At 63.8% G+C, this 47,705-nt stretch carries 60 protein-coding genes; 35 read left to right on the top strand and 25 right to left on the bottom strand.

Annotation, left to right across the window (positions count from 1 at the left end):
• Window positions 1-501 precede the first annotated feature (501 nt).
• The 4 genes from VNZ93_RS05160 to VNZ93_RS05145 all read right to left on the bottom strand — a co-directional run bounded on the left by VNZ93_RS05160 (window position 502) and on the right by VNZ93_RS05145 (window position 2,676).
• Window positions 502-942, bottom strand: coding sequence for a nuclear transport factor 2 family protein (locus VNZ93_RS05160; RefSeq protein ID WP_325701025.1), 441 nt, complete (start codon window positions 940-942; stop codon window positions 502-504).
• A 9-nt stretch (window positions 943-951) separates the two neighbouring features.
• Window positions 952-1,707, bottom strand: coding sequence for a transporter substrate-binding domain-containing protein (locus tag VNZ93_RS05155; RefSeq protein ID WP_325701022.1), 756 nt, complete (start codon window positions 1,705-1,707; stop codon window positions 952-954).
• A gap of 21 nt (window positions 1,708-1,728) precedes the next feature.
• Entirely contained in the window at window positions 1,729-2,037 is a 309-nt protein-coding gene (locus tag VNZ93_RS05150) for a hypothetical protein (protein WP_325701019.1), read from the bottom strand.
• 321 nt (window positions 2,038-2,358) lie between these two features.
• Window positions 2,359-2,676 (bottom strand): hypothetical protein, encoded by a 318-nt coding sequence (locus VNZ93_RS05145; RefSeq protein WP_325701016.1) that lies wholly within the window; start codon window positions 2,674-2,676, stop codon window positions 2,359-2,361.
• Between the two features lie 374 nt (window positions 2,677-3,050).
• Between VNZ93_RS05145 and VNZ93_RS05140 the strand changes: the two genes are divergently transcribed.
• The 3 genes from VNZ93_RS05140 to VNZ93_RS05130 all read left to right on the top strand — a co-directional run bounded on the left by VNZ93_RS05140 (window position 3,051) and on the right by VNZ93_RS05130 (window position 4,686).
• A complete protein-coding gene (locus VNZ93_RS05140) occupies window positions 3,051-3,482 on the top strand; it encodes a nuclear transport factor 2 family protein (protein ID WP_325701013.1) in 432 nt (143 codons plus the stop codon).
• 127 nt (window positions 3,483-3,609) lie between these two features.
• A complete protein-coding gene (locus VNZ93_RS05135; protein ID WP_325701010.1) occupies window positions 3,610-4,122 on the top strand; it encodes a hypothetical protein in 513 nt (170 codons plus the stop codon).
• Window positions 4,123-4,281: 159 nt separating this feature from the next.
• Window positions 4,282-4,686, top strand: a complete 405-nt coding sequence (locus VNZ93_RS05130; protein WP_325701007.1) for a hypothetical protein — start codon at window positions 4,282-4,284, stop codon at window positions 4,684-4,686.
• A 6-nt stretch (window positions 4,687-4,692) separates the two neighbouring features.
• Here VNZ93_RS05130 and VNZ93_RS05125 read toward each other — a convergent pair whose 3' ends face one another.
• The 6 genes from VNZ93_RS05125 to VNZ93_RS05100 form a co-directional block, all read right to left on the bottom strand.
• A complete protein-coding gene (locus tag VNZ93_RS05125) occupies window positions 4,693-6,249 on the bottom strand; it encodes a caspase family protein (RefSeq protein WP_325701004.1) in 1,557 nt (518 codons plus the stop codon).
• Between the two features lie 129 nt (window positions 6,250-6,378).
• Window positions 6,379-6,771: a hypothetical protein gene (locus VNZ93_RS05120; RefSeq protein ID WP_325701001.1), complete on the bottom strand. Its 393-nt coding sequence runs from the start codon at window positions 6,769-6,771 to the stop codon at window positions 6,379-6,381.
• 13 nt (window positions 6,772-6,784) lie between these two features.
• Window positions 6,785-6,967, bottom strand: coding sequence for a hypothetical protein (locus VNZ93_RS05115; RefSeq protein ID WP_325700998.1), 183 nt, complete (start codon window positions 6,965-6,967; stop codon window positions 6,785-6,787).
• A gap of 69 nt (window positions 6,968-7,036) precedes the next feature.
• Complete coding sequence (locus VNZ93_RS05110) at window positions 7,037-7,186, bottom strand: hypothetical protein (protein WP_325700995.1); 150 nt, start codon at window positions 7,184-7,186, stop codon at window positions 7,037-7,039.
• A 69-nt stretch (window positions 7,187-7,255) separates the two neighbouring features.
• Window positions 7,256-7,717: a hypothetical protein gene (locus VNZ93_RS05105; protein ID WP_325700992.1), complete on the bottom strand. Its 462-nt coding sequence runs from the start codon at window positions 7,715-7,717 to the stop codon at window positions 7,256-7,258.
• A gap of 173 nt (window positions 7,718-7,890) precedes the next feature.
• Complete coding sequence (locus VNZ93_RS05100; protein WP_325700989.1) at window positions 7,891-8,328, bottom strand: PaaI family thioesterase; 438 nt, start codon at window positions 8,326-8,328, stop codon at window positions 7,891-7,893.
• A 280-nt stretch (window positions 8,329-8,608) separates the two neighbouring features.
• Between VNZ93_RS05100 and VNZ93_RS05095 the strand changes: the two genes are divergently transcribed.
• The 6 genes from VNZ93_RS05095 to VNZ93_RS05070 all read left to right on the top strand — a co-directional run bounded on the left by VNZ93_RS05095 (window position 8,609) and on the right by VNZ93_RS05070 (window position 12,596).
• Window positions 8,609-9,064 (top strand): hypothetical protein, encoded by a 456-nt coding sequence (locus tag VNZ93_RS05095; protein WP_325700986.1) that lies wholly within the window; start codon window positions 8,609-8,611, stop codon window positions 9,062-9,064.
• 88 nt (window positions 9,065-9,152) lie between these two features.
• Complete coding sequence (locus VNZ93_RS05090; protein WP_325700983.1) at window positions 9,153-9,935, top strand: ribonuclease T2; 783 nt, start codon at window positions 9,153-9,155, stop codon at window positions 9,933-9,935.
• A 119-nt stretch (window positions 9,936-10,054) separates the two neighbouring features.
• Window positions 10,055-10,294 (top strand): hypothetical protein, encoded by a 240-nt coding sequence (locus tag VNZ93_RS05085; protein WP_325700980.1) that lies wholly within the window; start codon window positions 10,055-10,057, stop codon window positions 10,292-10,294.
• Window positions 10,295-11,476 carry a 23S rRNA (adenine(2030)-N(6))-methyltransferase RlmJ gene (locus VNZ93_RS05080; protein ID WP_325700977.1) on the top strand — a complete coding sequence of 394 codons (1,182 nt, stop codon included), beginning with the start codon at window positions 10,295-10,297 and terminating at the stop codon, window positions 11,474-11,476. It abuts the gene before it with no gap.
• A gap of 205 nt (window positions 11,477-11,681) precedes the next feature.
• Complete coding sequence (locus VNZ93_RS05075) at window positions 11,682-11,897, top strand: cold-shock protein (protein WP_325700974.1); 216 nt, start codon at window positions 11,682-11,684, stop codon at window positions 11,895-11,897.
• Window positions 11,898-11,990: 93 nt separating this feature from the next.
• Window positions 11,991-12,596, top strand: coding sequence for a glutathione S-transferase family protein (locus tag VNZ93_RS05070; protein WP_325700971.1), 606 nt, complete (start codon window positions 11,991-11,993; stop codon window positions 12,594-12,596).
• Window positions 12,597-12,662: 66 nt separating this feature from the next.
• Here the strand turns inward: VNZ93_RS05070 and VNZ93_RS05065 are convergent, their stop codons facing one another.
• Window positions 12,663-13,286, bottom strand: coding sequence for an outer membrane protein (locus VNZ93_RS05065; RefSeq protein ID WP_325700968.1), 624 nt, complete (start codon window positions 13,284-13,286; stop codon window positions 12,663-12,665).
• 273 nt (window positions 13,287-13,559) lie between these two features.
• Between VNZ93_RS05065 and uvrC the strand changes: the two genes are divergently transcribed.
• From uvrC to moaE, 4 genes are all read left to right on the top strand, one after another.
• Complete coding sequence (gene uvrC / locus VNZ93_RS05060; protein ID WP_325700965.1) at window positions 13,560-15,668, top strand: excinuclease ABC subunit UvrC; 2,109 nt, start codon at window positions 13,560-13,562, stop codon at window positions 15,666-15,668.
• Between the two features lie 101 nt (window positions 15,669-15,769).
• Window positions 15,770-16,426: a CDP-diacylglycerol--glycerol-3-phosphate 3-phosphatidyltransferase gene (gene pgsA, locus VNZ93_RS05055; protein WP_325700962.1), complete on the top strand. Its 657-nt coding sequence runs from the start codon at window positions 15,770-15,772 to the stop codon at window positions 16,424-16,426.
• An 81-nt stretch (window positions 16,427-16,507) separates the two neighbouring features.
• On the top strand, window positions 16,508-16,759 hold the full coding sequence (gene moaD / locus VNZ93_RS05050; protein ID WP_325700959.1) for a molybdopterin converting factor subunit 1: 252 nt from the start codon (window positions 16,508-16,510) through the stop codon (window positions 16,757-16,759).
• On the top strand, window positions 16,756-17,232 hold the full coding sequence (moaE, locus tag VNZ93_RS05045) for a molybdopterin synthase catalytic subunit MoaE (protein ID WP_414709987.1): 477 nt from the start codon (window positions 16,756-16,758) through the stop codon (window positions 17,230-17,232). The genes moaD and moaE overlap by 4 nt, the downstream gene beginning before the upstream one ends.
• Before the next feature lie 102 nt (window positions 17,233-17,334).
• Here moaE and VNZ93_RS05040 read toward each other — a convergent pair whose 3' ends face one another.
• On the bottom strand, window positions 17,335-18,219 hold the full coding sequence (locus VNZ93_RS05040; RefSeq protein WP_325700956.1) for a branched-chain amino acid aminotransferase: 885 nt from the start codon (window positions 18,217-18,219) through the stop codon (window positions 17,335-17,337).
• A gap of 211 nt (window positions 18,220-18,430) precedes the next feature.
• Here VNZ93_RS05040 and VNZ93_RS05035 point away from each other — a divergent pair, with 211 nt between their 5' ends.
• From VNZ93_RS05035 to VNZ93_RS05020, 4 genes are all read left to right on the top strand, one after another.
• Complete coding sequence (locus VNZ93_RS05035; RefSeq protein ID WP_325700954.1) at window positions 18,431-18,970, top strand: MarR family winged helix-turn-helix transcriptional regulator; 540 nt, start codon at window positions 18,431-18,433, stop codon at window positions 18,968-18,970.
• A gap of 11 nt (window positions 18,971-18,981) precedes the next feature.
• Window positions 18,982-19,698: a response regulator transcription factor gene (locus VNZ93_RS05030; RefSeq protein WP_325700951.1), complete on the top strand. Its 717-nt coding sequence runs from the start codon at window positions 18,982-18,984 to the stop codon at window positions 19,696-19,698.
• A gap of 68 nt (window positions 19,699-19,766) precedes the next feature.
• Window positions 19,767-21,152, top strand: a complete 1,386-nt coding sequence (locus VNZ93_RS05025; RefSeq protein ID WP_325700950.1) for an ATP-binding protein — start codon at window positions 19,767-19,769, stop codon at window positions 21,150-21,152.
• A 190-nt stretch (window positions 21,153-21,342) separates the two neighbouring features.
• Window positions 21,343-21,591, top strand: a complete 249-nt coding sequence (locus VNZ93_RS05020) for a hypothetical protein (protein WP_325700947.1) — start codon at window positions 21,343-21,345, stop codon at window positions 21,589-21,591.
• Window positions 21,592-21,788: 197 nt separating this feature from the next.
• Here VNZ93_RS05020 and VNZ93_RS05015 read toward each other — a convergent pair whose 3' ends face one another.
• The 8 genes from VNZ93_RS05015 to lgt form a co-directional block, all read right to left on the bottom strand.
• Window positions 21,789-22,448: a TetR/AcrR family transcriptional regulator gene (locus VNZ93_RS05015; protein ID WP_325700944.1), complete on the bottom strand. Its 660-nt coding sequence runs from the start codon at window positions 22,446-22,448 to the stop codon at window positions 21,789-21,791.
• A 63-nt stretch (window positions 22,449-22,511) separates the two neighbouring features.
• Window positions 22,512-23,345 carry a pyrroline-5-carboxylate reductase gene (gene proC / locus VNZ93_RS05010; RefSeq protein WP_325700941.1) on the bottom strand — a complete coding sequence of 278 codons (834 nt, stop codon included), beginning with the start codon at window positions 23,343-23,345 and terminating at the stop codon, window positions 22,512-22,514.
• A 169-nt stretch (window positions 23,346-23,514) separates the two neighbouring features.
• Entirely contained in the window at window positions 23,515-24,015 is a 501-nt protein-coding gene (locus VNZ93_RS05005) for a YbjN domain-containing protein (RefSeq protein ID WP_325700938.1), read from the bottom strand.
• Between the two features lie 484 nt (window positions 24,016-24,499).
• Window positions 24,500-25,450 carry a ribose-phosphate pyrophosphokinase gene (locus VNZ93_RS05000; RefSeq protein ID WP_325700935.1) on the bottom strand — a complete coding sequence of 317 codons (951 nt, stop codon included), beginning with the start codon at window positions 25,448-25,450 and terminating at the stop codon, window positions 24,500-24,502.
• 117 nt (window positions 25,451-25,567) lie between these two features.
• Window positions 25,568-26,140 carry a hypothetical protein gene (locus VNZ93_RS04995; RefSeq protein WP_325700932.1) on the bottom strand — a complete coding sequence of 191 codons (573 nt, stop codon included), beginning with the start codon at window positions 26,138-26,140 and terminating at the stop codon, window positions 25,568-25,570.
• A gap of 101 nt (window positions 26,141-26,241) precedes the next feature.
• Complete coding sequence (gene pgeF / locus VNZ93_RS04990; RefSeq protein WP_325700929.1) at window positions 26,242-27,012, bottom strand: peptidoglycan editing factor PgeF; 771 nt, start codon at window positions 27,010-27,012, stop codon at window positions 26,242-26,244.
• Window positions 27,009-28,109, bottom strand: coding sequence for a class I SAM-dependent methyltransferase (locus VNZ93_RS04985; RefSeq protein ID WP_325700927.1), 1,101 nt, complete (start codon window positions 28,107-28,109; stop codon window positions 27,009-27,011). Before VNZ93_RS04985 ends, pgeF begins: the two co-directional genes overlap by 4 nt.
• Complete coding sequence (gene lgt / locus VNZ93_RS04980; protein WP_325700924.1) at window positions 28,106-28,936, bottom strand: prolipoprotein diacylglyceryl transferase; 831 nt, start codon at window positions 28,934-28,936, stop codon at window positions 28,106-28,108. Before lgt ends, VNZ93_RS04985 begins: the two co-directional genes overlap by 4 nt.
• A gap of 90 nt (window positions 28,937-29,026) precedes the next feature.
• Between lgt and VNZ93_RS04975 the strand changes: the two genes are divergently transcribed.
• From VNZ93_RS04975 to ychF, 4 genes are all read left to right on the top strand, one after another.
• Window positions 29,027-29,335 (top strand): accessory factor UbiK family protein, encoded by a 309-nt coding sequence (locus tag VNZ93_RS04975; RefSeq protein ID WP_325700921.1) that lies wholly within the window; start codon window positions 29,027-29,029, stop codon window positions 29,333-29,335.
• A 151-nt stretch (window positions 29,336-29,486) separates the two neighbouring features.
• Window positions 29,487-30,182 (top strand): 50S ribosomal protein L25/general stress protein Ctc, encoded by a 696-nt coding sequence (locus tag VNZ93_RS04970; RefSeq protein WP_325700919.1) that lies wholly within the window; start codon window positions 29,487-29,489, stop codon window positions 30,180-30,182.
• 48 nt (window positions 30,183-30,230) lie between these two features.
• Window positions 30,231-30,851 (top strand): aminoacyl-tRNA hydrolase, encoded by a 621-nt coding sequence (gene pth / locus VNZ93_RS04965; protein ID WP_325700915.1) that lies wholly within the window; start codon window positions 30,231-30,233, stop codon window positions 30,849-30,851.
• Window positions 30,852-30,856: 5 nt separating this feature from the next.
• Complete coding sequence (ychF, locus tag VNZ93_RS04960) at window positions 30,857-31,954, top strand: redox-regulated ATPase YchF (protein ID WP_325700912.1); 1,098 nt, start codon at window positions 30,857-30,859, stop codon at window positions 31,952-31,954.
• Here ychF and VNZ93_RS04955 read toward each other — a convergent pair.
• Window positions 31,951-32,286, bottom strand: a complete 336-nt coding sequence (locus VNZ93_RS04955) for a DUF4282 domain-containing protein (protein WP_325700909.1) — start codon at window positions 32,284-32,286, stop codon at window positions 31,951-31,953. The two genes, ychF and VNZ93_RS04955, sit on opposite strands and share 4 nt — an antisense overlap.
• A gap of 147 nt (window positions 32,287-32,433) precedes the next feature.
• Here VNZ93_RS04955 and VNZ93_RS04950 point away from each other — a divergent pair, with 147 nt between their 5' ends.
• From VNZ93_RS04950 to VNZ93_RS04940, 3 genes are read left to right on the top strand one after another with little or no spacing between them, the layout of a single operon-like run.
• Complete coding sequence (locus VNZ93_RS04950; protein WP_325700906.1) at window positions 32,434-32,895, top strand: MaoC family dehydratase; 462 nt, start codon at window positions 32,434-32,436, stop codon at window positions 32,893-32,895.
• Window positions 32,892-33,380 carry a MaoC family dehydratase gene (locus VNZ93_RS04945; RefSeq protein ID WP_325700903.1) on the top strand — a complete coding sequence of 163 codons (489 nt, stop codon included), beginning with the start codon at window positions 32,892-32,894 and terminating at the stop codon, window positions 33,378-33,380. The genes VNZ93_RS04950 and VNZ93_RS04945 overlap by 4 nt, the downstream gene beginning before the upstream one ends.
• The gene (locus VNZ93_RS04940; RefSeq protein WP_325700900.1) at window positions 33,377-34,594 is read left to right on the top strand and encodes an MFS transporter; all 1,218 of its coding nucleotides are present in this window, start codon (window positions 33,377-33,379) and stop codon (window positions 34,592-34,594) included. The genes VNZ93_RS04945 and VNZ93_RS04940 overlap by 4 nt, the downstream gene beginning before the upstream one ends.
• On the opposite strand, the gene VNZ93_RS04935 is transcribed toward VNZ93_RS04940, so the two are convergent.
• A complete protein-coding gene (locus tag VNZ93_RS04935; RefSeq protein WP_325700897.1) occupies window positions 34,567-35,310 on the bottom strand; it encodes a 16S rRNA (uracil(1498)-N(3))-methyltransferase in 744 nt (247 codons plus the stop codon). The two genes, VNZ93_RS04940 and VNZ93_RS04935, sit on opposite strands and share 28 nt — an antisense overlap.
• A gap of 151 nt (window positions 35,311-35,461) precedes the next feature.
• Between VNZ93_RS04935 and VNZ93_RS04930 the strand changes: the two genes are divergently transcribed.
• Both VNZ93_RS04930 and ubiA read left to right on the top strand, forming a co-directional pair.
• On the top strand, window positions 35,462-36,151 hold the full coding sequence (locus tag VNZ93_RS04930; protein ID WP_325700894.1) for a hypothetical protein: 690 nt from the start codon (window positions 35,462-35,464) through the stop codon (window positions 36,149-36,151).
• Entirely contained in the window at window positions 36,148-37,074 is a 927-nt protein-coding gene (ubiA, locus tag VNZ93_RS04925) for a 4-hydroxybenzoate octaprenyltransferase (RefSeq protein ID WP_325700891.1), read from the top strand. The genes VNZ93_RS04930 and ubiA overlap by 4 nt, the downstream gene beginning before the upstream one ends.
• 26 nt (window positions 37,075-37,100) lie before the next feature.
• Here the strand turns inward: ubiA and VNZ93_RS04920 are convergent, their stop codons facing one another.
• Window positions 37,101-37,667 (bottom strand): DUF6101 family protein, encoded by a 567-nt coding sequence (locus tag VNZ93_RS04920; protein WP_325700888.1) that lies wholly within the window; start codon window positions 37,665-37,667, stop codon window positions 37,101-37,103.
• 221 nt (window positions 37,668-37,888) lie between these two features.
• On the opposite strand from VNZ93_RS04920, the gene VNZ93_RS04915 reads away from it, so the two are divergent.
• The 6 genes from VNZ93_RS04915 to lpxK are packed head-to-tail and all read left to right on the top strand — an operon-like array spanning window position 37,889 to window position 43,332.
• The gene (locus tag VNZ93_RS04915) at window positions 37,889-39,241 is read left to right on the top strand and encodes a TldD/PmbA family protein (protein ID WP_325700885.1); all 1,353 of its coding nucleotides are present in this window, start codon (window positions 37,889-37,891) and stop codon (window positions 39,239-39,241) included.
• Window positions 39,228-40,034 carry a 3'(2'),5'-bisphosphate nucleotidase CysQ gene (locus tag VNZ93_RS04910; RefSeq protein ID WP_325700882.1) on the top strand — a complete coding sequence of 269 codons (807 nt, stop codon included), beginning with the start codon at window positions 39,228-39,230 and terminating at the stop codon, window positions 40,032-40,034. The genes VNZ93_RS04915 and VNZ93_RS04910 overlap by 14 nt, the downstream gene beginning before the upstream one ends.
• An 18-nt stretch (window positions 40,035-40,052) precedes the next feature.
• Window positions 40,053-40,304, top strand: coding sequence for a DUF4170 domain-containing protein (locus VNZ93_RS04905; protein ID WP_325700879.1), 252 nt, complete (start codon window positions 40,053-40,055; stop codon window positions 40,302-40,304).
• A 17-nt stretch (window positions 40,305-40,321) separates the two neighbouring features.
• Window positions 40,322-41,035, top strand: a complete 714-nt coding sequence (locus VNZ93_RS04900; RefSeq protein ID WP_325700876.1) for a lysophospholipid acyltransferase family protein — start codon at window positions 40,322-40,324, stop codon at window positions 41,033-41,035.
• Window positions 41,036-41,045: 10 nt separating this feature from the next.
• Window positions 41,046-42,332: a 3-deoxy-D-manno-octulosonic acid transferase gene (locus tag VNZ93_RS04895; RefSeq protein WP_325700873.1), complete on the top strand. Its 1,287-nt coding sequence runs from the start codon at window positions 41,046-41,048 to the stop codon at window positions 42,330-42,332.
• Complete coding sequence (gene lpxK / locus VNZ93_RS04890; RefSeq protein ID WP_325700870.1) at window positions 42,325-43,332, top strand: tetraacyldisaccharide 4'-kinase; 1,008 nt, start codon at window positions 42,325-42,327, stop codon at window positions 43,330-43,332. The genes VNZ93_RS04895 and lpxK overlap by 8 nt, the downstream gene beginning before the upstream one ends.
• On the opposite strand, the gene VNZ93_RS04885 is transcribed toward lpxK, so the two are convergent.
• Window positions 43,329-43,541: a DUF2093 domain-containing protein gene (locus VNZ93_RS04885; RefSeq protein ID WP_325701027.1), complete on the bottom strand. Its 213-nt coding sequence runs from the start codon at window positions 43,539-43,541 to the stop codon at window positions 43,329-43,331. The two genes, lpxK and VNZ93_RS04885, sit on opposite strands and share 4 nt — an antisense overlap.
• Window positions 43,542-43,700: 159 nt before the next feature.
• Between VNZ93_RS04885 and VNZ93_RS04880 the strand changes: the two genes are divergently transcribed.
• Window positions 43,701-44,525 (top strand): dienelactone hydrolase family protein, encoded by an 825-nt coding sequence (locus VNZ93_RS04880; protein ID WP_325700867.1) that lies wholly within the window; start codon window positions 43,701-43,703, stop codon window positions 44,523-44,525.
• Window positions 44,526-44,544: 19 nt separating this feature from the next.
• Here VNZ93_RS04880 and xseA read toward each other — a convergent pair whose 3' ends face one another.
• Window positions 44,545-45,957 (bottom strand): exodeoxyribonuclease VII large subunit, encoded by a 1,413-nt coding sequence (gene xseA / locus VNZ93_RS04875; RefSeq protein ID WP_325700864.1) that lies wholly within the window; start codon window positions 45,955-45,957, stop codon window positions 44,545-44,547.
• A gap of 73 nt (window positions 45,958-46,030) precedes the next feature.
• On the opposite strand from xseA, the gene purD reads away from it, so the two are divergent.
• Together purD and VNZ93_RS04865 are read left to right on the top strand one after the other, a co-directional pair.
• On the top strand, window positions 46,031-47,305 hold the full coding sequence (purD, locus tag VNZ93_RS04870) for a phosphoribosylamine--glycine ligase (protein WP_325700861.1): 1,275 nt from the start codon (window positions 46,031-46,033) through the stop codon (window positions 47,303-47,305).
• A gap of 41 nt (window positions 47,306-47,346) precedes the next feature.
• The coding region (locus VNZ93_RS04865) for an alpha/beta fold hydrolase (RefSeq protein WP_325700858.1) at window positions 47,347-47,705 on the top strand (359 nt) is incomplete at its 3' end.

The following is a 47,705-nucleotide window of genomic DNA, read 5'->3' as shown; positions in this document are numbered from 1 at the left end:
GGTGCGGCGCCTGCTGTCTGCCTCGCACGCAGACACCGGGACGCTCCGGGTTGGCCGTCCGGCCCCACTACGGGGGTCTGCAGGTAGTCCTGCTGGACGATGGCCTGGTCGAACGCGGGCCAAAGCCTGCGGGATCGGAGGGGGCGAGGCTCCTTCTGTCCAGGCCCGGAAGAACGGCTCCGGGGCGCGAAATCGCCGATGGACGGCGCGCCGAGAGGCGGCTGCGCTCCAGCAATGAAGCGCAGCATTCAGGACTGGCCTGCGCTTGTCGGCGCGCCGTCCGCCCCTCTCCTCACAGGCCGGGCGCATGCGCGTCGCGGCAATATTCACGCGTGGCTGTTTGAGATTTGAATGAAGGATTGCGCCCCGAAGCGTGCCGTCATCGTTCCGGGAAACAGGCCGATTTAGTTTTCCTGCGTGCGGCAACGAAGGCAATGCAGCGAGCATATCGTGCCGGGACGACGCGAGGCGGAACTGTCGGCGCGGCGTGCGAACGCGAGTTCACTCCTCGTCATAGGCGAGATAGCGGATGATCCGCCACTTCCCATCGGGCTCCTTGCGGAACACGTCGAGCCCCGGCTCCACCGTCCTCGTTTCCTTGCCGCTGTCGTTCTCGCGAATGGTCTGCGTCCACACCACGCGGGCGATGGCGATGTCGCCCAGAACGAGGATTTCCCGGATCGCGAGCGCGTTGTGAAATCGGCGCTTCGGATCGGTCAGCGCAGTGGTGAGGAGTTCGCATTGCCGCGCATAGCCGCGCTCCGGCGCGCCGCGATATTGCGCGATGAGATCCTTCGCGAACAGGTCGCAGGTCTTGTCGGCGCGGCGGGCGTTGAAGTCATCGGTCCATTGCGCGAACGCCGCTCGGATCTCGGCCTCGGCGGACGACTGCGCGGCGGCGGGCATGATGGCGAGCGCGGCAAGCAGCAGCGCGCCGGCCATCCGCATCGCCTATGCCTCGGCGGGTGCGACGGCGGCGCTCTGTCCGCTGCGCTTCAATGCGTCGGCGACAAAGCCCGAAGCCTTCATCTCCTCGACAAAGCTGCGCAGATAGCGCGCGCCGATCGAGCGGGTCGGCTTCGTCCCCATCGCCTGGCGGATATCCATGAAGCTGTCGGCGATCACGCGGAAATCCGGCTGCGCCGCGACATACTTGTCGAGATGCTGGCGGACGCCCCCCAGCGCCTGAACATTCCAGCGCTTGAACAGCTCATCAAGACTCGCACCGTCCGGCACATCGCCGCGAACGAGTTCGGCATGCTTCAGGGTGCGCGTCAGGAACAGGTCGTAGGCCGACTTCTCACGCACGGCGATGCGCATACCGGGCTTGTCGAATTCGGAAGCCGTCGTCAGCGGCGAACCGCGGCGCACGATGTAGGTGCCCTCGATCAGCACATAGGGCGCGGTGAAGGCGATCTCGGCGGCGCGCACCGGCTCGATCGCAAGGAATGCGATGTCCCATGCCCTCGGATCGGGCGGCACGGCGCTGTTGGCATCGAAGACGCCGCCCGCACCGTCGAACGAGACGAAGTGCACGGGCACACCGAGGCGCCTGGCGAGTTCGCGGGCAAGATCGGCCGACACGCCGCGCGCCTCCTGCTCGCCAGGTCCACGCTGGGCGAGGACACCGTTGCCGTAGTTGATTGCGGCGCGCAGCGTACCCGCCGGCGCAAGGTCCTTCACGGCGTCAGCCGGCACAATGCTCATGCGGTCAGTCCGTCCGGCGGCTTACTTGAACTTCATCCGCCGTGCGTCAGCATCCATCTCCAGACAGGTGAGCAGTTCGACATAGCTGCCCGACCCCATGCTCGAGGTGCGGCCGCACACGGTGCGGTCAGCCGCCGGATAGCCGGACCAGTTGGCTTCGAGCTTCTTGAGGGCCGCCTGCTCCTCGGAGATGCAGCGGCTGTAACGCTCGTTCAGGCCGGGGCTGTCCAGCCCGCCCTTGCAGGTCGGCTCGATATTGTAACGCGGTACTGCATCGGACACGGCGAATGCGAACGGCAAAAGAAGCGCGAGCGGAGTTGGAAAGGCCATCGAAGCAGTCTCCGGAAATCTGCGTCGGAATGTAAAGCATCGCGGGCCGAAGGGGAATTGAATCCGCCGCGTTTCCGCCGCCTTTTCGCAAAAGCCGGCGTAGGTGTTAATCTATCGTTGCAATGGCAGTCCGCGCATGCACGCACAGGAGAACGTCATGGCAAAGGGACAGATGCGCTCGAGCAAGGAAAAGAAAAAGCCGAAGGCCGACAAGGTGAAGCAGCCATCGGCTTACAAGGCCGCACAGGGCCAGGCCGGAAAGAAGTAAGTGCGTCGCATCATGCGCGGACACTGTCCGCGCATGATGTCAAAGGACGCGCCTCAGGCGGCGGATTTCTTCTTGGCCGCGCGCTTCAGCGGGAAAGCCGGGCTTTCGTAGAGCGCGCGCATTTCGGCTTCGGTATAGCGCGCCTCGTTGACCTCGAGCGTCGCGCCGAGCAGCGCGCCGCCAGGCATCTCCTCGATGGCAAAACGGACGGCTTCGGCGGCGGTGTTGAAGCGCTTGTAGCTGAACGGCCCGCGAACGCGACGGCTCCGGCTCGGATACAGTTCGGCGGGCGCCTTGAAATCGAATCCGGTCAGATCACGGACCTGGGCCTGCCACCGGGCGCGGTTGATGGATTGGGGCTCATTCGCCATCGGCTTCTCTCCTGTCGCATTAAAGAATCGCAGCGACGGAAAAGCGGCGCTGGCGAGACACGATCGAAAATAAGGGCGCATCGGATGCGCGCCGGGAGCAGGACCGCTCCACCGGCCCCCCATAGATAGGAGTCTGCGGCCGAAATTGCGAGTCACGTTTGCAACACGAAGAGCAGGCATGCTTTTGCAAACGGTTTATAACAGGTTGATTTTACTACTATTTTCAATCATGCTGCATCGCAGCAAAAATTGTTGACCCGCAGGTAAAAATGCTTTATGTTTGAAATAATTTCAGACGCTGCGGCATACTCGAAAGTTTTTTAACGGGCAGACGGGCCGTCCGGCGTCATTCCATCGCGGAGCTTTCAGTCATTATGTCCGAACACCCGGTGCGCGGCTTTGTCCGCGCATTTTGCGATGCGCTTTCGGCACGCGAGCCGGCGCGCCTTTCTTGTCTCCTGCACGACGATATCGACTGGACCGTCTTCGGCCCCGTCGACCTGTTTCCGTTCTTCGGACATCGCAAAGGCAGGGCCGCGGTCATTGAGATGCTCGGCCGCATCTGCGCCATCCTCCAGTTGCGCGGCTGCGACATGGAACGCTCGCTGACCGACGGCGATCACGCGGCGAGCATGCTGCGGGTCACCGCGCGCGATCTTCGCTCGGGACGCACCCTCAGCCTGCGTCTTGCATTGTTTGCTCAATTTACGGACGGCCGGCTCACCGCGATCCGCGTGGTTTTCGATTCCTTCGATGCCGTCGAGCAGGCGCTTGGCCGGCATATCGATCTGTCGGCGGTTGCATAGATCGCGCTGCTGCGCGAACGAGCCCGGCATTGCGGCGCCCCGGCGAGTTTCGCATAATTCGACGGTGCCGCGCGCAGGAAAGGTCACATCTGCGCCGGCGATCTCGGGGAATATGGGGAGCCGGCCGATGAGGATGATGACAGCAGCGGTTGCCGCGCTTGTCGCTCTTGTTGCAAGTCCCGCTCCCGGCTTCGCGCAGTCATCCGCGGAAATGGAGACGCTTGCAGACAAGGACGTGCCCGCGGCTGTCGCAACGCGCATGAAATGCAAGTCGCCGTCCGGCCCGACGAAGCGACGCCCCTTCTCCGGCGGCTTCGTCTTCGTACAGGCCTGCACCGAAGGCTCCGACGTGCAGGTCCGCGTGGTCTATGCGACGGACCGGGACGGGACCGGAGCGCGGATCCTGCAGTTCCATCGTCCGGAAGGGCGCCGCATGTCTGCGCTTGCGACGGTCTCCTTCCTTCCCGCAGAAAACGAGATTGCGGGCACCACCGGCCGGCTCACGCGACGGATATGCCGGGCGGAAGGCCGCTGGCGCATGGAGGGCAAACAGCCCGCTCCAGGCCTCGTCTTCTGGCGTCAGACGCGGGATTGCGACGGCAAGACCGGCTGGCAAACGGTGACCGGCCGCGCCCGCTGACGCGGACCGCGCCGGTATTTTTCGCCAATTTCGCCTTATTCGCACCCCGAGACAGCCACGGAGACGGACGGCTCACGCCCTTTTGACATGCCGCAATCCGTTCTTCCTGGGGACCTGCACGGCGGGGGTTCGTCGTGCAACTGGAACGGAGTATCAACAATGACCGCCATCAAACGTCTCGGCGATGTCGATCGTCAGGCCACGAACGAATTCGAAGGCGAGATTCGGGAATTCATCCGTCGGGACGTGTCTGCCCGACGTCCCGACGCCGAAACGCTCGCGACATCGCAGGTGGAGTCGGACAACCTCAATTCACTGCTGGAGCGCGTATCCGGCGCAACCGTCGCCGAAATCGACCGGCTGATCGCTGAATTGCAGAACATCCGTTCGCTTCTCCAGAGCGAAGGCGACCGGGTCCGCCGCGAGATCACGGGATATGCCGGCCTGAGCCAATCGGCAGTCGCGACCATGAAGGTCATCAACGACACGCTCACACAATTGCGTCCGGCTGCATCTCCGGCATCGAACAGCAAGTCATCGCGGAAGACGGCCGAACTCGGCTAGGCACGGCTAGAAGCCGAAGCCGATCCCGATCCCGCCGCGGCCGCCGATTCCGATTGAAACCGGAGGCCCTGCGGGACGGCCGCCGCCTCCGCCGAAGATTTCCCGATCCGTGGGTGGCCGGATCCGCTCCTGATGCACCTCGCGCGGGGGCGGCCGACGCACCGGCGGCTCGGCCTTCCGGGGACGCTCCGGAGGACGCGCCGCCTGTTGCCGGGCCGGGGCCTTCGGCGCGGCCGGGATCGCGACGCAGCGATCGCCCTCTTCCCGTTGCCCGCTACCGCAGGTCAGCGGACAGATGCGGCCACGCTGCACCTTCACCGTTTCAAGCGCGCTGACGGTGGCGCCGCGCGTATCGAGTTTCAGGCCGGAACGCTGGTTGAATTGATCGAGGGCCTCGCGCGATTTCGCCGACCAGGTGCCGTCGGTCGAACCCGGATCGCAACCGACCCGTTTCAATTCGACCTGCAGATCGCGGGCGATTGCGCGCATGTCGACGCGCGGCTCGGGCTCGACAATTGCGGGCGTCGGGACAGCCGCAAATTGTTGCGGCGCTTGCGGCGCGGGTTGCGCAGCGACCGGAGCCGTTTCGGCACGCGGCACGAGTTTGTCGCGTTGCTGGCGCGCCAGCGATGCATAGAAACCTGACGGATGCAGCGCCAGGAACGAGTCCCAGGCCTCTTTCGTGCCGACACGTTCGGCGAATTCATAATCGCGTTGCGGATCTGCGGCCGGCTGGACCGCCTGCGGGCTTGGCACAACGGAAATCTGCCGCGTCGGCTCCGCCGGTCTGCTCCGATCCGGCACCAGCGCGACCTCCGCTCCGCCGAGCGATCCGGCCACGAAAGGTTCCTGCCGGCTGCCGGTCGTGCGCATCACATCGTCGCGCACATAACCAAGTGCAATTCGGATATCGCGGCCCGGAACGGTGAGGTTCTTCAGGATCGCGGACGCGAACGGAGAGTTATCGCCGAGCCCATCGTCCGCGGTCGAACCGGGCTTGGTCGCGAACGCGATAAGCGTATCGGTCGATACCGGCTCGACTTTGGCAAGGCCGCCTGAGACGTTACGGGTCGACACACTTCGCTGCATTGTACGCACAAACGGATTGTCGCGGCAGGCATCGAGTATGACGAGCCGCAAGCGCTTCGCCGGCTCGATTGCGCGCATCACGCGATCGAGCGACAACGCTTCGTCCTCGACGTCGAAATCGCTGACGAGCTTCGCATCGACAGGCAGAAGATAATTCGTGCCGTTCACCTCGATGCCATGACCGGCGAAATACACTACCGCGATGTCGGCATCACGTGCGGCCGAAGTGAAATCGCGCGCGACGCGCTTGAATTCGAGATTGCCGAGATCGAGCCTGGTCTCGACCACCGAAAAGCCAGCCTCGCGGAACAACGCCGCGATTGCGTTGGCGTCCTTACCCGGATTGGCGAGCGGAGTGGCGTTCTGATAGGCGCTGTTGCCGATGATTAATGCCACGCGCTTTTCAGCGCGGACGTCCGCGCTGGCGAATGCAAGGGCGAACAGTCCCAGAATGATCGTCGTCAGATGCCTCATCGCGCAACCTTCCGACCGGGGAGACTGGTAAATCCTACCAGCGCAACCCCAGCCATCCAAGCTGAGTCGATCAAAAGTCCGGTAGGGTTCACGCGGGTTTGTACAGAACGGTGCGCGCGCCAGGACCGCTTACTGAGTTCCGTCGGCCTTCGTCACCATGTCGACGACCTGACGCTTGGCCGGGTCGACGATCACGATGGTTTCATCCGGAAGCTTCGCGAATTTGAAATCGCGCAGCAGCCCGATCCGGTCCTTCACCGAGATCGGCATGTCATTCAGGATCACCGAATCCGGGATTTCCGAACCGATTGTGACCTGACTGCCGTCCGGAATGCGTCGCGCAGGTTCGCTTCCGATCTCGCGATAGATCGTCCGCTTGTGATCTGCCGTGAGTCCGATGCCCGGCGTTCCAATTCCCGGCGTCGAATCCCTTGTGCCGGTCGTCTGCGCGACCGAAGACGCGGCAGGCAGCATGAGCGACGCAACAACGATTAATGCGGACCTGACATATCTGTTGGGCATCGCAAGAGTCCGGCTAATGGCGCCCTTTTGGCTTACCCGGCGCCGGCTGAGTCACGCTCACCGGATCGGAACCGACCATGCTTTCCTCGAGCCCTTGCTCGAGCTTTTTCTCCGACTCACGCGCGCCAGCGCCTTGCGCCGGTTGTTTTTTGATGTCCGGATTACCGCCGCGCTTTTCGGTCGAGGGATGCGCCATTCCTATGCTCCTGAAAAACTGTCCGGAGCACAACGCTAGCCTGCGGAAGCAGGTTCCCCGCAGGGACGCCTAACGTTTGGACACGATCACCTGGTCGTGATGGGCGTCGACCGGCATGTTGACATGCGACGTAACGACAACGAGCGCGATCAAACCGACAATCGCGACAACGCCGCCATATGCCAGCCCGACCAGCCGCAGTCCCCGCTTATCCGCCATATCCCAGCCCATAATTCTCGCGCGGCTCCTTCTGGCAGCCGCGGGCGTGCATTAGCGTGGAGTGATTGATTATTCGATAATACCAACGACGTATTTGCCGAGCGGATTGACCAGAGCAATCCGGTTGCCGGTCTTCACGTAGTAATATGGTGCGACCCAGGGCAGCTGCTGCGCGACCGATTCCGGCACCGGTTTGAGTTCGACCGATTGCGGAACCACGACGGTCTCTTCAAGAGCGACGCCGCTTGGCAATTGCGAAGATTTCTCCTGTGCAAGCGCATCAACGATCGTGCGCCTCTGGTCGGCGGTAAAGTTGAAGGTATGCGTCAGGATCGGCTGCTGGTCGTGCTCGAAGATCGAAGCGTTATGCGCCGCCGTGTCCTGCGATGACGGGACCACATCTCCCGCGACACGAGGTTTGGCGTTGTTGATGGGCTGATCTGCCGGCGCGAGACCGACTGTCGATTCCGGGTTATGCACAGGCTGCGGTGTCTGCAGAGCCGGCTGCGTCGAGCCTTTCGGCTGCGCCATGGATGGATCATCACCTGCCTGCCCGGGAGCCGGCGTTTGTGTTTGCGCAAACGCGGCGCTTGCGCTGCCAGCCAATGCCAGGACTGCGAGAACGGGAAGGATGCGTTTCATGACTGTGGTCCTTCGTGTGGACGCACAACGTGCCCGGAACCGCAGACGTTCCCGACTTGCCGCTAAACCATCGTATAGGCGCCGGACATCATCGCGACGGGATAGCGGTTGGACGCGCCAAAGATCGCGACACGGCCAAAGCTGGTTGTAGTGCCGGCACGGATGACGCGCGCGTCCGCCAGCAGATCGAACTGCGCCGGACCGAGGAAATGGGCCGTCTGATCGACAGCGGACATTGGCCGGTAGCCGTTCCAGGCCGCGGCGCAGGCAAAGACCATCGCCGCATCCGCAAAAGCCATCAGCGCCTGGCTGGATATGGTTTTGCCATCCGTGCAGAGCTTGCGGGTGAACGGAAGGCGGAGCACCGCGCCGGGGCACCAGTCGAGTCCAGCACCGGATGGACGCCAAGCTTCGACCGCCTCGATCAGAAGCCCGAGATCCTGGGTCCAAGGCGGAATTACCTCCAGCATCAGGCGGCTGGCGGCCCGTAGCCCGAACATGCTTGGCGTCGGTGCAGCAGCGTTCGCCGGCATCCTGCTCCCGCGTGCCCCAGGCACGCCTCACGCCGCGAAGCGCGGCGGCCTCGCCCCGGATGGCAGTATCATCGGGAAACCGAGTCGCGGTAAGCCGATATTGGCTGGCGGCGCCGAAAGCCTGTGCAAAAGGATCGCGCAACACTGCGCCAGAAAACGCTGACAAAGCCCCGTCTGGGGGCGTGTGCCCCTTGACCGGACCCGTACACATCTGCACCGTCTGCTGACTTGCTTTGTTGGGGGAACCATGTCCGTCAGGCGCATCAGTCTTGTGCTCACCGCACTCGCTGCGGTCATGGGCTTTGCGTCGCAGGCCCAGGCTGCCAATTGGCTGGAGAAGAACTTCTGGATGAGCGGCCCGCGCTACAGCGGCAAGCTGCCGTCCTGCGACAGCGGCTGGGCCCTCGGCACCATCCAGTTGCGCTTCAGCGGCAAGGAATCGGCGTTCTGGAATTCAAGTCTTGGAATCGTGAAGTTCGACGAGATCCACGAAACCGCGAATCGACCTTGGGCGTCCGACACGATTCCGCGTCGTTTCTGCACGGCGCGCGCGCTGTTGTCCGACGGCATCTGGCGGCCGGTGCATTACCTGATCGGCGAAGACATGGGCATGATCGGCGCAACCTGGGACGTGGAATGGTGCGTGGTCGGACTGGACCGCAACTGGTCGAGCAATCCGGCGTGCCGGATGATGCGGCCCTGACATCCAGGCCTCAGCTCTTTTGTTCTTGTAATGTTCTCATCGTCGCGCTAGCCTCGCGCCGGTTTGCATTTTCCGTCGGGGGCGTAGCATGACGACGACGATCACGGACCGTATTGCGGTCAGCCTTGCCTTCACGCTGATCTTGCTGGTTTCGGCACTCGCACAGGACGCTCAGCCGAACTCGGTGGCGGGCGCAGCCGAACGCTTCGCGCAGGAGCGCTTTGCGCAGGACCGTTTCCAGCCGCGCTTCCAGTCCGACAGTCGGCGCGATCCTCGCAATCAGCCTGGAAATTTCGACTTCTATGTTCTGGCGCTGTCCTGGTCGCCCTCGTTCTGCGAAGCATCGCGGGAACGCAATGGCGGCCGCTCGAACCAGCCCCAATGCGCCGGCGAACGTCCCTATTCGTTCGTCGTCCACGGCCTGTGGCCGCAGCATGAACGCGGCTTCCCGCGCGACTGCCAGGTGCCGGCGCCGCGATTGTCGCGCAACATCGTCAACACCATGCTCGACATCATGCCGTCCCAGCGGCTGGTGTTTAACCAGTGGGACCGGCACGGCACCTGCACCGGGATGGACGGCCAGAAGTATTTCGACACGGTGCGCAAGGCGCGCGAAATCATTCAGATCCCGACGAAATTCCAGGACATCAGCAACTATCTGGCGGTGACGCCGGGCGATGTCGAGAAGGCCTTCATGGAGGCCAATCCGGGACTGGCGGCCGACGCGATCACCGTCACCTGCGACCATCGCCGCTTGAGCGAGGTCCGCATCTGCATGTCGAAGGATCTGCAGTTTCGCGGTTGCCCCGAGGTGGACCGGCGCTCCTGCCGCAGCGACAAGGTGATGATGCCGCCGGTTCGCGGCGGCTGAGCATCCCCGGGCCTCAAGGGGCAGCGTAGCCGGCGCGGATTCGTCGAAAATCCGCGCGTTACGGGAAATCACGCAGTAATCGGCGGTTCCTAGCCTTCGCGCGGTTCTCCGGCCGAACGATGTCCCGCCTCAAAGCCTATCTTCACGTCGCCGTCCTGCAGTTTGGTCTCGCCTATATTGCGCTATGGGCGATCACCTTTGTGGCGCTGGATTACGGGCCATTGATGTTCGGCGGCTCATGTCAGCCCCGCGGCTCACAACTCTTTTTTTACTGGGTCTGTGACTCCGCTTCGCCGCTTGCCTTCATCGCCGCCGTCGCCAATACCGCATTGTCCGTTACGGTCTGGGCGCCGGTCTAGGTGGCTGCAGCGACCGTTCGGCCCGACGCGATCACACTCGCCCTGCCGATCCTGCTCCTGCACCTGATCGGGCTTCCGGCGGCGCTGCTTGTTTCGATCCGGGCTCTCGCGCGCCTGATCGAGACGCCGCGCTGGCTGGCAAAGCGGCGCGGCTCGGGCAACGGCGAGGAGGCGCCGCATCCGCTACTCGTCTTCGTTCCGGCACCGTCCGCTGCACCACCCGTCAAGGCGAGGACCACATTCGGACTGCGCGGCCAGAATCCTGATCGCTTTGGGGGGGCCAGTGCGACGGAGCACTTGACGAACTGCCCGCGCGGATGCCCCTGCTCGCTTCCGATGAATTATCGACACGCCTTCCATGCCGGCAACTTCGCCGATGTCGTGAAGCACGCGCTGCTCGCGCGCATCATCGCGTATCTGAAAAAGAAGGAGGCGGCGTTTCGTGTGATCGACACGCATTCCGGCGCGGGGATGACCGACCTGCACGGCGACGAAGCGCGCCGCGGCGGTGAATGGCACGATGGCATCGGCCGTGTCTGGCAGCACGCCTTCAAGCCGAATGTGAGCGCGCTGCTCGAGCCGTATCTGTCGGCCGTCGCCGCTTACAATCAGGCCGACGCGATCACGCGCTATCCCGGTTCACCGCTTCTGATCCGGCAATGGCTGCGGCCGCAGGATCGGCTGATCGCCTGCGAGCTTGAACCCGGTGCCGCACGCGCGCTGGCGCGCAACATGCATGACGATGCCCGCATCAAGACGATCGCGATCGACGGCTGGACAGCCCTCAATGCGTATATCCCGCCGAAGGAAAAGCGCGGCCTTGTCCTGATCGATCCGCCATACGAACAGGACAACGAACTGCGGCGCGCGGCCGATGCGCTTCGCGCCGCTCATCGCAAATGGTCGGGCGGGACGATCGCACTTTGGTATCCCGTCAAGGATCCGCGTGAGATCGCACGCTTCACCAGGCAGCTCACTGAACTGCAACTCGCTAAATCGTTGCAGATACAACTGTCCCGCATTGCGGTATCCGGCACGAAGCTGCGCGGCACCGGACTCGTTGTTGTGAACGCACCCTGGACATTGCAGGAAGAAGCGCAAATTTTGCTGCCGGCTCTGGCAAGCGTTCTATGGCCGGGTGAGCGAAGCGAAATTCGGATCACAACGATTTCATCGCACTGAATTCCTGAGGCGATCCTCTTTTCACACGCCCGTCATTGGTCTTTACTGATGCGGCTGGCTTTGACGTTCCGCCCTCTTTTTCAAGGGGGGCCCGGCGGAGTGACCGAGGCCCAATAACAGGCTGAAGCTTTCCCCGATTGTGAATGTCCGGCCGAGCCGCCGCCGTGAGGGACGGCGGCTTAGCAATGCGGGAAAGGAGCCCACGATGGCTCAAACTGGGACTGTTAAATTCTTTAATGGCGAACGTGGCTACGGCTTCATCAAGCCGGACGATGGCGGACGCGACGTGTTCGTCCATATCACGGCGGTGGAACAGGCTGGACTGAAGGCTCTCGCCGAAGGTCAGCGTATCAGCTTCGACGTTGAGCCCGACAAGAAGGGCAAGGGACCGAAAGCGGTCAACCTCGTGATTACCGGATAGCACGAGCGTTCGATCCGCTTCAGGAATTCACGTGCCCGCGTGCGGCGCGACAGCGTCCGCCGACACGATATGTTTTTCCACTCAGGACCATCCATGATCCTTCGTTCTGCACCGCCTTCGCCATTCGGGCGAAAGGTCAAGATCGCAGCTGGCCTGCTCGGCCTGTCGGACCGCATCACCATCGTTGCCGCCGACACCAACGACGCATCCGACGACCTGCGCACGCAGAATCCGCTCGGCAAGATCCCGACGCTCGTTCTCGATGACGGACAAACGCTGTTCGACTCGCGCGTGATCCTCGACTATCTCGATCACATCGCCGGCGGCGGCCGCATTATCCCGCGCGAGCCGAATGCGCGCTTCGCGGCCCTTCGCATGCAGGCGCTCTGCGACGGCATTCTGGATGCATCGATCCTGCGTGTCTACGAAGCGCGGTATCGGCCACAGGCCATCCATCATCAGCCATGGCTCGACTACCAGGCCGACAAGGTGGTGCGTGCACTCGCTGTGCTCGAAGCGGAGCCACAGGCGCTCGATCCCGTGCCGCATGTCGGCCAGATCACACTCGCCTGCGCGCTTGGATATCAGGATCTGCGGTTCGCCGGCACATGGCGCGCCAATCACCCGCAGCTCGTTGCGTGGCTTGATCGTTTCGCGGCGCAAGTCCCCGCCTTCGATCAGACGCGGGTGGCGACCTAGAGTCTCGAACGGCCATTCGGGGCGCTCGCCGACGCGGCGCCCCGGACGACGTTTTCGATAGACGGCTCAGAACCGGTAATTGAAGCCGAACCTGATCAGATTGGTGTCAAAGCCGTTATCCGCGCCCGTGACCGTATAAGCGCGGCTGGCATAGCCCATATAGAGATACTCGGCCTTCACCGACCAGTTCGGCGTGAACGCGTATTCGGCGCCGGCACCGACTGTCCAGCCAACATGGCTGCGATCTTCTTCCAGTCCATTGAGCCGCGCCTGGAGACCGCCGAAGGCCACACCACCGGTCGCGTAAATCAGAACGTTGCTCCAGGGCGCAACGCCGAGACGGCCGCGCAGGGTGCCGAACCACGGATTGGAAAACTGCCAGGGCGCGAACGTATCGTCGGCGTTCGAGAGGTTGATGTCTCCTTCGATACCGTAGACGACAAAGCCATTCTGCCAGTTGTAACCGGCCTGGATGCCGCCGGCGACGCCTGACGGCTTGGCCGGGTTGTTATCGACGTCGCCCCACAGATAGCCGATATTGGCGCCGAAATACGGACCCGTCCAGCGATAGACCGGGACCGGCGGAGGCGGCGGCGAATATTGCCGGTAGCCGATGTCAGCGGCCTGCGCATGCCCCGAGATCACGACTGTCGCAAGGGCGGCGGCGATTGCGATCAGCGACTTCTTCATCTCACTCACTCCTGCACCGTTTGCCGCAACCCCTGCGGACATGCGTGGGAGCCAACCCGCGCCGGCGGCCGATACATGGCCTTTTCAGCTTCGAGTTATCGGGTTGTTTAAGTTAAACAGTCGTGAATCGAGGAGAGGATCTAAACGCATCGCTAACGGAACGTAAAAAACACCGAAACCTCTGTTAACGATCGGTTGACCGCAGTCAGCCGTCAGCGCTGGCGGGTCCGCCCTTGCGCAGCGCGATCTTGAGGAACATCTAAGCCGTCTCCCATGAATGGCCGAAGGACTGACATCGAGCCCGAACTCGACCTCACCGAAGAGGACGAGGATCAGACCCTGCCGCTGCCCGAGCCTGACCCGGCAGCCGATGCCGATGCGAAGGGGCAGCCTTCGCTTGCGAGCGGGCGTGCGACGATCGCCGCGCATCTGAAGAACGCGCCATCCGGGCCGGGCGTCTATCGCATGCTCGATGCGGCCGGCGAGGTTCTCTATGTCGGCAAGGCCAAAAGCATCAGGAAGCGCATCGCGTCCTATGCGCGTCCGACCGGACACGACAGCCGGATCGCGCGCATGATCGCGGCCACCGCCTCGCTCGAATTCGTGACGACGCGAACCGAGACCGAGGCGCTGCTTCTCGAAGCCAACCTGATCAAGCGTCTGCGGCCGCGCTTCAACGTGCTGATGCGCGACGACAAGTCATTCCCTTATATCGTCATCAGCCGCGACCATCCGGCGCCGCAGATCCTCAAGCACCGCGGCGCGCGGACGCGGCCGGGCGATTATTTCGGGCCATTCGCATCGGTGTGGGCGGTGAATCGCACGATCACGGCTCTGCAGCGCGCATTCCTCATCCGCTCCTGCTCGGATGCGGTGTTTGAAAGCCGCACGCGCCCCTGCCTTCTTCATCAGATCAAACGTTGCTCGGCGCCCTGCACCGGCGAAATCACGCCCGATGCCTATGCCGAGCTCGTGCGCGAGGCGCGCGACTTCCTGTCCGGCAAGAGTCACGCCGTGAAGAAGCTGCTGGCCGACGAGATGGAAAAGGCCTCGGAGACGCTCGACTTCGAGCGCGCAGCCATTTATCGCGACCGCCTTGCGGCGCTGTCGGCCATCCAGTCGCAACAAGGCGTGAATTTGCGCGGCGTCGACGACGCCGACGTGTTCGCGATCCATCAGGCCGGCGGATACAATTGCGTGCAGGTGTTCTTCTTCCGCACCGGACAGAACTGGGGCAATCGCGCCTATTTCCCGAAGGCCGATCGCGGCCTGTCCGCGAGCGAAGTGCTGAATGCATTCATCGCGCAGTTCTACGACGACAAGCCTTGCCCGCGCACAATTCTCGTCTCGGAGGAATTGCCCGAGCGCGCCCTGCTTGCCGAAGCGTTGTCGACCAAGAGCGGACATACCGTTGAGATCGCAACGCCCAAGCGCGGCGAGAAGCGCGACGTGATCGATCACGCGCTTGCGAATGCGCGTGAGGCGCTGGGCCGCAAGCTCTCCGAAACTTCATCGCAGCAGGCGCTTCTGAAGTCGCTCGCGGAACTGTTCGGCCTGCCGAGGTTGCCCCGCAGAATCGAGGTCTACGACAACAGCCATATCCAGGGTTCCAACGCCGTCGGGGGCATGATCGTCGCGGGCCCGGAGGGCTTCCAGAAGAACCAGTATCGCAAGTTCAATATCCGCTCCGAGGACATTACGCCCGGTGACGACTTCGGCATGATGCGCGAGGTGCTGGAACGGCGGTTCAAGCGATTGCTGAGTGAGCATCCGCGCAAGCAACACGCTCCGGCCTCCGCGCAACCCGATCACGCCGATTCAGGCAGGGCGAACGGTGGCGACACATTGGACCAAACGGTCGTTGCCCTCCCCGGCGAGCAACCCGCCGAAACCCCTGAGCAACCGGCCGACAGAGAGAAGGACACGCCGTGGCCCGATCTCGTACTGATCGATGGCGGTCAGGGCCAGTTGGCGGCTGCGCGCGAAACGCTGGCGCAACTTGGCGTCACCGACGTTCCGATGGTCGCGGTCGCGAAAGGGCAGGATCGCGACGCCGGGCGCGAAACATTCTTCATGGACGGGCGCGAGCCTTTCAGGTTGCCGCCGCGCGACCCCCTGCTCTACTTCGTGGAACGGTTGCGCGATGAGGCCCATCGCTTCGCGATCGGTTCGCACCGGACGCGCCGCAAGCGCGACATCCGGGAGGGCGGCCTGCAGGAAATTCCGGGGATCGGTCCGACGCGCAAGCGGGCCCTGCTCAACCATTTCGGCACGCTGAAAGCCATTGAGCGCGCCTCTCTCGCGGATCTGGCCAAGGTTCCCGGCATCAATGCCGACACTGCACGCCGGATCTATGACTTTTTTCATGAGCGGCCGGCCTGATTTTTCAGCGCTTTACGGTGCGTCAGCGAAGCCGCGGGACAAATTCAGGCATTCCTCCATCACGGGTTGACGGGGGCGCGCCGGGTGTGTTCGCTGACGCCATGAATTCCGTGTCGACGCAACGCATGTCGGGGGGCGCGTTTTCCCTGCCGAATGTGCTGACTTATTGCCGGATCGTGGCGGTGCCACTCGTGGTCGCCTGCATGTATTGGCAGGCGATCCTGCAGGGCGGATTGTGGCTCCGGCTGGTGGCACTTGCGATCTTCATCGCCGCGGCGATCACCGATTTCTTCGACGGCTATTTCGCGCGGAGCTGGGGCCAGCAATCGCGGCTCGGCCGAATGCTCGATCCGATCGCGGACAAGCTGCTCGTGGCCTCCTGCCTTCTGATGCTGGCGGCGGACGAAACCATCAAGGGCTGGTCGCTTTTTGCCGCGATCATCATTCTGTGCCGCGAAATCCTGGTCTCCGGGCTGCGTGAATATCTGGCCGAACTGCGCGTCAGCGTGCCGGTGACGCAACTCGCCAAATGGAAGACGACCCTGCAGCTGGTCGCGATCGGGTTCCTGCTTGGCGGGGAGGCTGTCGATTATTATTTGCCGCACAGTTTCATGGAGTGGCGCTGGCGGCACGGCGATGACCCGCTTCCGCTGACCACGTCGATCGGTCTGGTGCTGCTGTGGGTTTCCGCGATCCTGACCCTCTACACGGGCTGGGACTATTTCCGCGCCGGGTTGCGGCATATCATCGACGAGTAAGCGCGGCACAATGCCCGCCCGTTTTTCCAAGGCGCGCGAAGCGGCAGCCGGAAATGACGAAATGATCGGTCGGAATTCGAGATGAAGCTTCTGTATTTCGCGTGGGTGCGCGAGCGCATCGGCAAGACCGAGGAAGAGGTCGCCCCGCCCGCCAGTGTCGGCACCGTAGCAGATCTGGTCGCCTGGCTCGCCGGTCGCGGTGAGGAATATGCCTATGCCTTCGAGAACCCGAAGGTGATCCGCGCCGCCATCGACCGCAAGCATGTGCAGCCCGACACGCCGATCGCAGGCGCGCGTGAGATTGCGTTCTTCCCGCCAATGACGGGGGGATGATGGCCGCCACCATCCGCCTGCAACGCGAGGACTTCGATGCGGCTACTGAAGTCGCAGCGCTGACGCGCGGGCGCACGGATATTGGTGCCGTCGTGACGTTTTCGGGTATCTGCCGCGATCACGAGGGCGGCCACGGCGTCAGCGCGATGACGCTGGAGCATTATCCCGGCATGGCGGAAGAGGAAATCGCGCGCCATGTGGCGGAAGCGCAGGCTCGCTGGCCATTGCAGGGCGTGACGGTGATCCACCGCTACGGCCGCATGACGCCGGGGGACAATATCGTCCTCGTGGTCACCGCGTCCGCACACCGCCAGGCGGCATTCGAAGCCGCGTCGTTCCTGATGGATTACCTGAAAACCCGCGCGCCGTTCTGGAAGCTCGAGGAGCGGCCGGACGGCAAGGACTGGGTGGCCGCGAAGGACAGCGACGACGACGCTGCCGCGCGGTGGGTGAAGGACAACGCAGCGAGTTAGCCGGCGTGTCGTCCCCGCGAAAGCCGGGAGCCATATTCCAGAGCGACGCTCATAGGTCCCCGCCTGCGCGGGGACGACCGGCACAAGTTGCGCTGTGGACGGTTACGCCGCGCGCGACTTCGGCTGAACTTCGGCCGTGTAGTCGTCCATCAGCTGCTTGGTGATGGCGGCCGGCGTGAAGGTCCAGTCGGCAATCTGCGCCACTGCAGTGACTTCCGCCGCCGTGCCGGTGATGAAGCACTCGGAGAAGCCCGTCAGTTCGTCCGGCATGATGCGCCGCTCGATCACCTCGATGCCGCGGCGCTTGGCCAGGTCGATCACGGTGCGGCGGGTGATGCCGTCGAGGAAGCAATCCGCTTTCGGCGTGTGGATCTTGCCGTCCTTGATGAAGAAGATGTTGGCGCCGGTGCATTCGGCAACCCGGCCTTCCCAGTCGAGCATCATCGCGTCCGCAAAGCCCCGCCGTTCGGCGCGGTGCTTGGAGATGGTGCAGATCATGTAGAGGCCGGCGGCCTTCGCCAGACAGGGCGAAGTGCGCGGATCGGGCCGGCGATATTCGGCGAGATCGAGCTTGATGCCCTTCAGTCGCTGCGCCGGATCGAAATAGCTCGGCCATTGCCACACGGCGATGGCTAGATGGATCGCGTTGTTCTGCGCCGAAACGCCGAGCTGCTCGGAACCGCGCCAGGCGATCGGGCGCACGTAGGAATCCGGCATGTTGTTCTTTTCGATCACAAGGCGCTTCGCAGCGTCGATCTCAGCGACCGAATACGGAATTTCGAAATCGAGAATGTTGGCCGATTTCTTCAGCCGCTCCGAATGCTCGGTGCTCTTGAAGATCTCGCCGCCATAGGCGCGCTCGCCCTCGAACACGGCGCTGGCGTAATGCAGGCCGTGAGTGAGCACGTGGATCTTCGCCTCGGGCCCGGGCACGAGCTTGCCGTCGAACCAGATCATTCCTGGCAGTTGATCGAAAGGCACAGACATCGGCTTCCTCCTTGGCGAAGCTCGGTGCGGACGTCCATCGGGCTTTTTTGCCTGATCCGTCCATTACCATTATTGTCCGGCTCAACGTCACGCACGGGCGTTACGGAACGGCCGGAACCGGCAAGAGCAGGATATTTCGCTACTCTGCCTCTTTCGGTAACAATCTTCCGAAAATATGTCAACAGTGCTGACCTAAATAGCCTCGATCATCATGTCCGTTACACCGCTTCGAGACCGTACTGGTACATCAGACCAAGCCCCGGCCCGGCCGGCCGGAGAACCCGTCTGGGACCTGATCGAGCTGCTGTTTTTCGCCTATCGCGACTTCGTGAGCGACGCCGACGACGCGCTCGCAAAATTCGGGTTCGGCCGGGCGCACCATCGTGTGGTCCATTTCGTGACCCGGCACCCCGGCATCAAGGTCGCGGACCTCCTGGACATCCTGAACATCACCAAACAGTCGCTGGGCCGGGTCCTGAAGCAGCTCGTGGATCAGGGCTATGTGCTTCAGAAGGAAGGCGAAAGCGACCGCCGCCAGCGCCTTCTTTATGCCACGCCCAAGGGCGAAGCGCTGGCTATGAAACTGGCCAGCCTCCAGACCGAACGCGTCGCGCGCGCATTGTCCGACATCGGACCGGGCGCGCATGAGGAAGCCCGCAGGTTCCTGATCGCGATGATCGACGGTCGGGAGCGCGATCACGTGCTGCAACTCATCACCCGGGCGGACCGGCTGAGGCACGGCAAGCCCTGAGGGTCATAGCAATGGAGATCACCCCCGCGGCATCCGTCGGACCGGCTGACGACGCCCCGCATCTGCTCGTCGTCGATGACGACCGCCGAATCCGCGACCTGCTGTCACGATTTCTGGCGGCCGAAGGCTATCGCGTAACGACCGCCGACAACGCGGCTGAGGCGCGCGCCAAGCTCAATGGTCTGCATTTCGACCTGCTCATCCTCGACGTGATGATGCCCGGCGAGAGCGGCTTCGATCTCGCCAAGTCACTGCGCTCGACATCAACCGTGCCGATTCTGATGCTGACCGCACGTGACGAGACCGCGATGCGGATCGAGGGTCTGCAGATCGGCGCCGACGATTATGTGTCAAAGCCGTTCGAGCCGCGCGAGTTGTCGCTGCGGATCGCCAATATCCTGAAGCGTGCCCAGCCGGCCACGCCCGCACCTGTCGAATCGGTCCGGTTCGGCGATTTCATGTTCCACATTGCACGCGGCGAGCTGAAGCGCGGTGACGAAATCGTCCGTCTCACCGACCGCGAGCGCGACATGCTGCGGGTTCTGGCCGCAACGCCCGGGGAAACGGTGCCGCGCCTCTCGCTTGCCGGCAACGATCCCGCAGCCAATGAACGCGCGGTCGACGTGCAGGTGAACCGCCTGCGCCGCAAGATTGAGCGCGATCCTGCCAATCCGCTTTTTGTGCAGACGGTCCGCGGTATCGGCTACCGCCTCGTTGTCTCTCCGTGAGGCGAGTGCATGGCGCCGAAAAGTCTGCAGCGGTTTTCGGATAACGTCGTGCGCAACGCGAGATTGCCATGACGAGTCTCGATGTCGGCCTGCAAACCATTCGGTCCGCCGCCTATCGGGTGAACCTGGCGTGGGACAGGTTCGGCAAGACACTCAAGCGCTTCATGCCGACCGGGCTCTATGCCCGCGCTCTGCTTATCATCATCGCACCGATGGTGATCCTGCAGTCTGTGGTCGCGTTCGTGTTCATGGAGCGCCACTGGAACTCGGTCACACAAAAGCTGTCGTCGGCGGTCGTGTCCGATATCGCGGCCTTGATCGACATCTATCGCGGCTACCCCCAGGACGCACAGAATACGCAGATCCGGCGGATCGCACAGGAACGGCTCGGCCTCGTGGTCGACTTCCTGCCGCCGACCGAAATGCCGCCGCCCGGACCGAAACCGTTCTTCTCGCTGCTCGATCAGGCGCTGTCGGTCGAGCTTCGAAAGATCAAGCGTCCGTTCTGGATCGACACAGTCGGAAAATCCTCCCTGGTCGAGATCCGCATCCAGCTCGATAACGCGGTGATGCGCGTTCTGGCGCCGCGCAGCGCGGCCTATGCCTCGAACTCGGAAATCTTCCTGTTCTGGATGGTGGGCACATCGCTCGTGCTACTGACCGTCGCCATCATCTTCCTGCGCAACCAGATCCGGCCGATCCTGCGTCTCGCCGATGCCGCCGAAGCGTTCGGCAAGGGCCGTGAGATGCCGAACTTCCGGCCGCGCGGCGCCCGTGAGGTGCGACGTGCTGCGGTCGCGTTCATCGAAATGAAGCTGCGTGTCGAGCGTGCTATCGAGCAGCGCACGACCATGCTGGCCGGCGTCTCGCACGACCTGCGAACGATCCTCACCCGCTTCAAGCTCGAGCTTGCCTTGCTCGGCAAAGCGCCGGAGCTCGACGCGATGAAGAAGGATGTCGACGAGATGCAGCGCATGCTGGAGGCCTATCTTGCCTTCGCACGCGGCGACATGGGCGAGCAGGCCTCGCCGACCGACATGGCGGACTTCCTGCAGGAACTGAAGGACGATGCCGAGCGCACCGGTCACAAGGCGACCGTGGAATTCACCGGACAGCCGATCGTCACGGTCAAATCCGCCGCGTTCAAGCGCTGCCTTGCGAACCTCGTGACCAACGCCGCACGCTACGCACATTCCATCGCGATCACAGGCAACCGCGACCATCGCTGGCTGACCGTCACAATCGACGATGACGGCCCCGGCATTCCGGCGGCGCAACGCGAGGAAGTGTTCAAGCCGTTCCTTCGCCTCGACGATGCCCGCAATCAGGACAAGGGCGGCACGGGTCTCGGCCTCGCCATCGCCCGCGATATCGCGCGCTCGCATGGCGGCGACATCATGCTCGGCGATTCTCCGCTTGGCGGCCTGCGCGCCACTGTCCGCGTTCCGGTGTGACGGTCTGCCCGACGTCCGATCTGACGGTTTCCTCAAACGAAAGAAGCCCCGGCTCGCGCCGGGGCTTCGAACATTATTTCGCTCGCAGTCGCGCTCACGGGCAGAACCACAGCCCTCCGACCACAATGCAACCGCGCGCCTGCCAGTCCCACGGACGGGCCGAATAGCGATACCAGCCGGGAGGCGCCGAATGATAGGCGCGGCCAGCAATCCAGCGGCCGCCATGGTGGCGGTGATGCACGCGTACGCCGTGATGATGACCGTGATGGCCGCCACCATGATGCCCGTGATGTGCTTTCCCGCCGTGATGGCGGCCACCATGGTGTTTGCCACCACCGTGGTGTTTGCCTCCGCCATGCCGATGTCCGCCATCGCGGACCTGGATCACCAGCGAATCCGAAATCGCGCCCATCGTATTGGGCCCAACCGGAGCTGCTGAAGCAGGCGAGAACAACAAGGTCGCGAAAACAAGCGTTGGCGCAGCTTTAAGGACAAATGACATATCGTCTCCCGGGATTAACGCCTGATCGCCCGCGCGTTCGAGGCCAATCGGTTCAGCTATGGTTCTTATGATTAAGGAAGCGTTCGCATTGGCTCGCGCGCAGCCAACGCGTGATCATAGAACCGTGATTGGTGTCAGGCCGCTTCGATCCCGTCATCGGAATCCGGATCGCGCCGCCGCCGCGCACGCCAGCGGCCGGCCTGCAGCCGCTCCGGAATCGCGAGCATCGTGTCGAGAAAGCCGGACCAGCGTTCGGCGCGCGCAAGCTCGCGATCGAGCGCGGCCATGGTCCGCGCGAGGCCAGGATCCTCGTCATTCGCCCAGACCGACAGCACCCGCACATACATGAGCGTAAGCGCCTGCGCCCTCAGCGCTCCCTTCGGTCCGGCAGCGGAGATGCCGGCGGCGGTCATCATCCAGCTCATCGAGCGTGCGGCGAGCCCGTTCATCACAAGAGCCAGCGGCGGATTGCACAATGTCGAGCGGATCAGGGAACGGATCGCGACCTTGTGGCCGGCATGCGCGTCGAGACGGCGCATCAGCACGTCGAACAGGCGCTCGCGCGCGGGCTCGTCGCCCATATCGGATGTGTCGGCCGACAGGACCGTGCGATCGATATCCTTCATGTGCGCGGCGAGGATCGCCACCACGGAGGAGAATTCACCGCGCAGGTCGGCAAGGGAAATGCCTGCGGCCTTGGCAATATCGTTCAGGCCGATACGCTCGAGCGGCCCGGTTTCGAGCAAACTCAGCAGCGCGTCGATGATCGCTTTGCGGTGGGTCGAGTCGGTCATGGCGTGTCCCGTGTCTGTGCCGCGCCTCTCATCTAGGTGGCCGAACGGGGCACTTCCATGGCTCTAGCCGGCGAGTTCCCTGGAGCGCTTCGTCGCGGCTGCGACCGCCCGACGCATCAGCGGATCCACTCCGTCCGCCGCCATCAGCACCCCAAGCGCTGCGGCGGTCGTCCCGCCGGGAGACGTCACGTTCTGGCGCAGCGTCGCGGGATCGAGCGGCGAACGATGCAGCAATTCGCCGGAGCCCTCGACGGTCGCGCGCGCGAGCTTCGTTGCGAGTTCTTCCGGCAGACCGGCAGCGACGCCCGCCCGGGCCAGCGTTTCGGCAAGCAGGAACACATAGGCCGGTCCGGACCCGGACACGGCCGTCACCGCGTCCATGAGGTTTTCATCACTGATCCATTCCACGGCGCCGGAGGCCGCCAGCAGTGCATTGGCGCGCCGCCTTTGATCCGCTGTCACCGCTGCATTCGGAACTGCAACCGTAATGCCACGCCCGATCGCCGCCGGCGTGTTCGGCATCGCACGAACGATCGCAGCATTCGGGAAGCCGGCCTGCAGAAAGCCAAGCGTCTTTCCCGCCATGATCGACAGCACGAGCGTATCCGGTCCGGTCAGTCCCGCAACGGAAGGCATCACATCGGCAGCGACCTGCGGCTTCACCGCCAGCACAAGAGTCCCGATCGTCCGGTTCGCGTCCGCAGCCGGATTGAGCGCTATGCCCTTGCGGGAAAGCGTGACCACGTCCTCGGACGGCTTCGGATCGATCACAACGACATTGCGCGGATCAAGCCCGAGTGCGAGCCAGCCCTCCAGCATTGCGCCGCCCATCTTGCCGGCGCCGACAAGCGCAAGGGTGCCAATATCGTCGAGCCGGGATTTCTCTGATTGTGCCATGGTCAGTCTGTCCGCACTTGCGCACGGACGCGGCGCCGTGCGTGCGGCCACCATCGTCATTCCGGGGGACGCGCGCAAGCGCGTGAATTCGGAATCCGTCTACATTGATTGAATTTGCAACCGGATTCCGGGGCCGCGCCGGCAGCGCGTCGCGGAGCAACCGCCGGGATCAGGCTTCGCCCGAGGTCTCGAACATCGCCGCGTCCAGCGCCTCGCGTGCGGACTTGCCGGCCCACAGCACGAACTGGAAGGCAGGGAAGTAACGCTCGCAGGTATCGAGCGCGGTACCGAGAACGGACTTGCATTGAGCGTCGGTCGCTTCGGCGCCGCCAGTGAGCACCAGCGCGTGGCGGAACATCACTAATCCGTCGTCGGACCACAAATCGAAATGGCCGATCCACATCTGCTCGTTCATATGCGCTATGAGCTGCTGGACTTCGGAGCGGCGGCGCTCGGCGACCTTCATGTCGAAGGCGCAAGCGAGATGCAGCGCCTCGAGTTCGCCCATCCAGGTGAACGACACCTGATAGTCGACCCATCGTCCCTTGATCAGGATGTTGATCTCGTCATCGCCGGCCCGTTCAAACGACCAGTCATTGAGTGAGGCGACACGCTCGACAACATCGAGCGGATTGCCGTGTGCAGTATATTCAAAATCAGTCAGTGCCATTTTCATCCGCCGCCTGCGAGGCTTCGCTCCACCAACGCACGCGTACCAATCATGCCGAGACGGGACGTTCCGCCGCAGCCAACCCGACGACATCGGGTTGACTCACGATCGCCGAATCACTTGGCACTCCGACTATAGCCGCACCGATTCAGTGCAACCAAGCCAAGAAATAATCGCTGGAGTCTGGTCGTTGATTTTTTGAATCGGAGCAACGTAGGGCGCGCCAATGTCCACAATCGGAACTGCGTCAGTTTGACTCAATGCACAGCAATCGCGCTGAAGGAGTCATTGCACTGCAATTGCGGGGGCAAAAAGCAACGGGTCGGCGCGTAGCGCGGCCCGATGACAGGCTCAGCAGCGAACCCGCGATCGAGAGGAAAGGATACGACGATTGTGGTTCTGGATGGCTGGCTCGCCATAGCGCGTCGAAGACGCGCACAAACGGCGCTTATGGCAAGCGCCTGGACTGTCTGACGGCAGACGATCAGTCGAACAGGCTCGACACCGATTCTTCGTGCGCGGTGCGGCCGATGGCTTCGCCGATCAGACTCGAGATCGGCAGCACGCGGATATTCGGTGCGTCCTTCACGGCCTTGGTCGGCTGGATCGAGTCGGTGATGACAAGCTCCTTCAGCCGCGATGAGCTGACACGGGCGACCGCTCCACCCGAAAGCACGCCATGGGTGATGTAGGCATAGACCTCGATCGCACCCTGGCCGAGCAGCGCGTCGGCGGCGTTCACCAGCGTGCCGCCGGAATCGACGATGTCGTCGACCAGGATACAGGTGTGACCGGCAACGTCACCGATCACGTTCATCACCTCGGATTCGCCGGCGCGCTCACGCCGCTTGTCGATGATCGCGAGCGGCGCGTTGATCCGCTTGGCGAGGCCGCGCGCGCGGACCACGCCGCCGACGTCCGGCGACACCACCATCAGGTTAGCGAGTTCGAAGCGCTCCTTGATGTCTCGGACCATCACCGGCGAAGCGAACAGGTTATCGGTCGGGATGTCGAAAAAGCCCTGGATCTGGCCGGCATGCAGGTCGAGCGTCATGACCCGGTCCGCGCCGGCGCGCGTGATCAGGTTGGCGACGAGCTTGGCCGAGATGGGCGTGCGGGGACCGGGTTTGCGGTCCTGCCGGGCATAGCCAAAATACGGCAGCACCGCCGTGATCCGCCGGGCCGAGGATCGCCGGAGCGCGTCGATGATGATCAGCAGCTCCATCAGATGATCGTTGGCCGGGAAAGACGTGCTCTGGATGACGAATACGTCTGCTCCGCGCACGTTCTCCTGGATTTCCACGAACACTTCCATGTCGGCAAAGCGGCGTACGACCGCCTTTGTCATGGGCACTTTCAGGTAATTGCAGATCTCGGCCGCAAGCGCAGGGTTGGAATTGCCGGCGACGAGCTTGATCGCTCCGTTTTTCGCCATCCCTTCTCCTCGCTGATCCTCTGGCCGCGCGTCCATTAGGCGCGCCGGACTGATACAGGCCGTGCCGCGCTTCCGCAATACGGCCGCATTTGTTCTCCCAAAGCGATTATGAATCGCTCAGCGGAAAGAAGCGGCAGACGCCACGCGCCCGCCGGCTACGGCCGGCCCGGTTGGCTGGTCCTGCGAGGGCGGCGGAGCGGCCTCGGACCCGCTGGAGGCGACCACCGGCGACGGGCCTTCCGGCCCGCGGAAATAAACCGCAAGCTGTTCCATGCCGTTACGCGCCGCCCGCGCAAGCACCTCGTCGCTCACGCTCTGCCAGGTGTCACGGCCCCCCGGCCCGACCTTCTCGTCCCCGGCGAGACGCACGACCCTTTCCCCGTTTGAATCGAACACCTCCCAGACCCACGACATCGTGGCCTGGCGGCCGCGGGTCCAGACCGAGGCATAGCCCTTGATCCGGTACGGCGCGAACCCTTCCCGCGTCACAACCGGGACTTTACGGGCTTCGGCCTCGTCGTTGAGCTTGCGGACATAGCGGTCGAAAACCGCGGGCGGCAGCCCGTCGATCCGGTCGAAAGCCACCGTCGAATGCTGGCCAGTCGGTAACCCGCCGCCGGTCGTCGTGCAGGCGGCAGCCGACAGGGCAAACGCGACAATGCCTATAATGCGCGCCGCCAGCGGAACCATGACACCCCCGTGAGCTGTCAGGACGCTTGCGGTCCGTTCCAGCCGTTAACGATTCCGTAACCGGAATCATCTCCGGGGTCCAGCCGAGCGGAACCGGCCCGCTAGGGGGTCAACACGATAGCGTTAACGTGCCGCCCGTAATCCGGCTCGGCCCGGTGGGTCGACCGGCGATAGCTGTAGAAACGATCCGGATCGGAATAGGTGCAGACCCCGATATCCTCGAAGCGCTCGATGCCGCTTTGTGCGAGCCGCAACGCGATGAAGCCCGGCAAGTCGAACATCGCGTGGGCCTCGCGCGACGCCGGGGCAAAAAAGCGCGCATAGGTTTCGTCCTCGCGCAAGAATTCGTCGACGAAGCCCTGGCTGACTTCATAGTTGTTCTGCCGGATCAGCGGACCGAGCGCGACACTGATGCGCCCGCGGTCGGCGCCGAGTTTTTCCATCTCCGCGATGGTCCCCTCGATCACACCGGAGAACGCACCGCGCCATCCGGCATGCGCCGCACCGATGACGCGCGCCTTTGCGTCGGCAAACAGCAGCGGACCACAATCGGCGGTGCTGACGCCGATCGCCAGTCCCGGCGTTCTGGTCACGATGGCGTCCGCTTTCGGCCGCGTCTCGACACTCCACGGCTCTTCCGCCACGACAACCTGCGGAGAGTGAATCTGGTACGCCGTGATCAGGCGGTCAGCACTGACGCCGAGCGCCTGCGCCATGCGGGCGCGATTCTCAGCAACATGCGAGGCGTCGTCATCCGAGCCGATGCCGCTGTTCAGGCTCGCATAGATGCCGCCCGACACGCCGCCCTCGCGGGTGAAGAAGGCGTGCCCGATGCCATCAAGCGCTGACAGGGACGGAGCGTGGAGTTTCATGCGGACTCGAATCCAGGCAGCGGACCGAGTTTCGGATCCGTGATCGCCATGACCTTGAACAACTCGCCCATGCCTGTGCGCCCGCCCTCTGTCAGGCGCGCCACCCCGGACGTGATGGCCTCACCCTGCTCGGCGGTTGCGCCTTTTCGGAGCGCGTCCGCCCTCGCTTCGATCCCAAGTTCACGCAGGAATTTCGCCTGCGTGACCGGACCGTGAACCGCCGCACCCATGCCCTCTGCCGCCTGACCGAAAATGAAAAAGTCGACATGCGCAGTGATGTCGGCAAGACCCGGCGCTGACAGCGGATCGGCAAAGGCGTGCTCGTTGACCGATTGCAACGTCTCGCCGAGATCGCTTTCGACGTGTCCGTAATCGATGAACAGCGCAGCGCCGTCCTTGCGTACGCGGCGCGCAATGTCGAAAGCATGGATATCGTTGCGCCATTCGAAGATCGCGCCGACAGCCGCTTCCTTGATCTTCTTGGGCATGAACCGGTCGAATTGCGGCAATGGGTCCGGCGCGAGCCCCAGCGCAAAATCGCCGTTCGCATTCAGACCGATGACGCGCTCATGCCAGCCGTCGGCCTGTTTCACCACCTGATGCACCGGCAGCGCATCGAGATATTCGTTTGCAAGGATGATCGTCGGCCCCTCCGGGACATCCAGCAGATTGCGATGCCACGACACCGGGACGTCCACATCGCTGAGAGTATTGCGCTGCAGCTGTTCGAGCGTCGGGCTGATCTCGACCATGTGCACGGATAGCGCCTCACGGAATTTCGGCAGCACCTTCGCGGCGCGAAGCGCGTCCCGCATCATCGTGCCGCGGCCCGGTCCAAGCTCGATCAGGTTGACGGCTTCCGGCTCGTCGAGCATGCGCCACACCGACAGCGCCCACAGGCCCAGCAATTCGCCGAAGATCTGGCTGACTTCCGGCGCGGTGGTGAAATCGCCTCCCGCGCCGAACGGATCGCGCGTGACGTAGTATCCGTACTGCGGATGGGCGAGACAGAGCGCCATGTAGCGCGCAACCGGCATAGGCCCGCTAACCGCAATCAACCGGCGGATTTCCTTTTCAAGCGGCGATGGCTCGCTCATGCAGCCTGCCCTCCCAATGCAGGACGCCGCATCGCATGCCATACAAAGGCAACGCCCGCGAGGAACAGCGGGATCGACAGCAGCATGCCCATGGTCAGGCCACCCCACAGGAATCCGAGTTGCGGGTCCGGCTCCCGGAAGAACTCGCAGAACGAACGGCCGAGTGCATAGACCATCGCGAACAGCCCGATCGTCAATCCAGGGCGCCTGAGCGCGCCCATGCGAACCGCGATCGCGAGTACGACAAACAGGACCGCCCCTTCAAGAACCGCTTCATAAAGCTGGCTCGGATGCCGCGGCAACGGTCCGGCGGCCGGAAACACGATTGCCCACGGCACGTCGGTTGGACGTCCCCACAATTCGCCGTTGATGAAATTCGCGATGCGTCCGAGAAACAGGCCAATCGGTCCGGCGGCGCAGGTCAGATCGCCGAGCGACAGGATCGGGATCTTGCGGCTGCGCGCGAACAGGAGCACCGCCGCGACGCAGCCGGCGAATCCGCCATGGAACGACATGCCGCCGCCCCAGACCTGAACGATCTCCAGCGGATGCGCGAGGAAATGCGCCGGGTTGTAGAACAGCACGTAGCCGAGCCGGCCGCCGAGGATGATGCCGAGCGTGATCCAGACGATGAAGTCGTCGAAGTCGTTGACGGTCAGCGGCGCGCGACCACCCCACAATGTTTCATTGCGGATGATCATGCGGGCATAGAACCAGCCCAGCAGGATACCGAAAATGTAAGCCAGCGCGTACCAGCGAATGGCAAATGGCCCGATGCTGATCAGCACCGGATCGATGTTCGGAAAAGGCAGGGCCGAAACCGGCATTGCGAAAGTCCAGGATGAACGGCCTGCGTGCTTGCAGGGCCGGGGCCGCTACGCCATATCACATCAAGGCGGGTTCGGAAGGAGCGCAGCATGACCCAGACTTCGGGCCGGTTCTTTGACGAGATCGCGCGGCTGATGAACGACGCCGCCGGCGTGGCTCAGGGCGTACGGCGAGAGTTCGACACGCTGTTCAAGACCCAGGCGGAGCGCTGGCTGCGCGACCTGGACCTCGTGAAGCGTGAGGAATTCGAGGCGGTCAAGGACATGGCCCGGCTGGCGCGCGAGGAAAACGAGGCCCTGAAGGCCCGGATCGCCGCACTGGAAGCCAAGGCCGGGATGACGCCCGCCGCCGCCAAGGACGCCCAGCCGGACGTCAGCGATATGCGCCTCGACGGCTGATTTTCGGCCCTTTCCGGCCGTTAACCCCTGATTTCTTGCTATTCCGGCCCCCGGCCGGTATAAGCCCGCGCGACTGCGGCCCCCGCACCCCTGGAGGCTTGCCGCAGTCGTTTTCCGACAATCTGACATCAAACCTGACAGGACCAAGCGCATGACCGCCGTTAAGGAAATCAAGGCGACGTTGCGCCCGAAGGCCGGCAAGGGGGCCGCCCGGGCAATTCGTCGCGAGGGCCGTACCCCGGCCGTTATCTACGGAGCCAACGAAGCCCCCGTCGCGATCACCGTCGATCACGCCGACATTCGCAACAAGATCTATGCTGGTCACTTCCTGACCACGCTGTACGACATCGAGCTCGACGGAAAGAAGCACCGCGTGATCCCGCGCGACTATCAGCTCGATCCGGTCAAGGATTTCCCGATTCACGTCGACTTCATGCGCCTCGCAGCGGGCGTGCTGATCCGCGTGAACGTGCCGGTCCATGTCATCAACGTGGAACAATCGCCGGGCGTGAAGCGCGGCGGTGCGGTCAACATCGTCACCCACTCGATCCCGCTGCGTTGTCCGCCGGACCGCATCCCGCAGTCGATCGAGGTCGACGTGGCCGGCCTTGAGATCAACAACTCGAAGCACCTGAGCGACGTGAAGCTGCCCGAGGGCGTAAAGCCCGTCAGCCGTGAAGACATGACGCTGGTCACCATCGTGCCGCCGTCCGGCTACGCTGAAGAGCAGCGGCAGGCCGCCGATGCAGCCACGGCTGCCGCAGCGGCACCCGCTGCTGCAGCGCCGGCTGCCGGTGCTGCTGGCGCCGCTGCTGGCGGCGACAAGAAGCCCGCCGAGAAGAAGTAACGTCGGCATCAAACAGGCGGCGGGGCGCCCCGCCCCGCCAACACCGCGATGTTCCTCCTGGTCGGGCTCGGCAACCCCGGCGCCCGCTACGCGGGCAACCGGCACAATATCGGTTTCATGGTGGTCGACGCGATTGCGAGGCGCCATGGCTTCCAGCCATGGCGTCGTCGCTTTCAGGGAGTCGCAACCGAAGGCTCGCTCGGCGGAAAGAAGACGCTGCTGCTGCTGCCGGGCACCTTCATGAATGAATCCGGCAGAGCCGTCGCGGAAGCGGCGAAATTCTACAAGATCGAACCGCGCGACATCACCGTCGTGCATGACGAGATCGAGCTCCCGCCGGGCAAGGTGCGCATCAAGGTCGGCGGCGGCATCGCAGGCCACAACGGACTGCGCTCGGTCTCCGGGCAAATCGGCAACGAATACAAGCGCGTGCGGATCGGGGTCGGGCATCCCGGCGACAAGAATTTGGTGCACGCGCACGTCCTGTCCGATTTCGCCAAGAGCGAGCGGGAGTGGGTGGAGACGCTGATCGAGGCGCTGGCCGAACACGCCCCGCTGCTTGCGCGCGGCGAGGACGCCAGCCTGCAGAACAAGATTCATCTGGCGCTTGCCGCCAAGGGATTTGACACAAACGGCGCCGACCGGCGCTCCGAAAAATCGGAAGACTGACCATCATGGGTTTCAAATGCGGCATCGTCGGTTTGCCTAATGTCGGCAAATCGACCCTCTTCAATGCGCTGACCGAAACCGCCGCGGCGCAGGCGGCGAACTATCCCTTCTGCACGATCGAGCCGAATGTCGGCGAAGTGGCGGTGCCCGATCCGCGTCTCAGCAAGCTCGCGGCCATCGCAGGCTCGCAGCAGATCATTCCGACCCGCCTCACCTTCGTCGATATCGCCGGCCTCGTGCGCGGCGCCTCCAAGGGCGAAGGCCTCGGCAACCAGTTTCTCGCCAATATCCGCGAGGTGGACGCGATCGCGCATGTGGTCCGTTGCTTCGAGGATTCCGACGTCACCCATGTCGAAGGCAAGATCGATCCGATCGCCGATATCGAGACCATCGAAACCGAGCTGATGCTGGCCGATCTCGAAAGCCTCGAGAAGCGAGTGGACGCGCTGGAAAAGAAAGCGCGCGGCAACGACAAGGATGCCAAGGAAACGCTGGACCTCGTGCAGCGGACCCTCGAGCCTCTGCGCGAAGGCAAGCCGGCGCGCATCGTCGAGCGCAAGCCGGAAGAGGAAAAAGCCTTCGGCATGCTCGGCCTGATAACCGCCAAGCCGGTGGTCTATGTCTGCAATGTCGAAGAGGCGGCCGCGGCGACTGGCAACGAATTCTCAAAGCGCGTCGAAGCGCGCGCGAAAGAAGAAGGCGCGGTGTCGGTTGTGATCTCGGCCAAGATCGAATCCGAAATCGCGGTTCTCCCGCCGGAAGAGCGCGCGGAGTATATAGAAGCCGTCGGCCTGACGGAGCCGGGTCTCGACCGCTTGATCCGTGCGGGTTACGAATTGCTGGATCTTGTCACCTACTTCACCGTCGGCCCGAAGGAAGCGCGCGCCTGGACCATCACGCGCGGCACCAAGGCGCCGCAGGCGGCCGGGGTGATCCATACAGATTTCGAGCGCGGTTTCATTCGCGCCGAGACCATCGCCTTTGACGATTATATCGCGCTGTCCGGCGAAGCCGGCGCGCGCGACGCCGGCAAGCTGCGGCTGGAAGGCAAGGATTACGTTGTCGCCGACGGCGACGTGATGCATTTCCGGTTCGCGACCTAGGTCCGTCGCTGTCGCGGCTGGCCGGGGGCTGCAAAGGCCCCCACCTCCACGCCCTGCTCGCGTATCGCACCGAGATGCTCGTTGATGCGGAATATCACCATCACGAGTTCGCACGCGATGCGCACGAAGACGATGCCTGCAAGGATGAAGATCATCGCTGCGATCAGCAGCAGGAGGCCCGCAAGGAAATTGACCGCCATCATGCCGAGCGCGGTCAGGATCAGCGAAAGGCCGGTCATCACCACCATCGCAAGACAAAGCCAATAAAATACCCGGATCACGGACGGCGTGATGTACCGGTCCCACTGAAGCAATTCGGCAAAATCAATCATGACGACACGCTCTCAGCGTTGAAACCCGGCGGGGCGCGGAGGCTGCACCCGGCCAGGCGTCGCGGTCAACTGACAGGTACGTTCAAATTGACGGCGGTGGCGTGGGCGGGTACCCAATCTGTCCTGCTCAAACGGTGTGCACGTCCCTTGGCCAAGCTTTACTTCGAAGACTTCCAACCTGGGCATACGGCCGAATACGGTCCGCGCGTCGTGACGCGCGAGGAAATCATCGCCTTTGCGGCCCAGTATGACCCGCAGCCGATGCATCTCGACGAGGCCGCCGGACAGAAATCCCTGCTGGGCGGCCTGGGCGCGTCGGGCTGGCATAGCTGCGGGATCATGATGCGCATGATCTGCGACGGCTTCATATTGAACTCGTCTTCGATGGGCGCGGGCGGCGTCGAAGAGGTGAACTGGCTGCGTCCGGTCCGGCCCGGCGATAGTCTGACCCTGCGCACCACAATTCTGGACAAGCGCACCTCGAAGAGCCGGCCCGACATGGGAATTGTCCGTATCCGCTACGAGATGATGAACGCACACGGCGAATGCGTGATGACCATGGTCACGCCTGCGATGTTCGGGCGCCGGCACCCGGGGGCGCCGTCATGATGCGTTTCTACGAGGATATTCGCGTCGGTGACCGCGTCGAGCTAGGCTCGCATCTTTTCATCGCCGAGGACATCAAGACATTCGCCCGGCAATTCGACCCGCAGCCGTTTCATGTCGACGAGACCGGCGGCGAGCGTTCGCATTTCGGTGCGCTGATCGCGTCCGGATGGCAAACCGCCTCGATCTGGATGCGCAAGCTCGTGGATTATCGCCGGCGTGAGGCCGAGGCATTGCGAAGCCGCGGCGAGCGGGTGCCGCAGGTCGGGCCCTCGCCCGGCTTCCGCGACCTTCGCTGGTACAGGCCGGTCTTCGTCGGCGACACGGTATCCTATGCGGTCGAGGTGATCGCGACGCGCGTCTCGCAATCGAGGCCGGACCGCGGCATCATCACGATGCTCGGCTCGGGCCAGAACCAGCATGGTGTGCGGGTGATCTCGTTCGAGAGCATGACCTTCGTCGAACGGCGCGATCCGTCAACTTCATGACCGCAGTGGCCGATAGCGGCGCCACACGCCGCGACGAGAAGCGGACGATGTCGGTCGCTTCCGGCGCACATGCATTGCACGACGGCTATACCGACCTGATCTACGTCATGCTGCCGGTCTGGCAGGCGGAGTTCGGCCTGACCTATGCCGCGGTCGGCGCTCTGCGCGGCCTGTTCGCTGGAACCATGGCAAGCCTGCAAATTCCGGCAGGCCATCTGTCCGAGCGGTATGGCGCAGCAATGATCCTCGCCGGCGGAACTGCGCTCACCGGACTTGGCTATTGCCTCGCGGGATTGAGCGGCGGCTTCGTGGCCCTGCTCGTTGCGCTGCTGATCGGCGGGCTCGGCGCCAGCACGCAACATCCGATCGCATCCGCCCTCGTGGCCCGGGCGTTTTCGGGACCGCGCTCACTCAAGGCGCTGGGCGGATACAACTTCGCTGGCGACATCGGCAAGATGACGGTGCCGGCGCTTGCCGCGTTGATGATGACCGTCATGCCGTGGCGGCCCACCGTCATCGCGCTTGGCGCGGTGGGCTTCATCGCGGCGATCCTGATCCTCATTGTGACGCCGCGCTACGGTCCTGTCGCGATCGCTGCCAAGACCACCGGCGATGACAGCGCGACGGCCGTTGCGCCGAAGGCCCCGCGCTACGCGTTCCCGACATTGCTGTCGATCGGCGTGATCGACTCCGCGACGCGCATGGGCTTCCTGACCTTTCTGCCGTTCATTCTGACGGCCAAGGGCGCAAGCCTTCCTTCGATCGGACTCGCGTTGACGCTCGTATTTGCGGGGGGCGCAGCCGGCAAACTCATCTGCGCCTTCCTCGGCGCGCGCATCGGCATCATCAATACGGTGTTCGTGACGGAAGTACTGACGCTCGCGCTGATCCTCGCGCTGCTTCCATCGTCTCTGGAAGTCGCCTTCGTGATCCTGCCGGTCCTCGGCGTCATGCTGAACGGCACGTCGTCGGTGCTCTACGGCTCGGTGCCGGAACTCGTCGCACCGGAGCGGCGGGCGCGCGCCTTCGGCCAGTTCTATACCGGAACCATTGGAGCCGGCGCGATTGCACCGATCATCTACGGATTTATCGGCGATCGGATCGGTCTCACGGGCGGCATGATCATTGTCGGCACGATGGTGCTCGTGACTTTGCCGCTCGCCTTCGCGCTGCGGCCGGCCTTCGCTCAGCCCCAATCTCCCACCACCGCCTGAACCAGCGTCAGCGCCGCGACGGCTGCGGTGTCGGCACGCAGGATGCGCGGACCGAGTGCAAGCCGCACCACATTGGGATGCCGAAGCAGCAGGTCGCGTTCTTCCACGGCGAATCCGCCCTCGGGTCCGATCAGCACGGCAAGTGGCGTGCCGCGCTTCAGATGCGAGAGCGACGCGACCGGATCGCGCGTTTCCGCATCCTCATCGCAGAAGATCACCACGCGATCGGCAGCAAGACCGGCGAGCGCCTTTGCAAGCGGGATCGCGTCGTCGACTTCGGCAATCGTCAAGATCCCGCACTGTTCCGCCGCTTCGATTGCATTGGCGCGCATCCGCTCGACATTCACCCGCGCCGCCTGAGTGTGGCGGGTGGTCACAGGCTGCAGACGCGAAACTCCGAGTTCGACGGCCTTCTGCACCATGTAATCGAGCCGCGCGTGCTTCAGCGGCGCGAACAGATAGTGCAGATCGCAAGCGGGATGCTGCTGGCGGAGCTGGTCGCCGACAGACAGGACGACCGACTTGCGGCCTTCGCGCTGCAGTTCCGCGTGCCACTCACCGTCCCGGCCGTTGAAGACCAGTACCGGATCGCCCGGCTCGAGACGCATCACGTTGGTCAGATAGTTCGCCTGACCCTTGTCGAGCGGCACGCTCGCATCGGTGTGCAAGTCGGGCGCGACAAACAAGCGCGGGGTCCGGAAATCGTAGCGGGACATGGTTCAGATCAACGTGAGCACGGAAAGCTGCAACTTTCTCATAACCGGGAAGCTCTCTATTATGGACTGAATCGTGTTTTGCCGCCGTGTCGCCTATTTTGCGGGCTTGATCACGAGGCCGCCCGGGAGGCCGAGGGGCCGGGAGAACGAAATGAGGCTGCTTGCAAGCCTGTCCGCCGCTTTGACGCTCGCTGCTGTCACGAATCCCGTGCTGGCTGCGCCGGACGATGCGCGCGTGCGACTGGCCCAGGCCGGGCCGCCGACGTCGGGCTGGTCCACGCCCGGCGCGCCGCAGGCGCAGCCCGGACCGCCGACCTCAGGTTGGGGGGCGCCCGCACAGGGTGCCCCAGCAGCGCCCTCGTCCGGCTGGACTGCACCCACCGCCCCGTCCGGCGGTCCCGCAGCCTCGTTTGGTCCCTCCGGGCCCGGCGGCCGCCCGCAACGCAATTGCATGGCCGAGATCGAGCCGCTGCTTGCGGACGCCCAGGAAAAGGGCAAGGCGATCCAGAAGGCCGCGGCAACCAAACAGCAGCCGGTTGTCTGTCAGGCATTTCGCAACCTCGCGACCGCCGAAAGCAAGGTGATCAAGTATTTCGAAGATCACGGCGCGGAGTGCGGGGTCCCTCCGGACGCCATGAAAGCCCGCAAAGGGAACATGGCGAAGATCGTCGAGATCCGGACCAAGGTCTGCGACACGGCTGCCGCGCCGGCCAAGCGCGCGCCTAGCCTCAGCGATGCGCTCGGGACGTCGAGAATCCCGTCGGTCTCGACCGATACGCCTGCCGCCAAGAGTCGCGGCAGCACCTTCGATACGCTGACCGGCAATCCGCTGACGCGATGAGCGGCACCACCGGTCGCGTAGCCGATTCGACCGGAAACTGGGTCGACACGTCAGCACCGGCGTGGCTGAAGCCTTATCTCCGGCTGGCAAGGCTCGATCGTCCGATCGGCTCGTGGCTGCTGCTTCTACCGTGCTGGTGGTCGGCTGGCCTTGCCGCGATCGCCGCCGGCCGGCCCTATCCGGACCCGTGGCATTGTCTGCTGTTCTTCATCGGTGCATTCGCGATGCGCGGCGCCGGCTGTACCTGGAATGACATCGTCGATCGCGACCTCGATGCGAAGGTCGAACGCACGCGTTCGCGGCCGATCCCCGCAGGACAGGTGACCGCGCGTCAGGCCTTCGGCTTTCTTGTCCTGCAGGCGCTGATCGGACTTCTGGTCCTGCTGCAGTTCAACGCTTTCACCATTCTGGTTGGAATTCTGTCACTCGCGACCGTGGCGATCTATCCGTTCCTGAAGCGCGTCACGCACTGGCCGCAGATCGGATTGGGGCTGGCGTTTTCCTGGGGCGCGCTGATGGGTTGGCCCGCCGTCTTCGGCCGGCTCGATGCCGCAGCGTTCGTCCTCTACGCGGGTTCGATCGCTTGGGTGATCGCGTATGACACGATCTACGCGCATCAGGATCGTGAGGACGACGCGCTGATCGGTATCAAGTCGACGGCAATCCTGTTCGCGGAACGCACCAAGCCGATACTGGCGCTGTTCTTTTCAGCGGCCGTCGTGCTGATCGCAATCGCCGGCTGGCTCGCCGCCGGCGGTTTGATCTTTGCGGTGGGTCTCGCTGCCTTCGCGCTGCATCTCGCGTGGCAGGTTTGGCGGCTCGACATCGGCGACCCGGCTCTGTGCCTGCGGCTCTTCAAATCGAACCGCGACGCAGGCCTGATCCTGTTTGCCGGAATGATTCTGGACGCCGCTTTTCGTTAGCGGAATGCGACGTCGCGGATCACGGCTCAGTTGCGCGCGATGATTTCGCGTTCGCCGCGATGCACTGCTGACAGGCCGATGTGCCGGCCCGGCTTGCGCCGCATCAGGATCGAGGGACGGCGCTTCCTGATCGCCGAGCGCCGACGCCTGCGGCCGATGTCTTTCGCGCCCTGCAGCGTACGGCGGCCGGCGCAAACCTGGCGAACATCGCCGGTCGCATCCCGCAGCCAGAGCGACAGCCCGAGAACGCGGCCCCAGGCGCGCCATGTCAGCGCGGCCTCGTCGGCCGGCGCATTGTCAAGCAACGGAATCGACAAGGCCGGATCGGCATGGTCGAGAATGATGGAAGCGGTGGGACTGCCGTCCTCGGCCGGTACCAGCGTGATGCCGACAAAGGCATCGACCGCCAGCCGGATTTTCATCCGCATCCCGCGAACTGCACGACGCAGTACGACGCGATCGCGGTCGAGTTCGATCTGCCGCATCTGCCCATCCGCCCCGACATCACGTGCCGGAAATCGAACTGGCAAAGCGAAGGGGTCGAGCCGCAAAGTGCGGCCCGACCCGGCAGGCAAGGCCCCGCCGGCTTCCATTTGACGCCTCAATTGCTCCCCCGGACTTTTTCGTCCGTTATGTCGATGACCTTGCCACAATCCCGTCGGAAAGCGCTTAAAAAGCTCGGTTAATCAAGGGTTTCGGCCATGTCCTCGATTCTCATGATTGACGAGTCCTTGCCTCCGGCCAGGCAATTGACGGCTCTGCGCTAACCTTGTCCTTGTCACCGACCCGCGCGCCCCCTAAATCGAGCGCACTCATGGAAGCCCTTCTCGATCAATCCGCCCTCAGCAAACTCGCTGAAAATCTGGTCCTCGCCGCGCGCAAAGCCGGTGCGGACGCCGCCGATGCTATTGCCGTGCGCTCGGTCTCTGTCGGCGTCGACATTCGCGACGGCGCCGTCGAGGAATCCGAGCGCTCCGAGGGCGACGATGTCGGCCTGCGCGTCTTCGTCGGTCAAAAGCAGGCGGTGGTATCGACCAATGACATCGTTCGCACCGATCCGGCAGCGCTTGCGGAGCGCGCGGTTGCGATGGCGCGGGTGGCGCCTGACGACAAGTTTGCAGGACTTGCCGATCCCGATCGCCTCGCGCGCGAGCGGCCCGACCTCGATCTCGTCGACCCGAATATGCCCGAAGTGAGCGAGCTTGAGCGCCGTGCCCGTATTGCCGAAGAGGCAGCGCTCGCCGTGAAGGGCGTAACGAAGTCCGGCGGAGCGTCAGCCGGTGCAGGGATCAGCGGCATGGTGCTGGTCACAAGCGGAGGGTTCCACGGCTCGTATCTCGCGTCGCGCCAGAGCATTTCCATGATGGCCATTGCCGGTGAAGGCACCGGCATGGAGCGCGACTACGACCATTCCTCCGCTCTGCATGGCAGCGATCTTCAGGCACCCGAGACGATCGGCCGCAATGCCGGCGAGCGCGCGGTTCGCCGGATGAACCCGCGCAAGGTGAAGACGCAAAGCGTTCCGGTCATTTTCGATGCGCGCCTCTCAAACACGCTGATCAGCCACCTCGCGAGTGCATCCAACGGCGTGTCGATCGCGCGCAAGGCGAGTTTCGTGAAGGACAGGCTCGGTGAGCGACTGTTCGCACCCGGCATCCGGATCGTCGACGATCCGCTGCGCAAACGCGGATTGCGCTCGCATCCGTTCGACGGCGAAGGGGTGACCGTACAGAAGATGCACTTCGTCGAAGACGGCGTGCTGAAGTCGTGGTTCCTCGACAGCACTACGGCGCGCGAGCTTGGATTGCAGACCACAGGCCATGCGGCCCGCGGCGTCTCGGCGCCGCCCTCTCCTGCGCCGAGCAATCTGTATCTCGAACCCGGCGAACTTTCGCCCGAGCAGCTGATCGCCGAGACCGGCACCGGCTTCTACATCACCGATCTGATCGGCATGGGCACGAACCTCGTGACCGGGGATTACAGCCGCGGCGCTGCCGGTTACTGGATCGAGAATGGCGAACTGACTTATCCGGTCAGCGAGGTGACGGTGGCCGGCCATCTGCTCGACATGTTCCGTTCGCTGACACCGGCCAACGATCTCGCGTTCAAGTTCGTTACAAATGCTCCGACCTTGCGTGTGGAGGGTCTGACGGTTGCAGGTCAATGATCGGCAGCGTCGAAACGCGGCTTTAGCCGACGAACTCGGTCTCGCGGTGCGCGAGGCCGGGCAGATCGCGATGAAATATTTCCGCGGCGCGATCAAAAGCTGGACCAAAGGTCACGATTCACCCGTATCCGAAGCCGACATCGCGGTGGACGAGTTTCTGCGCGCGCGGCTGTCGCGCGAAGGGTTCGGATGGCTGTCCGAGGAAAGCCAGGACGACCGCGCCAGGCTGTCGGAGGAGCGGCTGTTCATTGTCGATCCGATCGACGGCACGCGTTCGTTTCTCGCGGGCCGTCCGGACTGGACGGTCGTGGCGGCAGTGGTCGAGAAGAGCCGACCGATTGCAGCTGCGGTATATGCCCCTGTCGACGATGACCTTTATCTCGCCGCAGCGGGGAAGGGCGCCAGCCGAAACGGCAAACCGATCACGACAACAGAAGGCGCCTTGCTGGCCGGTGCACGCGTCGCGGGTCCGAAAAAGGTGCTGGAGAGGCTAGCCGCGATCGACCCTGCAACAATTCAGGAACCCAAAATCCACTCGCTGGCCCTGCGACTGACGCGCGTCGCGGAAGGCCGAATCGACGCTGCTTTCGCGTCCGTCAATGCCTACGATTGGGACCTTGCGGCCGCAGACCTTTTGGTGCACGAAGCGGGCGGCGCGATGACGAATTTGGCGGGAGAAGCGCTGGTCTACAACTTGCATGACCCTGTTCACGGCGCGATTCTCGCGGCCGGACGCGACAGGCATGCAGCGATGCTGGACCTTGTGCGCAGTCGCCGCAGGGAATTCGCCTGACTTATCAGGATGACCGATATGTCCGATCAGGCTTTACAGAAGCAGCTTCTTCATCTTGTGCTCGGCGGCGAGCTCGAGCGCCTCGACGACGTCACGTTCAAGGATCTCAGCAAGGTCGACATCGTCGGCGTCTATCCGAATTATGCGACGGCCTATGCCGCCTGGCGCGCCAAGGCGCAGCAGACCGTGGACAATGCGCAGATGCGGTATTTCATCGTGCATCTGCATCGGCTGCTCGACCCTGAGATGCCGAACCAGGCCAAGCGCTGAATCTCGACGGAACCGCTATGCTGTCGTCACGGCGCCTTGCGCGCGCGCCCTGGGTTCAGAAGACGGTCGGCATTCTGGCCGCGGAATATCTTCGCTTCGTTCATCTGACCAGCCGGACCGTGTCGGTCCCCGGCGACATTTATGAGCGCGCGGGTCCGGATATTCCTGTCATCATCGCGATGTGGCACGGCCAGCATTTCATGGCGCCTTTTATCAAGAAGGAAGGGTACAAGGCCAAAACACTGATTTCGCGGCATCGCGACGGTGAAATGAATGCTGTGGCAGCCGAGTGGTTGGGTGTTGAGACTATTCGCGGCTCGGGCGATCATGGCACCGGGTTTCATCGCAAGGGCGGCGTAAGCGCCTATTTCCAGATGCTCGACGCTTTGTCCGAAGGGTACAATGTGGCCTTGACCGCTGACGTCCCTAAAGTGTCACGCGTCGCGGGCGCCGGCATCATCCGTCTTGCACGCGATTCCGGACGTCCGATCTATCCGGTCGCGCTGGCGTCGAGCCGCCGCAAGGTTTTCGACAACTGGGATCGCACCACTCTCAATCTTCCTTTCAGTCTGATTGCCGGCGTCGTTGGCGATCCCGTTCGGGTCGGCGCGGATGCGACCGATGCAGATCTCGAGGCAGCACGGCTGTCTCTCGAAGCCGCATTGAACGATGCGACCGAGCGGGCTTACGCTATCGTCGACGGGAAAGCCGAAAGTGCTGCGCGTGGCTGAACGTCTGCCAATGACATTGCGCGCATACCGCCGCGCGATGTCGGTGGCCACGCCGCTTGCCGACCTTTGGCTGAAGCGCCGGTTGCGGCGGGGCAAGGAAATCGAGGAGCGCCTGGGCGAGCGACACGGCGAGTCGACGCTGGAGAGGCCCGATGGTCCGCTGGTCTGGTTGCATGGTGCGAGCGTCGGCGAACTCATCGCGGTGTTCCCGCTCATCGAGCGGCTGCGCGCGCAGGACGTGCGGGTGCTGGTGACGTCGGGAACGGTGACTTCGGCGCAGGTCGTCAAGGACCGCCTGCCCGATGACGTGCTGCATCAGTTCATCCCGCTCGATACGCCACGCTTCGTGACGCGCTTTCTGCATCACTGGCGGCCGGACCTCGGGTTGTTCATCGAGCAGGATTTGTGGCCGAACCTGATCGTCTCCGCCGCGCGCCGCCGCATCCCGCTGGTTCTGATCAACGGCCGCATGTCGGAGCAATCGTTCAAGAGCTGGCGTTCGCTAAAACGCACGGCCAAGGCGCTGCTGAAGAATTTCGATCTCTGCCTCGCGCAATCCGCGCTCGACGCCGAACGCTTTTCCCAGCTCGGCATGCGGGCGGTGCACGTGACGGGCAATCTCAAGCTCGATGTTCCAGCGCCGCCCGCCAATGCGGACAAGCTAGCGGAGATGCAACGCGCCGTCACCGACCGTCAGATTCTGGTCGCAGCATCCACGCATCCGGGCGAAGAAGACGCGATCATCGAAGCGCATCGACGCGCGCGCAAAACGCGCCCGCGCCTGCTGACGATCATCGCGCCGCGCCACCCGGAACGTGGCGCCGAGATACTGCAGCGTGCAGTGGCGGCAGGCTCGCGCGGGATGCTGCGTTCGCGCGGTGTCCTGCCGGACGTGCGGACCGATATCTATGTCGCCGACACCATGGGTGAACTTGGCCTTTTCTATCGCCTGGCGCAGGTCGTGTTTGTCGGCGGTTCGATCGTGGAGCATGGCGGACAAAATCCGATCGAGGCAGCAAAGCTCGGCAAGCCGATCTTGCACGGTCCGAATGTCTGGAACTTCCAGGACATCTATGCCGCACTCGACGCGGCCCGCGGCGCGGAGGAGGTCGAGAATATCGGCCATCTCGCGATGCGCATCGGCGATTTCATGAAAGACCCGGCGAGCCGCAAGGCGGCCGGCGACGCCGCGTTCCGCACCGTCGAACGTCTCGGCGGTGCACTCGACCGGACCTTTGCAGATCTCGAGCCTTATCTTCTGCAATTGCGGCTCGTGTATCAGGCGTCCAATGCGTGAGCCGGATTTCTGGTGGCAGAAACCGGGCATCGCCGCAGGACTCCTGTCTCCAGTCGCGCTGATCTACGGGTTCATTGCCGGCTCGCGGATGCGCCGCGCGGGATTCAAGGCGAACATTCCGGTGATCTGCGTCGGCAATTTCACGCTGGGTGGCAGCGGCAAGACTCCGACTGCAATCGCGATCGCCCAGCGGCTGATCGCAAAGGGTGAGAGACCATTTTTTCTGACACGTGGTTACGGCGGTACGCTCGCGGGCCCGGTCCGCGTCGATCCGGCAAGGCACCGCGCAACCGATGTGGGCGATGAGCCCCTGCTCCTCGCGCGCGCTCAACCGACCATCGTGTCGCGCGTTCGTGCGGCCGGCGCCAGGTGCGCGCAGGATGCCGGTGCGACCATCATCGTCATGGATGACGGATTGCAGAATCCGTCGCTCGCCAAGGATCTTTCGATCGCGGTCGTGGACGCACGGCGTGGTCTTGGAAATGCTCGTGTATTTCCGGCGGGGCCGCTGCGCGCGCCGTTCTCGATACAGGTGGCGCAGGTCCACGCCATTCTGGCCGTCGGCAGCGGCGATGGTACAAATCAGGTGGCGGAGCTGGCGCGCCGCAACAGGCTGCCGCTCGTACGCGCACAGCTTCGACCCGCACCAGATACCGCAATCGATATGGCTGGACGCAAAGCCTTCGCGTTCGCAGGCATCGGCGACCCGGAGAAATTTTTCATCACGCTGTCATCGGTCGGCATCGAGCCGACGGTCACACAACCCTTCGCCGACCACCACGCCTACAGCGAGGATGATGCCACGCGTATCCTCGCACGCTGCGAAGCAGACTCGCTCATTCCCGTGACGACGGAAAAAGATATGGCGCGTTTACAGGGGCAGACTGGAGCGCGCGGGCAGCTTGCCGAGGCGGCCAGGGTCCTGCCGGTCACGCTACAGCCGGACGATCCCGCAACGCTCGACAGCTTGCTGGACCAGGTCCTGAAAGCGCAGCGCTAGCGCGCCTGAAGGCGCTGCAGGACAGCCTGCGGCGAAGCGTAGGCTTCCTGGAGGTCAACGCTCCAGTATTTGAGCTCTTCGAGCGGGATCGGCACGTTGGTGACAGCGCAGCGGACGAAGGCGCCTGGCCGGACAATGCGGAAATCGCCATCCAGAAACTTCACCTCGGCCTCGCCGGCCATGGGAGGGGGGCGATCGAAGCGGTTCAGCACGTAAAATTCCTCCTGGAGACCCAGCCCGGGCGGGAATGCAGTGGTACTCGTAGCGTTTGAACATAATGGCAAGGCGACGAAGGTCAAAGGGACAGCGTGCCGCTTTCCGGCCATGATATCGGTAGCCGTTGGGTTCCCGCGCAACTAAGACCTGCCATGCGAAAAAACATTCTTCTCGCAGCCCTGTTGTGCTTTGGCGGCGTGGCGCAGGCAGCAACCTCGGAACCGGTCGAAATCCCGACCGACGACAAGCCGCTGCAGGCCGTGATCTTTCGCCCCGCCGGGGCCGGACCATTTCCCGCGATCGTGGCTCTGCATGGCTGCGACGGTTTGCGCCTGAACAACGGACAGATTCGCAAGCCGGTGGAGGACTGGGGTCAGTTGCTGTCTGCCGCGGGATTCATCGTGCTTTTTCCGGACAGCTATGGGTCACGCGGGCTCGGCAACCAATGCAGCGTCAAGGCACCAGCCATCCGTCCGGACCGGGAACGTGTCGCGGATACGCGCGCGGCACGGGACTGGTTGCAGCAGCAGGATTTCATCCGCAAGGATCGCATCAGCCTGCTGGGCTGGGCCAGCGGAGGCATCGCGGCGTTATGGGCAATCAGGCCCAGCCTTGAGCCGAGCGACGATCGGCCGGACTTCCGCTCGGCGGCGGTTTTTTATCCGGGTTGCCGACGGCTAGGCGACACCGCGTGGAGTACGCGTGTACCGACCTTGATCCTGATCGGAGCCCTCGACAACTGGACGCCGGCGAAACATTGCGAGGACATGGTCAAGAATGCACGCGGCCGCTCAGCGCAGGCGGTGATCGTCAAGTACAAGGGCGCGCACCACGCCTTCGATCATGACAATGCGCCACTCCGGCAACGCTCCCGGATGGCCTTTGCGCCGGATCCTGGCGGCCGCGTGACCGTCGGCACCAACGCCGACGCACGCGCAGATGCCCTCAAGCGCATTCCGCAATGGCTCGCGCGCTAAAGCTCTTTCTGACCAGGCGCTAGCCGAACAGGCTGCCCTGCCCCGACGGACCGCCGCGCGTCTTGCTCTTCGTGCGCGCCTCCTTGTCGGCCGTTGCGCTGACGCGGCCATCCGCGAACTCGATGTCGAGCGACATCCCGGGCGTGACCTCGGACGATGCGCGCAGCGGAAAGCCTTTTCCGTCACGAACGAGCGCAAAACCGCGGCTCAGGACCGCGCGATAGGAGAATGCATTCAGAAGCTTCTCCGCCGACTCCAGTCGGATGTGGCGTCGTTCGAAATAGACCTTGCGCGACAGCGCCGCGCGCTGAGTGAGCGTTGCAATCCATTCGCGGCAACGTACCAGCCGCGTGCCCAGCAACTGCGGCGACAGGCGCCCGGCGATGCGATCGAATTGCCTGTGATGCACCTGCGCGTTCGCCCGGAGGGCGCGGGGCAGCCTGTCAGCCGCAGCATCGAGCCGCTGACGGGGGACCGCGAGCAGATTGTCGAGCGAAGGGAGCGCGCGAGCAGCTGCGCGCAATTCGGTACGGCGTGCTTCCTGTCCTCGCAGCCAGCAAGCCTGCGCCCGCCGCGCCTGCGTTGCGATCCGCATCAGCAATTCGGAACGCACCGGGACGGCCATCTCGGCCGCCGCCGTCGGCGTCGGCGCGCGCCTGTCGGAGGCGAAGTCGATCAACGTGATGTCGGTCTCGTGGCCGACAGCGGAAATCAGAGGGATCATGCTTGCGGCGGCAGCGCGCACCACGATCTCCTCGTTGAAGCACCAGAGGTCCTCAAGCGAGCCACCGCCGCGCGCGACAATGAGGATGTCGGGACGCGGAATGTCGCCATCCTCGGGAAGCGCGTTGAAGCCCTCGATCGCCGCCGCGATCTCCTCAGCCGCCCCGTCGCCTTGAACGCGCACCGGCCAGACCAGAACCTGACGCGGAAAGCGGTCGGACACCCGATGCAGGATGTCGCGGATCACGGCCCCGGTCGGCGACGTCACCACGCCCACGACGCGCGGCAGGAACGGCAGCAATTGCTTGCGCGCTTCGTCGAACAGGCCTTCCGCCGCAAGCTTCCTCTTGCGCTCCTCGAGGAGCATCATGAGCGCGCCGGCGCCCGCGGGCTCCAGCGACTCGATCACGATCTGGTAGTTCGAACGACCGGGATAGGTGGTGATCTTGCCGGTAACGACGACCTCGAGGCCCTCCTCCGGCTTGAATCGCAAGCGGTTCAGCACGCCTTTCCAGACGACCGCGTCAAGTCGCGCGCCCTCGTCCTTGATCGCAAAATAGGCGTGGCCCGAGGAGTGCGGGCCGCGATAGCCGGAAATTTCGCCGCGCACCCGCACATAGCTGAAATTGTCCTCGACCGTGCGCTTGAGCGCCTGCGAGACCTCGGAGACGGTCAATTCCACAACATTGAGGCGGGCGGCTTCGGTCATGTCCGGCGATTCGCTTGCGGGGGTGTCGCTACATGCTACACAACCGGCCTCGAAATAAGGCTTTTCGCAGCGAATGAACATCCTTCTGCTCGGTTCCGGCGGGCGCGAACACGCGCTGGCCTGGAAAATGGCGGCGAGCCCGCTGGTCGACCGACTCTATTGCGCGCCCGGAAATGCCGGGATTGCGCAGGAAGCTGAGTGCGTCGCGCTCGATCCGACCGACCATGCGGCGGTGATCGCCTTCTGCAAGGAAAACAAGATCGACCTCGTGATGGTTGGGCCGGAGGCGCCGCTCTGCGCCGGCATCGTGGACGATCTCGAAGCCGCCGGCATCAAGGCGTTCGGACCGACAAGGAAGGCGGCACAGCTCGAAGGCTCGAAGGGCTTCACCAAGGACATCTGCCGCGCGAACAATATCCCGACAGCGGCCTATGAGCGCTTCACCGCGCCGGAGCCTGCGAAGGATTATATCCGCAAGCATGGTGCGCCGATCGTGGTGAAGGCCGATGGCCTCGCCGCAGGCAAAGGAGTTGTCGTCGCCGAGACAATTGCGCAGGCGGAAGCCGCAATCGACATGATGTTCGACGGCGGCCTTGGTGCTGCAGGCGCCGAGGTCGTGATCGAGGAATTCTTGCAGGGCGAGGAGGCGTCCTTCTTCGCGCTGTGCGACGGCACGACCGCGATCGCGCTTGCTTCCGCTCAGGACCACAAGCGTGCCCTCGACAACGATCAGGGCCCGAACACCGGCGGCATGGGCGCTTACTCGCCCGCGCCGGTGATGACCGATGCGATGACCAGGCGAACGATGAGCGAAATCATCGAGCCGACGCTGCGCGCGATGGCCGCGATGGGGGCACCCTACAAAGGCGTGTTGTTCGCCGGCCTGATGATCACGAAGGATGGCCCGAAACTCATCGAATACAACGTGCGTTTCGGCGATCCGGAAACGCAGGTCCTGATGCTCCGCCTGATGTCGGACATCGTGCCCGCGCTGATGGCTGCACGCGACGGCGTGCTGAAGTCATTCGATCTGCGCTGGTACGACGACGCCGCGCTGACCGTGGTGATGGCGGCGAAGGGCTATCCGGGCGATTATCGGAAGGGCTCCGTCATCGAGGGTCTCGAGGATGCCGCTAAGGTCGAGGGCGCCCAGATTTTCCACGCCGGTACGAAGTCGGACGGCGCGCACATCCTCGCCAATGGCGGACGCGTGCTGAATGTCTGCGCCATCGGCCGCTCGGTCGCCGAGGCCCAGCGGCAGGCCTATGCCGCGGTGGACAGGATCAACTGGCCCGACGGCTTTTGCCGGCGAGACATCGGCAAGCGTGCCGTCGAGCGAGGCGCCTGAGACTGGCATCCGGGACCTGTTCAAAGTAAAACGGCGTCCGCATGACCGAACTCGCAGACCTTTACCCAGGTTTTGAATCGCACTGGATCGACACGTCCGTCGGGCGCATATTCGCGCGGTCGGGTGGAGACGGTCCGCCGCTTCTGCTGCTGCATGGCTACGCGCAAAGCAACGTGATGTGGCACAAGGTGGCGCCCGCTCTCGCCGCCAAATTCAAGCTGATCCTGCCCGATCTGCCCGGCTATGGCTGGTCGGTCGCGCCTCGATCGGGGAAGGGGCATACGCCCTATGACAAGCGGTCCATGGCGAAAGTCATGGTCGAGCTGATGGAAAAGATCGGCCATGCACGCTTCTATCTTGCGGGCCATGACCGCGGCGGCCGCGTTTCCTACCGGCTCGC

The sequence above is a fragment of the Pseudorhodoplanes sp. genome (assembly GCF_035565795.1).
In the GTDB taxonomy this organism is placed as follows: domain Bacteria; phylum Pseudomonadota; class Alphaproteobacteria; order Rhizobiales; family Xanthobacteraceae; genus Pseudorhodoplanes.
The sequence above is the reverse complement of the archived record's forward strand: the minus strand, read 5'-3'. Positions and strand labels throughout refer to the sequence as shown.

Coding starts and splice junctions, on each gene's coding strand:
- VNZ93_RS05160 (WP_325701025.1), bottom strand. CDS start 942: ATGGCCGGCGCGCTGCTGCTTGCCGCGCTCGCCATCATGCCCGCCGCC.
- VNZ93_RS05155 (WP_325701022.1), bottom strand. CDS start 1,707: ATGAGCATTGTGCCGGCTGACGCCGTGAAGGACCTTGCGCCGGCGGGT.
- VNZ93_RS05150 (WP_325701019.1), bottom strand. CDS start 2,037: ATGGCCTTTCCAACTCCGCTCGCGCTTCTTTTGCCGTTCGCATTCGCC.
- VNZ93_RS05145 (WP_325701016.1), bottom strand. CDS start 2,676: ATGGCGAATGAGCCCCAATCCATCAACCGCGCCCGGTGGCAGGCCCAG.
- VNZ93_RS05140 (WP_325701013.1), top strand. CDS start 3,051: ATGTCCGAACACCCGGTGCGCGGCTTTGTCCGCGCATTTTGCGATGCG.
- VNZ93_RS05135 (WP_325701010.1), top strand. CDS start 3,610: ATGAGGATGATGACAGCAGCGGTTGCCGCGCTTGTCGCTCTTGTTGCA.
- VNZ93_RS05130 (WP_325701007.1), top strand. CDS start 4,282: ATGACCGCCATCAAACGTCTCGGCGATGTCGATCGTCAGGCCACGAAC.
- VNZ93_RS05125 (WP_325701004.1), bottom strand. CDS start 6,249: ATGAGGCATCTGACGACGATCATTCTGGGACTGTTCGCCCTTGCATTC.
- VNZ93_RS05120 (WP_325701001.1), bottom strand. CDS start 6,771: ATGCCCAACAGATATGTCAGGTCCGCATTAATCGTTGTTGCGTCGCTC.
- VNZ93_RS05115 (WP_325700998.1), bottom strand. CDS start 6,967: ATGGCGCATCCCTCGACCGAAAAGCGCGGCGGTAATCCGGACATCAAA.
- VNZ93_RS05110 (WP_325700995.1), bottom strand. CDS start 7,186: ATGGCGGATAAGCGGGGACTGCGGCTGGTCGGGCTGGCATATGGCGGC.
- VNZ93_RS05105 (WP_325700992.1), bottom strand. CDS start 7,717: ATGGCGCAGCCGAAAGGCTCGACGCAGCCGGCTCTGCAGACACCGCAG.
- VNZ93_RS05100 (WP_325700989.1), bottom strand. CDS start 8,328: ATGTTCGGGCTACGGGCCGCCAGCCGCCTGATGCTGGAGGTAATTCCG.
- VNZ93_RS05095 (WP_325700986.1), top strand. CDS start 8,609: ATGTCCGTCAGGCGCATCAGTCTTGTGCTCACCGCACTCGCTGCGGTC.
- VNZ93_RS05090 (WP_325700983.1), top strand. CDS start 9,153: ATGACGACGACGATCACGGACCGTATTGCGGTCAGCCTTGCCTTCACG.
- VNZ93_RS05085 (WP_325700980.1), top strand. CDS start 10,055: ATGTCCCGCCTCAAAGCCTATCTTCACGTCGCCGTCCTGCAGTTTGGT.
- VNZ93_RS05075 (WP_325700974.1), top strand. CDS start 11,682: ATGGCTCAAACTGGGACTGTTAAATTCTTTAATGGCGAACGTGGCTAC.
- VNZ93_RS05070 (WP_325700971.1), top strand. CDS start 11,991: ATGATCCTTCGTTCTGCACCGCCTTCGCCATTCGGGCGAAAGGTCAAG.
- VNZ93_RS05065 (WP_325700968.1), bottom strand. CDS start 13,286: ATGAAGAAGTCGCTGATCGCAATCGCCGCCGCCCTTGCGACAGTCGTG.
- uvrC (WP_325700965.1), top strand. CDS start 13,560: ATGAATGGCCGAAGGACTGACATCGAGCCCGAACTCGACCTCACCGAA.
- pgsA (WP_325700962.1), top strand. CDS start 15,770: ATGAATTCCGTGTCGACGCAACGCATGTCGGGGGGCGCGTTTTCCCTG.
- moaD (WP_325700959.1), top strand. CDS start 16,508: ATGAAGCTTCTGTATTTCGCGTGGGTGCGCGAGCGCATCGGCAAGACC.
- moaE (WP_414709987.1), top strand. CDS start 16,756: ATGATGGCCGCCACCATCCGCCTGCAACGCGAGGACTTCGATGCGGCT.
- VNZ93_RS05040 (WP_325700956.1), bottom strand. CDS start 18,219: ATGTCTGTGCCTTTCGATCAACTGCCAGGAATGATCTGGTTCGACGGC.
- VNZ93_RS05035 (WP_325700954.1), top strand. CDS start 18,431: ATGTCCGTTACACCGCTTCGAGACCGTACTGGTACATCAGACCAAGCC.
- VNZ93_RS05030 (WP_325700951.1), top strand. CDS start 18,982: ATGGAGATCACCCCCGCGGCATCCGTCGGACCGGCTGACGACGCCCCG.
- VNZ93_RS05025 (WP_325700950.1), top strand. CDS start 19,767: ATGACGAGTCTCGATGTCGGCCTGCAAACCATTCGGTCCGCCGCCTAT.
- VNZ93_RS05020 (WP_325700947.1), top strand. CDS start 21,343: ATGATAGGCGCGGCCAGCAATCCAGCGGCCGCCATGGTGGCGGTGATG.
- VNZ93_RS05015 (WP_325700944.1), bottom strand. CDS start 22,448: ATGACCGACTCGACCCACCGCAAAGCGATCATCGACGCGCTGCTGAGT.
- proC (WP_325700941.1), bottom strand. CDS start 23,345: ATGGCACAATCAGAGAAATCCCGGCTCGACGATATTGGCACCCTTGCG.
- VNZ93_RS05005 (WP_325700938.1), bottom strand. CDS start 24,015: ATGGCACTGACTGATTTTGAATATACTGCACACGGCAATCCGCTCGAT.
- VNZ93_RS05000 (WP_325700935.1), bottom strand. CDS start 25,450: ATGGCGAAAAACGGAGCGATCAAGCTCGTCGCCGGCAATTCCAACCCT.
- VNZ93_RS04995 (WP_325700932.1), bottom strand. CDS start 26,140: ATGGTTCCGCTGGCGGCGCGCATTATAGGCATTGTCGCGTTTGCCCTG.
- pgeF (WP_325700929.1), bottom strand. CDS start 27,012: ATGAAACTCCACGCTCCGTCCCTGTCAGCGCTTGATGGCATCGGGCAC.
- VNZ93_RS04985 (WP_325700927.1), bottom strand. CDS start 28,109: ATGAGCGAGCCATCGCCGCTTGAAAAGGAAATCCGCCGGTTGATTGCG.
- lgt (WP_325700924.1), bottom strand. CDS start 28,936: ATGCCGGTTTCGGCCCTGCCTTTTCCGAACATCGATCCGGTGCTGATC.
- VNZ93_RS04975 (WP_325700921.1), top strand. CDS start 29,027: ATGACCCAGACTTCGGGCCGGTTCTTTGACGAGATCGCGCGGCTGATG.
- VNZ93_RS04970 (WP_325700919.1), top strand. CDS start 29,487: ATGACCGCCGTTAAGGAAATCAAGGCGACGTTGCGCCCGAAGGCCGGC.
- pth (WP_325700915.1), top strand. CDS start 30,231: ATGTTCCTCCTGGTCGGGCTCGGCAACCCCGGCGCCCGCTACGCGGGC.
- ychF (WP_325700912.1), top strand. CDS start 30,857: ATGGGTTTCAAATGCGGCATCGTCGGTTTGCCTAATGTCGGCAAATCG.
- VNZ93_RS04955 (WP_325700909.1), bottom strand. CDS start 32,286: ATGATTGATTTTGCCGAATTGCTTCAGTGGGACCGGTACATCACGCCG.
- VNZ93_RS04945 (WP_325700903.1), top strand. CDS start 32,892: ATGATGCGTTTCTACGAGGATATTCGCGTCGGTGACCGCGTCGAGCTA.
- VNZ93_RS04940 (WP_325700900.1), top strand. CDS start 33,377: ATGACCGCAGTGGCCGATAGCGGCGCCACACGCCGCGACGAGAAGCGG.
- VNZ93_RS04935 (WP_325700897.1), bottom strand. CDS start 35,310: ATGTCCCGCTACGATTTCCGGACCCCGCGCTTGTTTGTCGCGCCCGAC.
- VNZ93_RS04930 (WP_325700894.1), top strand. CDS start 35,462: ATGAGGCTGCTTGCAAGCCTGTCCGCCGCTTTGACGCTCGCTGCTGTC.
- ubiA (WP_325700891.1), top strand. CDS start 36,148: ATGAGCGGCACCACCGGTCGCGTAGCCGATTCGACCGGAAACTGGGTC.
- VNZ93_RS04920 (WP_325700888.1), bottom strand. CDS start 37,667: ATGGAAGCCGGCGGGGCCTTGCCTGCCGGGTCGGGCCGCACTTTGCGG.
- VNZ93_RS04915 (WP_325700885.1), top strand. CDS start 37,889: ATGGAAGCCCTTCTCGATCAATCCGCCCTCAGCAAACTCGCTGAAAAT.
- VNZ93_RS04905 (WP_325700879.1), top strand. CDS start 40,053: ATGTCCGATCAGGCTTTACAGAAGCAGCTTCTTCATCTTGTGCTCGGC.
- VNZ93_RS04900 (WP_325700876.1), top strand. CDS start 40,322: ATGCTGTCGTCACGGCGCCTTGCGCGCGCGCCCTGGGTTCAGAAGACG.
- VNZ93_RS04895 (WP_325700873.1), top strand. CDS start 41,046: ATGACATTGCGCGCATACCGCCGCGCGATGTCGGTGGCCACGCCGCTT.
- lpxK (WP_325700870.1), top strand. CDS start 42,325: ATGCGTGAGCCGGATTTCTGGTGGCAGAAACCGGGCATCGCCGCAGGA.
- VNZ93_RS04880 (WP_325700867.1), top strand. CDS start 43,701: ATGCGAAAAAACATTCTTCTCGCAGCCCTGTTGTGCTTTGGCGGCGTG.
- xseA (WP_325700864.1), bottom strand. CDS start 45,957: ATGACCGAAGCCGCCCGCCTCAATGTTGTGGAATTGACCGTCTCCGAG.
- purD (WP_325700861.1), top strand. CDS start 46,031: ATGAACATCCTTCTGCTCGGTTCCGGCGGGCGCGAACACGCGCTGGCC.